At 68.6% G+C, this 54,221-nt stretch carries 59 protein-coding genes and 1 tRNA gene (2 of these 60 cut by a window edge); 23 read left to right on the top strand and 37 right to left on the bottom strand.

From position 1 onward, the window contains the following. Together AAID08_RS03675 and AAID08_RS03670 are read right to left on the bottom strand one after the other, a co-directional pair. Positions 1–1,174 carry the 5' portion of a glycosyltransferase family 39 protein gene (locus tag AAID08_RS03675; RefSeq protein WP_116791537.1) on the bottom strand. 416 nt of this gene lie to the left of the window's left edge, so only the first 1,174 of its 1,590 coding nucleotides appear in the window; its start codon is at positions 1,172–1,174; its stop codon lies off the left edge, out of view. Continuing rightward, positions 1,174–2,166: a glycosyltransferase family 2 protein gene (locus tag AAID08_RS03670; protein ID WP_064526266.1), complete on the bottom strand. Its 993-nt coding sequence runs from the start codon at positions 2,164–2,166 to the stop codon at positions 1,174–1,176. The genes AAID08_RS03675 and AAID08_RS03670 overlap by 1 nt, the downstream gene beginning before the upstream one ends. A gap of 315 nt (positions 2,167–2,481) precedes the next feature. On the opposite strand from AAID08_RS03670, the gene AAID08_RS03665 reads away from it, so the two are divergent. The 5 genes from AAID08_RS03665 (at position 2,482) to AAID08_RS03645 (ending at position 6,526) form a co-directional block, all read left to right on the top strand. Next, entirely contained in the window at positions 2,482–2,979 is a 498-nt protein-coding gene (locus AAID08_RS03665) for a GNAT family N-acetyltransferase (RefSeq protein ID WP_175168064.1), read from the top strand. Positions 2,980–3,045: 66 nt separating this feature from the next. Further along, entirely contained in the window at positions 3,046–4,254 is a 1,209-nt protein-coding gene (gltS, locus tag AAID08_RS03660; protein ID WP_054503502.1) for a sodium/glutamate symporter, read from the top strand. Further along, on the top strand, positions 4,251–5,753 hold the full coding sequence (locus AAID08_RS03655) for a TAXI family TRAP transporter solute-binding subunit (protein ID WP_395757365.1): 1,503 nt from the start codon (positions 4,251–4,253) through the stop codon (positions 5,751–5,753). The genes gltS and AAID08_RS03655 overlap by 4 nt, the downstream gene beginning before the upstream one ends. 42 nt (positions 5,754–5,795) lie before the next feature. Next, positions 5,796–6,059: a hypothetical protein gene (locus AAID08_RS03650; RefSeq protein WP_006388697.1), complete on the top strand. Its 264-nt coding sequence runs from the start codon at positions 5,796–5,798 to the stop codon at positions 6,057–6,059. Continuing rightward, positions 6,059–6,526 (top strand): YaiI/YqxD family protein, encoded by a 468-nt coding sequence (locus AAID08_RS03645; RefSeq protein WP_064526173.1) that lies wholly within the window; start codon positions 6,059–6,061, stop codon positions 6,524–6,526. Before AAID08_RS03650 ends, AAID08_RS03645 begins: the two co-directional genes overlap by 1 nt. 28 nt (positions 6,527–6,554) lie before the next feature. Here the strand turns inward: AAID08_RS03645 and AAID08_RS03640 are convergent, their stop codons facing one another. From AAID08_RS03640 to AAID08_RS03610, 7 genes are all read right to left on the bottom strand, one after another. After that, positions 6,555–6,722: a hypothetical protein gene (locus tag AAID08_RS03640; protein WP_006388695.1), complete on the bottom strand. Its 168-nt coding sequence runs from the start codon at positions 6,720–6,722 to the stop codon at positions 6,555–6,557. A gap of 388 nt (positions 6,723–7,110) precedes the next feature. Then, a tRNA-Val gene (locus tag AAID08_RS03635) sits at positions 7,111–7,185 on the bottom strand. A 61-nt stretch (positions 7,186–7,246) separates the two neighbouring features. After that, positions 7,247–7,969, bottom strand: coding sequence for a DNA polymerase III subunit epsilon (gene dnaQ / locus AAID08_RS03630; protein ID WP_064526175.1), 723 nt, complete (start codon positions 7,967–7,969; stop codon positions 7,247–7,249). Positions 7,970–7,973: 4 nt separating this feature from the next. Then, a complete protein-coding gene (locus AAID08_RS03625; protein ID WP_395757364.1) occupies positions 7,974–11,090 on the bottom strand; it encodes an efflux RND transporter permease subunit in 3,117 nt (1,038 codons plus the stop codon). Positions 11,091–11,120: 30 nt separating this feature from the next. Then, positions 11,121–12,209, bottom strand: coding sequence for an efflux RND transporter periplasmic adaptor subunit (locus tag AAID08_RS03620; RefSeq protein ID WP_144657025.1), 1,089 nt, complete (start codon positions 12,207–12,209; stop codon positions 11,121–11,123). A gap of 251 nt (positions 12,210–12,460) precedes the next feature. After that, entirely contained in the window at positions 12,461–12,922 is a 462-nt protein-coding gene (gene rnhA / locus AAID08_RS03615) for a ribonuclease HI (protein WP_049071280.1), read from the bottom strand. 49 nt (positions 12,923–12,971) lie between these two features. Then, positions 12,972–13,751: a class I SAM-dependent methyltransferase gene (locus tag AAID08_RS03610; protein ID WP_064526180.1), complete on the bottom strand. Its 780-nt coding sequence runs from the start codon at positions 13,749–13,751 to the stop codon at positions 12,972–12,974. A 21-nt stretch (positions 13,752–13,772) separates the two neighbouring features. Here AAID08_RS03610 and gloB point away from each other — a divergent pair, with 21 nt between their 5' ends. The 3 genes from gloB (at position 13,773) to fabI (ending at position 16,929) form a co-directional block, all read left to right on the top strand. Continuing rightward, on the top strand, positions 13,773–14,594 hold the full coding sequence (gene gloB, locus AAID08_RS03605; protein ID WP_395757363.1) for a hydroxyacylglutathione hydrolase: 822 nt from the start codon (positions 13,773–13,775) through the stop codon (positions 14,592–14,594). Positions 14,595–14,601: 7 nt separating this feature from the next. Next, complete coding sequence (locus AAID08_RS03600) at positions 14,602–16,020, top strand: transglycosylase SLT domain-containing protein (RefSeq protein WP_175143912.1); 1,419 nt, start codon at positions 14,602–14,604, stop codon at positions 16,018–16,020. Positions 16,021–16,143: 123 nt separating this feature from the next. Further along, a complete protein-coding gene (gene fabI, locus AAID08_RS03595) occupies positions 16,144–16,929 on the top strand; it encodes an enoyl-ACP reductase FabI (RefSeq protein ID WP_006388687.1) in 786 nt (261 codons plus the stop codon). Between the two features lie 77 nt (positions 16,930–17,006). Here fabI and AAID08_RS03590 read toward each other — a convergent pair whose 3' ends face one another. Next, positions 17,007–17,405: an OsmC family protein gene (locus AAID08_RS03590; RefSeq protein ID WP_049071273.1), complete on the bottom strand. Its 399-nt coding sequence runs from the start codon at positions 17,403–17,405 to the stop codon at positions 17,007–17,009. A 179-nt stretch (positions 17,406–17,584) separates the two neighbouring features. Between AAID08_RS03590 and AAID08_RS03585 the strand changes: the two genes are divergently transcribed. Further along, positions 17,585–18,262: a tellurite resistance TerB family protein gene (locus AAID08_RS03585; protein ID WP_054503492.1), complete on the top strand. Its 678-nt coding sequence runs from the start codon at positions 17,585–17,587 to the stop codon at positions 18,260–18,262. A gap of 84 nt (positions 18,263–18,346) precedes the next feature. On the opposite strand, the gene AAID08_RS03580 is transcribed toward AAID08_RS03585, so the two are convergent. From AAID08_RS03580 to AAID08_RS03570, 3 genes are all read right to left on the bottom strand, one after another. After that, positions 18,347–19,333, bottom strand: a complete 987-nt coding sequence (locus AAID08_RS03580) for a tripartite tricarboxylate transporter substrate binding protein (protein WP_395757362.1) — start codon at positions 19,331–19,333, stop codon at positions 18,347–18,349. Positions 19,334–19,361: 28 nt separating this feature from the next. After that, a complete protein-coding gene (gene nadC / locus AAID08_RS03575) occupies positions 19,362–20,240 on the bottom strand; it encodes a carboxylating nicotinate-nucleotide diphosphorylase (protein ID WP_395757361.1) in 879 nt (292 codons plus the stop codon). Between the two features lie 84 nt (positions 20,241–20,324). Next, positions 20,325–21,260 carry a hypothetical protein gene (locus tag AAID08_RS03570; RefSeq protein ID WP_116791527.1) on the bottom strand — a complete coding sequence of 312 codons (936 nt, stop codon included), beginning with the start codon at positions 21,258–21,260 and terminating at the stop codon, positions 20,325–20,327. Positions 21,261–21,459: 199 nt separating this feature from the next. Here AAID08_RS03570 and AAID08_RS03565 point away from each other — a divergent pair, with 199 nt between their 5' ends. Then, positions 21,460–21,696 carry a hypothetical protein gene (locus AAID08_RS03565; protein ID WP_054503488.1) on the top strand — a complete coding sequence of 79 codons (237 nt, stop codon included), beginning with the start codon at positions 21,460–21,462 and terminating at the stop codon, positions 21,694–21,696. A 46-nt stretch (positions 21,697–21,742) separates the two neighbouring features. Here the strand turns inward: AAID08_RS03565 and AAID08_RS03560 are convergent, their stop codons facing one another. Further along, a complete protein-coding gene (locus AAID08_RS03560) occupies positions 21,743–22,078 on the bottom strand; it encodes an STAS domain-containing protein (protein WP_054503487.1) in 336 nt (111 codons plus the stop codon). Positions 22,079–22,276: 198 nt separating this feature from the next. On the opposite strand from AAID08_RS03560, the gene AAID08_RS03555 reads away from it, so the two are divergent. Together AAID08_RS03555 and alr are read left to right on the top strand one after the other, a co-directional pair. Beyond that, the gene (locus tag AAID08_RS03555; RefSeq protein ID WP_054503486.1) at positions 22,277–22,708 is read left to right on the top strand and encodes an ATP-binding protein; all 432 of its coding nucleotides are present in this window, start codon (positions 22,277–22,279) and stop codon (positions 22,706–22,708) included. Positions 22,709–22,841: 133 nt separating this feature from the next. After that, on the top strand, positions 22,842–24,008 hold the full coding sequence (gene alr / locus AAID08_RS03550) for an alanine racemase (RefSeq protein ID WP_054503549.1): 1,167 nt from the start codon (positions 22,842–22,844) through the stop codon (positions 24,006–24,008). 60 nt (positions 24,009–24,068) lie between these two features. On the opposite strand, the gene AAID08_RS03545 is transcribed toward alr, so the two are convergent. Beyond that, the gene (locus AAID08_RS03545; RefSeq protein WP_395757360.1) at positions 24,069–26,537 is read right to left on the bottom strand and encodes an MFS transporter; all 2,469 of its coding nucleotides are present in this window, start codon (positions 26,535–26,537) and stop codon (positions 24,069–24,071) included. Between the two features lie 109 nt (positions 26,538–26,646). Here AAID08_RS03545 and AAID08_RS03540 point away from each other — a divergent pair, with 109 nt between their 5' ends. The 4 genes from AAID08_RS03540 to AAID08_RS03525 all read left to right on the top strand — a co-directional run bounded on the left by AAID08_RS03540 (position 26,647) and on the right by AAID08_RS03525 (position 31,385). After that, positions 26,647–28,650: a SpoIIE family protein phosphatase gene (locus tag AAID08_RS03540; protein ID WP_395757359.1), complete on the top strand. Its 2,004-nt coding sequence runs from the start codon at positions 26,647–26,649 to the stop codon at positions 28,648–28,650. Then, positions 28,647–29,834 carry an ABC transporter substrate-binding protein gene (locus tag AAID08_RS03535; protein ID WP_054503483.1) on the top strand — a complete coding sequence of 396 codons (1,188 nt, stop codon included), beginning with the start codon at positions 28,647–28,649 and terminating at the stop codon, positions 29,832–29,834. The genes AAID08_RS03540 and AAID08_RS03535 overlap by 4 nt, the downstream gene beginning before the upstream one ends. A 158-nt stretch (positions 29,835–29,992) precedes the next feature. Further along, a complete protein-coding gene (locus tag AAID08_RS03530; RefSeq protein ID WP_064526194.1) occupies positions 29,993–30,565 on the top strand; it encodes a hypothetical protein in 573 nt (190 codons plus the stop codon). 253 nt (positions 30,566–30,818) lie between these two features. Beyond that, positions 30,819–31,385, top strand: a complete 567-nt coding sequence (locus tag AAID08_RS03525) for an RNA polymerase sigma factor (protein WP_231132988.1) — start codon at positions 30,819–30,821, stop codon at positions 31,383–31,385. A gap of 11 nt (positions 31,386–31,396) precedes the next feature. Here AAID08_RS03525 and sctC read toward each other — a convergent pair whose 3' ends face one another. The 22 genes from sctC to AAID08_RS03415 form a co-directional block, all read right to left on the bottom strand. Next, the gene (sctC, locus tag AAID08_RS03520) at positions 31,397–33,286 is read right to left on the bottom strand and encodes a type III secretion system outer membrane ring subunit SctC (protein ID WP_054503480.1); all 1,890 of its coding nucleotides are present in this window, start codon (positions 33,284–33,286) and stop codon (positions 31,397–31,399) included. 47 nt (positions 33,287–33,333) lie between these two features. Beyond that, positions 33,334–33,732, bottom strand: coding sequence for a CesT family type III secretion system chaperone (locus AAID08_RS03515; RefSeq protein WP_395757358.1), 399 nt, complete (start codon positions 33,730–33,732; stop codon positions 33,334–33,336). Further along, positions 33,729–34,787: a type III secretion system export apparatus subunit SctU gene (gene sctU / locus AAID08_RS03510; RefSeq protein WP_054503548.1), complete on the bottom strand. Its 1,059-nt coding sequence runs from the start codon at positions 34,785–34,787 to the stop codon at positions 33,729–33,731. Before sctU ends, AAID08_RS03515 begins: the two co-directional genes overlap by 4 nt. Beyond that, positions 34,784–35,584, bottom strand: coding sequence for a type III secretion system export apparatus subunit SctT (sctT, locus tag AAID08_RS03505; protein WP_395757357.1), 801 nt, complete (start codon positions 35,582–35,584; stop codon positions 34,784–34,786). Before sctT ends, sctU begins: the two co-directional genes overlap by 4 nt. Before the next feature lie 15 nt (positions 35,585–35,599). Further along, entirely contained in the window at positions 35,600–35,866 is a 267-nt protein-coding gene (gene sctS / locus AAID08_RS03500) for a type III secretion system export apparatus subunit SctS (protein WP_395757356.1), read from the bottom strand. A gap of 7 nt (positions 35,867–35,873) precedes the next feature. Next, on the bottom strand, positions 35,874–36,542 hold the full coding sequence (gene sctR / locus AAID08_RS03495) for a type III secretion system export apparatus subunit SctR (protein ID WP_116520498.1): 669 nt from the start codon (positions 36,540–36,542) through the stop codon (positions 35,874–35,876). Continuing rightward, positions 36,539–37,618, bottom strand: a complete 1,080-nt coding sequence (gene sctQ / locus AAID08_RS03490) for a type III secretion system cytoplasmic ring protein SctQ (RefSeq protein WP_372415467.1) — start codon at positions 37,616–37,618, stop codon at positions 36,539–36,541. Before sctQ ends, sctR begins: the two co-directional genes overlap by 4 nt. 12 nt (positions 37,619–37,630) lie before the next feature. After that, on the bottom strand, positions 37,631–38,191 hold the full coding sequence (locus tag AAID08_RS03485; RefSeq protein ID WP_116791518.1) for a hypothetical protein: 561 nt from the start codon (positions 38,189–38,191) through the stop codon (positions 37,631–37,633). After that, positions 38,188–38,694, bottom strand: coding sequence for a type III secretion protein (locus AAID08_RS03480; protein WP_116791517.1), 507 nt, complete (start codon positions 38,692–38,694; stop codon positions 38,188–38,190). The genes AAID08_RS03485 and AAID08_RS03480 overlap by 4 nt, the downstream gene beginning before the upstream one ends. Next, positions 38,691–40,022: a type III secretion system ATPase SctN gene (gene sctN, locus AAID08_RS03475; protein ID WP_054503472.1), complete on the bottom strand. Its 1,332-nt coding sequence runs from the start codon at positions 40,020–40,022 to the stop codon at positions 38,691–38,693. Before sctN ends, AAID08_RS03480 begins: the two co-directional genes overlap by 4 nt. A 2-nt stretch (positions 40,023–40,024) precedes the next feature. Continuing rightward, a complete protein-coding gene (locus AAID08_RS03470; RefSeq protein ID WP_054503471.1) occupies positions 40,025–40,663 on the bottom strand; it encodes an HrpE/YscL family type III secretion apparatus protein in 639 nt (212 codons plus the stop codon). Further along, positions 40,633–41,289, bottom strand: a complete 657-nt coding sequence (locus AAID08_RS03465; RefSeq protein WP_372415471.1) for a SctK family type III secretion system sorting platform protein — start codon at positions 41,287–41,289, stop codon at positions 40,633–40,635. The genes AAID08_RS03470 and AAID08_RS03465 overlap by 31 nt, the downstream gene beginning before the upstream one ends. 2 nt (positions 41,290–41,291) lie before the next feature. Further along, on the bottom strand, positions 41,292–42,134 hold the full coding sequence (gene sctJ, locus AAID08_RS03460) for a type III secretion system inner membrane ring lipoprotein SctJ (RefSeq protein WP_054503469.1): 843 nt from the start codon (positions 42,132–42,134) through the stop codon (positions 41,292–41,294). Beyond that, positions 42,134–42,454, bottom strand: a complete 321-nt coding sequence (gene sctI / locus AAID08_RS03455; RefSeq protein WP_395757355.1) for a type III secretion system inner rod subunit SctI — start codon at positions 42,452–42,454, stop codon at positions 42,134–42,136. The genes sctJ and sctI overlap by 1 nt, the downstream gene beginning before the upstream one ends. 142 nt (positions 42,455–42,596) lie before the next feature. Beyond that, complete coding sequence (locus AAID08_RS03450; protein ID WP_269873789.1) at positions 42,597–42,971, bottom strand: tetratricopeptide repeat protein; 375 nt, start codon at positions 42,969–42,971, stop codon at positions 42,597–42,599. 72 nt (positions 42,972–43,043) lie between these two features. Next, positions 43,044–43,490, bottom strand: a complete 447-nt coding sequence (locus AAID08_RS03445; RefSeq protein ID WP_064526271.1) for a tetratricopeptide repeat protein — start codon at positions 43,488–43,490, stop codon at positions 43,044–43,046. Positions 43,491–43,543: 53 nt separating this feature from the next. Continuing rightward, positions 43,544–44,770, bottom strand: a complete 1,227-nt coding sequence (gene sctE, locus AAID08_RS03440; RefSeq protein WP_054503465.1) for a type III secretion system translocon subunit SctE — start codon at positions 44,768–44,770, stop codon at positions 43,544–43,546. A 25-nt stretch (positions 44,771–44,795) separates the two neighbouring features. After that, positions 44,796–45,668, bottom strand: coding sequence for a type III secretion system translocon subunit SctB (gene sctB, locus AAID08_RS03435; protein ID WP_054503464.1), 873 nt, complete (start codon positions 45,666–45,668; stop codon positions 44,796–44,798). A gap of 50 nt (positions 45,669–45,718) precedes the next feature. Beyond that, entirely contained in the window at positions 45,719–46,231 is a 513-nt protein-coding gene (locus tag AAID08_RS03430) for a SycD/LcrH family type III secretion system chaperone (RefSeq protein ID WP_054503463.1), read from the bottom strand. A gap of 31 nt (positions 46,232–46,262) precedes the next feature. Beyond that, the gene (locus AAID08_RS03425; protein ID WP_054503462.1) at positions 46,263–46,559 is read right to left on the bottom strand and encodes a hypothetical protein; all 297 of its coding nucleotides are present in this window, start codon (positions 46,557–46,559) and stop codon (positions 46,263–46,265) included. A gap of 38 nt (positions 46,560–46,597) precedes the next feature. Beyond that, entirely contained in the window at positions 46,598–47,200 is a 603-nt protein-coding gene (locus tag AAID08_RS03420) for a hypothetical protein (RefSeq protein WP_064526212.1), read from the bottom strand. Between the two features lie 137 nt (positions 47,201–47,337). Next, complete coding sequence (locus AAID08_RS03415; protein WP_395757354.1) at positions 47,338–48,006, bottom strand: hypothetical protein; 669 nt, start codon at positions 48,004–48,006, stop codon at positions 47,338–47,340. Between the two features lie 280 nt (positions 48,007–48,286). Between AAID08_RS03415 and sctW the strand changes: the two genes are divergently transcribed. The 7 genes in view from sctW to AAID08_RS03380 are tightly spaced (at most 25 nt apart) and all read left to right on the top strand, a layout consistent with a single transcriptional unit that may run on beyond the window. Beyond that, positions 48,287–49,387 (top strand): type III secretion system gatekeeper subunit SctW, encoded by a 1,101-nt coding sequence (sctW, locus tag AAID08_RS03410; protein WP_395757353.1) that lies wholly within the window; start codon positions 48,287–48,289, stop codon positions 49,385–49,387. Further along, positions 49,384–49,764: a hypothetical protein gene (locus AAID08_RS03405; protein ID WP_054503458.1), complete on the top strand. Its 381-nt coding sequence runs from the start codon at positions 49,384–49,386 to the stop codon at positions 49,762–49,764. Before sctW ends, AAID08_RS03405 begins: the two co-directional genes overlap by 4 nt. 24 nt (positions 49,765–49,788) lie before the next feature. Next, positions 49,789–50,196, top strand: a complete 408-nt coding sequence (locus AAID08_RS03400; protein WP_054503457.1) for a hypothetical protein — start codon at positions 49,789–49,791, stop codon at positions 50,194–50,196. A gap of 8 nt (positions 50,197–50,204) precedes the next feature. Then, entirely contained in the window at positions 50,205–50,564 is a 360-nt protein-coding gene (locus AAID08_RS03395; RefSeq protein ID WP_054503547.1) for a M48 family metallopeptidase, read from the top strand. Positions 50,565–50,572: 8 nt separating this feature from the next. Then, positions 50,573–52,666 carry a type III secretion system export apparatus subunit SctV gene (gene sctV, locus AAID08_RS03390; protein ID WP_395757797.1) on the top strand — a complete coding sequence of 698 codons (2,094 nt, stop codon included), beginning with the start codon at positions 50,573–50,575 and terminating at the stop codon, positions 52,664–52,666. Positions 52,667–52,691: 25 nt separating this feature from the next. Next, positions 52,692–54,038 (top strand): type III secretion system inner membrane ring subunit SctD, encoded by a 1,347-nt coding sequence (gene sctD / locus AAID08_RS03385; protein WP_269873801.1) that lies wholly within the window; start codon positions 52,692–52,694, stop codon positions 54,036–54,038. A gap of 22 nt (positions 54,039–54,060) precedes the next feature. Next, positions 54,061–54,221, top strand: partial view of an EscE/YscE/SsaE family type III secretion system needle protein co-chaperone gene (locus AAID08_RS03380; RefSeq protein WP_054503454.1) — the 5' portion only. Its footprint extends 112 nt past the window's final position; 161 of the gene's 273 nt are visible here — the first part of the coding sequence; its start codon is at positions 54,061–54,063; the stop codon falls past the right edge of the window.

The following is a 54,221-nucleotide window of genomic DNA, read 5'->3' as shown; positions in this document are numbered from 1 at the left end:
GCGCGGCCAGCGGGCCGGCGCTGCCACGGGCGGAGTGGGCCGCGATGCCGATGGCCAGCACACAGATGCCGGCGCCGACGGCCACGCAGATGCGCACCAGGCGCGGCGTCAGGACGTCGCTCTTCTGGCGCGCCGCGGCGACGATCACTTCCGCCAGCAGGAAGGCCAGCGGCGGCAACGCCGGCAGCACGTAGCCGACCAGCTTGGAGTTGGGCAGCGAGAAGAAGCCTACCACCACCACGAACCAGATCAGCGCCAGGCGCCGCAGGTCGCGCTGGGGGCCCTCCGCCCAGAACGCCTTGCGCAGGATGCCGCCGCCCCAGAGGGACCACGGCAGGCTCAGGCCGACCACCACGGGCAGGTAGAACCAGAACGGCTGGGCGTTGTTGAAACCGGAGGCGGCGAAGCGCTGGAAATGCTGGTAGACGAAGAAGTAGTCGTAGAACCCGGGATAGCGGATCTGCATCAGCGCGAACCACGGCACCGCGACCACCGCAAACACCAGCAACGCGGGCGGCCAGACCAGCGCCCCCAGGCCACGCCAGCGGCGACTCCAGACCAGCCACACGAACAGGATGGCGCCCGGCAGCACCAGGCCGATCAGGCCTTTGGCCAGGACTGCCAGGCCGGCCAGCGCGGCGGCGGCCAGCGACATCCAGCGATAGGCCTCGCCGCGCTCGACACGCAGCACGGTGTCGGCCGCGGCCAGCACGCACAGGGTGATCATGCCGGCGACCAGCATGTCCAGGTTGGCGAATTGCGAACCGCCGTAGAAGAACGGCACGGTGGCCAGCACCAGCGCGGTCAGCGTCGCGCTGGCGGCGTCGCGGTAACGGCGCACGAAGGCGTACAGCCCGGCAATGGCGGCCCAAGAGGCCAGCAGCGACGGCAGGCGCGCGGCCCAGGGGTGCACGCCGAACACCGTGAAGGACAACTCGGTCAGCCAGTAGTACAGCGGCGGCTTGTGGAAATAAGGCATGCCGTCGAGCAGCGGCACCATGTGCGAACCGCTGCGCAGCATGTCCCAGGCGACGCCGGCGTAGCGGCCCTCGTCGGGCAGCGTCAGGGGCCGCACCCAGGCCAGGAAGGCCAGCCAGAAACCGATGGCGAGCAGGAACCTGCCCGCCGGCGGGATCCAATCGGAACGCGCCGGCTGTTGCATCGCGGCGGCCATCAGTGCGCGACCTTGTCGGCGCGGGCGGCCTGCCCCTGGCGGCGGCGCACGACGAACAGCGGGCGCCCCTTGACCTCGTCGAAGATGCGGGCGACGTATTCGCCCACCACGCCCAGCGAGATCAGATTGACGCCGGCGAAGAACAGCACGGCCGTCACGATGGTGGTCCAGCCGGACACCGGGTTGCCGGACACGAGGAAATCGATCACCAGGTACGCCGCGTAGGCCATCGCCAGCACGGCGAACAGCACGCCGACGAGGCTGACCAGGCGCAGCGGCCAGGTGGTGAAGGCGGTCAGGCCGTCCAGCGCCAGCCGCGCCAGGCGCATGCTGCCGAAGCGGCTGTCGCCGTGCATGCGTTCGTCGGGGGTGTAAGGCAGCGCCTCGCCCTTGAAACCGACCCAGGCGTACAGCCCCTTCATGAAGCGGGTGCGCTCGGGCAGCGCGTTCAGCGCGTCCACCACGTTGCGGCTCATCAGGCGGAAGTCGCCGGCGTGGGCCGGCACGTCCACGCCGCGGGCGCCGCTCAGCAGCTTGTAGAACCAGCGGGCGCCGGTGCGCTTGACCCAGGACTCGTCGCTGCGGGTTTCGCGCACGGCGTAGACCATCTCGGCGCCGGCGGCCCAGCGGGCCAGCATCTGCTCGATCAGGGCGGGCGGATGCTGCATGTCCGCATCCAGGCAGATCACGACGTCGCCGGTGGCGCTTTCGAGCCCGGCGCTGAGCGCGGCTTCCTTGCCGAAATTGCGCGACAGTTGCACGTAGCGGAAGCCATCGTACTGGGACCATTCGGCCATCAGCGCCTCGGTGCCATCGGTGCTGCCGTCGTCGGCGACGATGATCTCCCAGCCGGAGCACAACGCCGACAGCCGGCTGCGCAGCAGCGGCAGCAGCACGCGCAGGTTCTCGCATTCATTCAGGCACGGAATGACGCAGGTGACGCAGGCGTCGTACGGCACATTGGCGGCCGCCGTCCCCCAGACCGCTTCCATGGGAAACGCTTTGGTCAGGACTTGCTGCCCCTGGGGCTCGGACCGGAATTGGATATGCATGATGCTCTGAAATTGGAATGCGGGACGTTATGCCGGGCAGTATGCGCAAGCCATCGTCGAATTTTCATCAAATGCCCTGGCTATAAGACTGGTCGCATTCCGGCAATTCTAGGCAGCGTGGCCGGCAGAGATATAAAGTCGCGTAAATCTCTGTCCCCGATTTGTTAAGAGACGTGAAGCGACGCCTTCCGGGCGTCGGTAAAATGCGGGAAGTTCTTGTTTTCACAGGGTGTTATGCAATATCGAGTCCGCCCCATGCTGGCCGGCGACGTGGACGCCATCCTCGAAGTCCAGGCCGGCGCCTATCCGGGGTTCCTCCTGGAAAGCGCTGATTTCTTCCTGAACCGGCTGGCGCTGGCCCCGGCGCACTGCTGGGTGGCGCAAGCCGCCACGCCGCGGGACGGGCTGCTGGGCTATCTGGTTTCGTATCCGTGGGACGCCGGTCTGCCGCCGACCCTGGACGCGCCGCTGACCACGCTGCCGGAGCCCGCCGACCACTGGTTCCTGCACGACTGCGCCGTGGCGCCCTCGGCGCAGGGCCTGGGCGTGGGCCAGGCCCTGCTGCGCACCGCGGCCGGGCACGCCACGCAGGCGGGCCTGCGACGCGCCAGCCTGGTGTCGCTGGGCTCGGCCGTGGGTTATTGGCTGCGTCATGGCTATGCGCCGGTCGCCGGCGGCGGCCGCGATCTGGCCGTCAAGCTCGAGGGCTATGGCCCGCAGGCCAGTTACATGGCGCGCGCCTTTCCGCTCTGACCTCCCCCGGGGGGCCACGCGCGCCCGCCTCTCTCGTCCGTTGCCCCGCGAGGCACGAAGGTTTCCATGATTTCACTCTCGCCCGTCCAATCCCTGCTGGCCTGCTGCCTGGTGCTGGCCATCGGCCGCGTCCTGACCACCCGCATCGGCGTGCTGGCGCGCTACAGCATCCCGGACCCAATCGTCGGCGGTCTGCTGTTCGCGATCGGCGCCTACGCGCTATCGACCTGGGGCGGCCACGCCGTGTCCCTGGAAACCAGCATCAAACCGACCCTGTTGCTGCTGTTCTTCGGCTGCATCGGCCTGACGGCGAACCTGAAGCTGCTGGCCAAGGGCGGCCCGCGGCTGATCGCCTTCCTGCTGGCGTTGATCCCCTTCCTGGTGCTGCAGAACGCGGTCGGGCTGGGCATGGCCTGGCTGCTCGACATGCATCCGCTGATGGGGCTGCTGGGCGGCACCATCACACTGGTCGGCGGCCACGGCACGGGCGCGGCCTACGCCACCCGTTTTGCCGACGTCAACAATATCCAGGACGTCATGGCGCTGGCCATGACGGCGGCGACCATCGGCCTGGTGCTGGGCGGCGTGGTCGGCGGCCCCGTGGCGGAATGGCTGATGCGCCGCCACAAGCTGGCCGGCAGCCTGGATCGCCGCGCGACGGCGGGCCACGAGGCGCCCGACCTGACCGGGACGCAACCGCCATCGACGGCGGCCTCGTTCATCACCTCGATGACCGCCGCCTTCGTCTGCCTGGTGGCGGGCGGCTACCTGGCCACGCTGGTGGAAGGCGCGCCGGTCAGCCTGCCCAATTTCCTCTGGTGCCTGGCGACCGGCGTGCTGATCCGCAACGGCGGCGAGCGGCTGGGCCTGAAGCTGGATGACCGCGCCACCGAGATCATCGGCACCATCACGCTGTCGCTGTTCCTGGCCATGACGATGATGACGCTGGACCTGGGCAGCGTGGCGCGGCTGGCCGGGCCGCTCGCGCTGATCCTGGCGGTGCAGACGCTGTTCTGCGCGCTGTATTCGGCCTGGGTGGTGTTCCGCCTGCTCAGGAGCGACTACGAGGCCGCCATCATGTCGGCCGCGTTCTGCGGCTTTTCGCTGGGCGCCACCGCCACCGCCATCGCCAACATGCAGGCGCTGACGCGGCGCCACGGCCCCGCGCCGCAGGCCTTCATCGTGGTGCCGGTGACGGGCGCGTTCCTGGTGGACATCCTCAACGTGATCGTCCTGACCTCGTTGATCTCCCTGCCGTTCGTGGGAGGGATGTGATCATGCTCAAGCGCTTCTTCCTGCTGGCCCTGTGCCTGCTCCTGGCCGCCTGCGGCCGCGCCCCCGACGTCGATACGCTGCGCGCCGATGTCGAACGCGGCCTGGCCGCCACCTATGGCGCGGACCTGTTCCGCATCGATGAAATCAAGCGCATGGGGTCCGCCGCCGACAGCAATGCGCCGGCCGGCGAGACCCGCCGCGTGGTCTATTACGACCTGCGGCTGGAAGTGACGCGCGACATCGCGCTGGGCGCCTGGGACCAGCCTGGGGCCGCCGCGCTGGTGACGCTGCTGGGCGCGGGCCCGCGCAGTATCAGCGGCGTGAAATCCAGCGGCAACCAGGCCGGCGACCGGATCGTTGCGCATGCCAGCGCCATCTACCGCAAAGCGGCCGAGGCCTGGGAGCTGGTGACGCCCGCCGGCTTCAAGGCCGCCGAAGCGCCCTCGCTCGATACCGGCGCGCCGCCGCCCGTGACGCAGCGGCTGCTCGAAACGCTGGACCAGATCACTCATTCGGTCGCCTACAACGCCTCCAGCACGGCGCAGCACGTGGTGCAGCAGGAACTGGAGCGCTCCGTCGCCCGCATCAACGGCCGGCTGGCGCGCATGCAGCAAGGCTATCCGCTGGCCGGCGGCCCCGACCGCGGCGAGTACGTCACCTTCGCGCGGGCGCTGGGCGCGGTGGGCCAGGCGCGCCAGATCCGCGTCACGCCGCTGATCACCGGCGGCGGCGCCGAAAACATCGCCCTGCTGCGCAGCGGCGACGCCGTGGTCGGGCTGGCCCAGGCCGACACCGCCAAACTGGCGTACGAGGGCCGCGGCCCGTTCGCCTCGCAAGGTCCGTTCGCCGGCCTGCGCGCGCTGGGCAGCCTCTATCCCGAAATGGTGCATATCGTCGTGCGCGACGACGCCAGCCTGCGCGGCGTGCGCGACCTGAAAGGCAGGAAGATCGCGCTCGGCGCGGAGGGTTCGGCGGTGCGGGCCACGCTGGAGGCGGTGCTGGCGGCGCATGGCCTGCAGGCCGGACGCGACTACGAGGCGATTCCCACGCCTTTCACCGCCTCGCTGCCGGCGCTCAATGCCGGCGCGATCGATGCCGCGGCGCAGGTGATCGGCATTCCCGCCACGCCCCTGCGCGACGCGTTGACCCAGGCGCACCTGAAACTGCTGCCGCTCGATCCGGCCGCGGTCCAGGCGCTGGCCGCGCAGGACAACGGGCTGATGCCGCTGGATATCCCGGCGGGCACCTATCCGAACCAGCCCGACCCGGTCGCCACCATCGGCACCGCGGCGCTGCTGCTGACCACCTCGGCGCTGACCCGCGACGAAGCCCTGCAGGTGGTGCGGGCGGTCTACCAGACCGGGCAGGACCTGCTGGCGGCCGGCTCGGCCCAGGGCGCCCAGGTAAACGTCGCCAACGCCCGGCGCGGCCTGACCGTGCCGCTGCACGACGGCGCGGAAGAAGGCCTGGCCGCGCTGGAGAATGCCAAACCCCGCTGACGGCGCTTGCGCTTATGATGGCGCTCCCAATCAGGAATATCCATGAACAAATTCGATCTGCAAAAGAACCAGGCGCTGAAACTGGCCGGCCAACTCAAGCAAGCCGGCACGCCCGACCGTTTCGGCGCCGCCTCGCAGGTGCCCGACCGCCGTGAACAGCGCAAGCTCGACCAGGCCGCCGGCCTGGTGCCGTTTCCGCTGAAGCTGTCGCAGGCCCAGGCGGACCAGTTGCGCGCGGCGGCCGCCGAACGCGGCCTGAGCACCAACGACATCATCGCCGAGGCCTTGCAGAAGGCCCTGGGCTGATGCATATCTGGGTCGACGCCGACGCCTGCCCCGGGGTCATCAAGGACATCCTGTTCCGCGCCGCGCAGCGCTGGCAGGTGCCCCTGACCCTGGTGGCGAACCAGGCGCTGCATACGCCGCCCTCCCCGCTGATACGCGCGGTGCAGGTGCCGCGCGGCTTCGACGTGGCCGATGCCCACATCGCCGAACGCGCGGCGGCCGGCGACCTGGTGATCACGGGCGACATCCCGCTGGCGGCGCAGGTACTTGAAAAAGGCGCCATGGCGCTGAACCCGCGCGGCGAACGCTATTCGCCGGAGACCATCCGCGAACGGCTGGCCCTGCGGGACATGATGGAGGAATTGCGCGCGAGCGGCGTGGACACGGGCGGACCGTCTTCGTTCAGCCAGGCGGACCGCAAGGCCTTCGCCAACCAGCTCGACACGCTGCTGGCGCGCGCGGCGCGGCTGGCCGCGCCCAAGGCCTGAACCGCGCAGGACCACGCGCCCGGCGGCGTCAATAGAACGTGATGTACGCCTTGTAGATGATGGTGCCGATGGCCGTGATGAGGCCGATGCCCATCAACCCCATGCCGATGTTGCGGTCGCGCAATCCAAACCCGAGCAGCATGAGCGCCACGCCCGTGACGATGATGATCAACATGGTGTTGGTGCTGGGGTGCATGAAGGTCTCCCGGTAAACGACACGTTTCGCGTCTCAGCCTGCGTTTGCCTTTGCTCTTGCTTTTGCATCCACATCCGGTTGCCGCGGCCCGACCACGCGCTTTGGGCTCGCGCTTTGGGCTCGCGCTTTAGGCTCGCGCTTTAGGCCGAGCTTTGGGCCGAAATTTGCGACTTCAGATTTCATCATAGACAACCCGGGGCACGATGGCGCGCAAATCGGGCGGTCGCGCTTGCGGCATATCAAGGCGGCGCGCAAAACAAAAAAGCCAACCCGCTAAGGTTGGCTTCATTGTCGTTCGGGTTTGCGTCTTTGCTTGAGCAAAGCGCTTGCACCGGTCTCGAGTCGCGTCTGCCGGCTTTCAAGCCTGGCGATGCGCTTCGAGGGTCTTTGGTGGGTAGTACTGGGTTCGAACCAGTGACCCCTGCCGTGTGAAGGCAGTGCTCTACCACTGAGCTAACCACCCCGAAAGAGGCGAAATATTAGCACGCTTTTTTGAAAGTGTGCAAGTCGCCGGGAAAAAACTTTCAGGCGGCCGCCACCGGCGCCTCGAGCTTGCGCCAGACGCACTCGCCGCCAACCGACTTGTCCAGCGCCGCCAGGTAGGTTTCGTGCTCGGCCAGTTCGGCCTCGCTGGCCTTGACCACCGGCAGGCCGGAGGCGTCGAACCTGGCCAGCACCACGCCACCGCCCGCGCCCGTGTCGTTGTCGTCGACGTCGATCAGCAGCGCGTCCTGGCCGCGGGTCATGGCCAGCCAGACTTCCGCCAGCAACTGCGAGTCGAGCAAGGCGCCGTGCAGCGTCCGGTGCGCATTGGAGATGCCGAAGCGGTCGCACAGCGCGTCCAGCGAGTTGCGCTTGCCCGGGAACAGCGAGCGCGCGTGCAGCAGCGAGTCGGTGACCGTTTCGCAGTACTCGGTGATCGGGCCGCGGCCGGTCTTGGCCAGCTCGGCGTTGAAGAACTTCACGTCGAACGCGGCGTTGTGCGCGATCAGCTCGGCGCCCTGGATGAACTTGACGAACTCGTCGGCGACGTCGCCGAAGCGCGGCTTGTCGGACAGGAATTCGGTGGTCAGGCCGTGCACCGCCAGCGCCTCGGGGTCGCTGTCGCGGTCCGGGTTCAGGTAGATGTGCAGGTTGTTGCCGGTGGCCATCCGGTTGACCAGTTCGACGCAGCCGATTTCGACGATGCGGTGTCCCTGGGCGGGATCCAGCCCGGTGGTTTCAGTGTCAAAGATGATCTGGCGCATAAAGCTATTCCGACGCTTGGGCCGCGGGCGCCGACGGCGCCTGGCCATCCGCCGGGCCGGCCGGGGGATGCGCTGCGCTGCCGGCCGGGCCGGGTTTCCTGCGTGCGGTGGCGATCAGGGTGTAGGCCACCGGCACGACGAACAAGGTCAATAGTGTACCCAGCATCAGCCCGCCCACCAGGACCCAGCCGATCTGCTGGCGCGATTCGGCGCCCGCGCCCGAGGACAGCGCCAGCGGCACGGTGCCCAGCACCATGGCGCCGGTGGTCATCAGGATCGGCCGCAGGCGCAGCACGCTGGCCTCGGTCACGGCCTCGAACAGCGCCTTGCCCTCGTCGCGCAGCTGGTTGGTGAATTCGACGATCAGGATGCCGTGCTTGGTGATCAGACCCACCAGCGTAATCAGGCCGATCTGGCTGTAGATCGACAGCGTGCCGCCGGTCAGCCACAACGCCAGCAGCGCGCCGGTCATGGACAGCGGCACCGACAGCATGATGATGAACGGGTTGCGCCAGCTCTCGAACTGCGCGGCCAGCACCAGGTAGATGAAGGCCAGCGCCATGGCGAACACCAGGTAGATGCTGCCCGACGAATCGCGGAACTCGCGCGACTGGCCGTCCAGGTCGGTCACGACCGTGTTGGGCAGCACTTCGCGCGCCACCTGGTGCATGTGGGCCAGCACCTCGCCCAGCGCGTAGCCGGGGGCCACGGCGGCGTCGATCTTGACCGCGCGCAGGCGGTTGAAGTGGTTCAGCGACTGCGGCGACACGCCTTCGTGCACGGCCACCAGGTTGTCCAGTTGCACCATGCTGCCGTCGCGCGCCCGCACGTGGATGCCGGAAATATCCGTGGGCGTGGCGCGGTCGCGCGGCGTGACCTGCACGATCACGTCGTACTGCTCGCCCTGGTCCTTGTAGCGGGTCACCTGGCGCCCGCCCAGCATCGATTCGAGGGTACGGCCCACGGTGTCGACGTTGGCGCCGACGTCGGCCATCTTGTCGCGATCCACCCGCACCCGCAGCTCGGGGGTATTCAGGCGCAGGTCGGTGTCCAGGTTGAGCAGGCCGGGATACTTGCGCAGCTCCGCCAGGAACACTTCGGTCAGGCGCGACAGCTCCGCGTACGAGGCCTGGCTCATGATGATGAACTCGACCGGCTTGGAACGCGCCGACTGGCCCAGCGACGGCGGATTGGTCGGGAACGCGCGCACGCCCGGCAGCGACGAGAACAGCGGCTGCAGCTCCTGGGTGATGGCCTGCTGGCGGCGGCCGCGCTCTTCCCAGGGTTTGAGGCGCAGGATGGCGGTGCCGTCGGTCACCGTGGGAAAGCCCACCGTGACCTGGCTGCCGCTGGCCTCGGGAATGGCCGCGTAGAACTGCTCGATGCCGAGCATGCTGTCGAGGGTGTAGTTCAGCGTCGCGCCTTCCGGCGCACTGACGATGCCGAACACCACGCCGCGGTCCTCGACCGGGGCCAGCTCGCTCTTGACCACCTTGAACAGCACGCCGCTGCCGGCCGCGACCGCCAGGCCGATCGCCACCACCACCCAGCGATGGCGCAGCGACAGCGCCAGCGCCCGCCGGTAGCCGTTGCTCATGGCGTTGAGCCAGCCTTCGATCAGGTTGTACCAGCGGCTGTGGCTGCTCTGGTGGCGCAGCAGCACCGAGCACATCATGGGCGTCAGCGTCAGCGCCACGAAGCCGGACACCAGCACCGCGCCGGCCAGCGCCAGCGCAAACTCGATGAACAGGCGTCCGGTGCGGCCGGTGGCGAACGCCAGAGGCGCGTACACCGTCACCAGGGTCATGGTCATGGCCACCACGGCGAAGCCGATCTCGCGCGAGCCGCGCAGCGCCGCTTCCTTGCGCGGCATGCCGTCCTCGATGTGGCGGTAGATGTTCTCCAGCACCACGATGGCGTCGTCCACCACCAGGCCGATGGCCAGCACCATGGCCAGCAGCGTCAGCGTGTTGATCGAGAAGCCGAACAGGTACATCAGCGCGCAGGCGCCCACCAGCGACACCGGGATGGTGACGATGGGAATGATGCTGGCGCGCAGGTTGCGCAGGAAGAAGAAGATCACCAGCACCACCAGGACGATGGCTTCGCCAATGGTGTGGAACACCGAGTCGATGGAGCGCTCGATGAACACCGACGAGTCGTAGGCGATGGTCAGCTTCATGCCCGCGGGCAGGTTCTCGTTCAGCCGCGCCACTTCCTCGCGCGCGGCCTTGGACAGCTCCAGCGGGTTGGCGGTGGACTGGCGCGTCACGCCGATGTTGATGGCCGGCTTGCCATTGAAGCGCGAGAGGATGCGGTCGTTGGCCGCGCCGATCTCGACCTTGGAGACGTCGCGCAGCCGCACCGGATAGCCCTTGACGTTGGCGACGATGACGTTCTCGAACTGCGCCGGCGTCTGCAGGTCGGTGGACGACACCACCGAGAACTCGCGCGCCCGCGACTCGATGCGGCCGGCCGGGATCTCCACGTTCTGGCTGCGCAGCGCCGACTCCACGTCCTGCACCGTCAGGCCGTAGGCGGCCAGCTTGTCGCGGTCCACGTAGATGCGCATGGACGGCAGGCGTTCGCCGAACACGCGCACCTCGGCCGCGCCGGGCAGCACCGACAAGCGGGTCTTGATGTAGCGGTTGATGTAGTCGGAAGTCTGGATCGCCGAATACGCGCCGGACTCGACCGCGATGTAGATGATGGGCTGCGAATCGGCCTCGACCTTGCCGATGATGGGCTCGTCGATTTCGTCGGGCAGGAAGCGGCGCGCGCGCGAGACCTTGTCGCGCACCTCGGCCGCCGCCGCGTCCGGATTGCGCGACAGGTTGAACTTGATGTTGATCAGGCTGCGCTCGGAGCGGCTGCGCGAGGTCATCACGTCCACGCCCTCGATGCCCGCCAACTGGTCCTCCAGCGGCTTGGTCACCTGCGACTCGATCACCTCGGGCGAGGCGCCCTTGTAGGTCGTGTCCACCGACACGATGGGCTCGTCGATCTTCGGATATTCGCGCACCGTCAGGCGCGAATACGAGATCAGCCCGATCAGCACGATGACCAGCGACAGCACCGACGCGAACACTGGCCGCTGGATACAGGTTTCCGAGATACGCATGAGGGGCCGCCGTTCGCTGGGAAGATGGCGTCAGGCGCCGTTTTTTACGATCTGCACCGGGCCGCCATCGGTGACGCGCTGCAGTCCCGACACCACCAGCTCGTCGCCAGCCGCCACGCCCGTCAGGATCTCGACCTTGCCCTCGCGGCGCTCGCCGATGGTGACTTCGCGGCGCTCGGCCACGCCGTCCTTGACGCGGTATACGTACTGGGTCTCGCCCGACGGCGACAACGCCGCCTCGGGCGCGACCAGCGCCTTGTCCTGGTTGAACAGCAACTGCACGCGCGCGAACATGCCCGGACGCAGCAGCGAATCGGCGTTGGCCACGGTGGCGCGCAGCAGAATGGAGCGCCCGCCCGCGTCGACCAGCGGACTGACGGCATACACCAGGCCGGGACGTTCCTGGCCAGGCAAGGCGTCCAGCCGCAGCGTGAGCTGCTGGCCCACGCCGACCTTGCTCAGATACATCTCGGGCACGCGGAAATCCACCTTGAGCGGGTCGATCGCTTCCAGCGGCGCCAGGTCCTGGCCCTGGTTCACGTAGTCGCCGACCGACACGCTGCGCAGGCCGGCGAAACCGGCGAACGGCGCGCTGATGGTCATCTTGTCCAGCCGCGCCTGCGCCAGCGCCACCGCGGCCTCCTGCACCTTGAGCGTGCTGGCCGACTCGTCGCGCGCCTGCTGGCTGACGAAGCCCTTGGCCTGCAGCGCCACGGCGCGGCGATAGTGGCTCTGCGCCAGCGCCAGGTTGGCGCGCGCCTGCGCCAGTTCGGCGCGCGGCACGGAATCGTCCAGGCGGATCAGCGCCTGGCCGCGCTTGACCGGCTGGCCTTCCTTGAACTCGATCGACTGGATGCGGCCGGCCACTTCGGGCCGCAGCATCACGGCCTCATCCGAGCGCAGGCTGCCCACCGCCGACAGGCCGCGGGCGAACGGAATTTCCGTAACGGCGGAGACTTCGACCCGCACTGGAGCCGCCTTGGAGACGGGTTTGGCGGGCGCGGCGGCGCTGGCCGCCGGCGTGGCGGCCGGCGCGAGCCAGCGCGGCACGAATACGCCCAGAGCGGCCCCCGCGGCCACTCCTGCCGCGATGGCGGCCAGCAATGCAGCTTTTTTCATGCGAATGTGGCGGTATCGCGGCGCGTGCCAGGCATCCCCCGCTGGGACGGCGCCGCAGGAACAGGATCAAGGGTTGGCACTTTAGCACCGGATTTACAACCTGGAACAATCCTGAAGCGCGCTGAAAGCACTAAACCGGCCGACCCAGGGTATTTCCCGATGCGGGCGGCCACGCCCGCGCATCCGCATCGGTGAAAACACGCAGTCATTGACGGACACCAGGCGGCACGCCGCGCCGCCCGGCGGGTCGTTCAAGCGCGCCGGACCGACTCGACGCCCTGGTTGGCCAATTGGTCGGCGCGCTCGTTGCCGGGGTCGCCGGCGTGGCCGCGGACCCAGCGCCACGACACGGTGTGACGCCGCACCTGCTCGTCCAGGGACTGCCACAGCTCGGCATTCTTGACCGGCTTCTTGTCGGCCGTCATCCAGCCGCGCCGCTTCCAGTTGGCCAGCCATTCGGTCATGCCTTTCATGACGTACTGGGAGTCGGTGTGGATGGTGACCGTGCACGGACGCTTGAGCGCGCGCAGGCCCTCGATCACGGCCAGCAGTTCCATGCGGTTGTTGGTGGTCTGGGCCTCGCCGCCGTGCATGGTCTTTTCGTGCGCGCCGGCGCGCATCAACACGCCCCAGCCGCCCGGACCGGGATTGCCCTTGCAGGCGCCGTCGGTCCACATTTCCACTTTCTGGTCGTTCGCGTTGTTGTCCTGCATGGCGCTGCTTGTATGTCCTTGTTCTTTCGATATGAATCCGGCCCGCCGCTCAGGAGCGGTCGAAGCCGTCGCCGGCCTGGCGGTTGACCACCACCGACGCGGCGCGGGCGCGTTTGGGCTTGGTTTTCCAGGCGGGGCCGATAATACGCATGCCGGCCACGCGCTTGACGGCCGACACCAGGTAGACCGCGCCCCCCAGGCTCCACCAGCGCGCGCCGGCCGATTCCAGGAAGCCCCAGCGCTGCAGCCATTTCTCGCTGCGGCAGGCCGGCGCGTAGCAGCCGAAATGGCTTTGCTCGACCTCCAGCGACAGCAGCTTGAACCAATCCTTCAGGCGCGGCAGGGAGACCTGCGACGACGGCGGCTGCGGCAGCCAGGGCTCCATGCCGGGCATGCGGGTGCGCGCGCCCCACATGCTCCAGGGATTGAAACCGGAGATCACCACCCGCCCTTCCGGCACCAGCACCCGCTCGACCTCGCGCAGCACGTTGTGCGGCTCGCTGGTGCATTCGAAGGCGTGCGGCAGGATCAGCAGGTCGACGCTCTGCGATTCGAACGGCAGCGCTTCGGGCTGGGCCAGCACCACGCGCGACTGCCAAGCGGCGATATTCTCGGGCGCGGGGGTTTCCGTGCCGACATAGCCCTTGAAGGGCATGCGGTTCGCGCGCAGCAGATTCAGGTCGGCCAGGCCGACCTGCCAGGCGTAATATCCGAAGACGTCCGCCACGGCCGCGTCGAACTGCGCGCGCTCCCAGGCCAGGGCGTATTGCCCTGGCGGAGTCTGGAACCATTCGGCCAGTTCTACAATCGGCGGAGTTTCTTCTGCCACGTCTTCATTCCTTCGAATCCCATGCAAGCCTTGACCGCCCCCGCAGGCGGCCGTGAGCGCAACGCCGCGGTCTTGCCTCTGCCCGCCTTCACCGACAACTATATCTGGGCCATCGTCCGCGACGGCCTGGCCGCCGTGGTCGACCCCGGCGAAGCCGGGCCGGTACTGCAATGGCTGGCCCGTGAAGACCTGAAGCTGCGCGCCATTCTACTCACGCACCACCATGGCGACCATGTGGGCGGCGTGCTTGAATTGTCCCGCATTGGCGATATCACCGTATATGGCCCGGCGCGCGAAAAGCTGCCGCGCTGCGATGTTCCCCTGGCCGAGGGCGACCGCGTGGTGCTGCCGGAGCTGGACCTGGACCTGACGGTGCTGGACGTGCCGGGGCATACCGCGGGCCACATCGCGTACACCGGCCGGGCCGCGGGAAAACAGCCTGTGCTGTTCTGTGGAGACACCCTGTTTGCCGGGGGCTGTGGCCGGCTTTTCGAGGGTACCCCCGCGCAAATGTCTGATTCCTTGGAAAAATTTTCTGTTTTACCGCCAGATACACAGGTTTTTTGCGCACACGAGTACACTCTAGCGAACTTGCGCTGGGCCATGGCGGTCGAACCCGCCAACCGCACCCTGCAACAGTGGTATCAGCGGGCCCGGCAATTACGCGCAGAAGGTCTCCCCACGCTTCCGTCGACCATCGGCCAGGAACGCGCGACCAATCCGTTTTTGCGCACGCAGCAAGCTGACGTCGTCCGCGCCGCAGGCAACTGGGCCGGCCACGACCACCCGACGCCGGTAGAGGTTTTTGCCTCCCTTCGTGAATGGAAGAACGATTTCAAGTGACCGCCCGATGAATTTCTCCCGACTCCTTCTGCCGCTTCTGCTGGCAGTCCTCGCCGGTTGCGCAGGAACCAAATCCCACGACAGCAAGAACCTCACCACCAACTCCCAAGGGCGCTACATCGCCCGCGACACGTCCCGCACGGTCGACCTGACCAATCCGCCGGTCGACGCCTGGGACCGCATCCGCCGCGGCTTCGCCATCCCCAACCTGAACACCGACCTCTCGCAGCAGTGGACCGACTATTACGCGTCCCACCCCGAGGCGGTGCAGCGCATGGCCGAGCGCGCCGGCAAATACCTGTATTTCATCGTCGACGAGATCAACCGCCGCGGCCTGCCGACCGAGCTGGCACTGCTGCCTTTCGTCGAAAGCGCCTACAACCCGACCGCGCTGTCGCGCGCCCAGGCCTCGGGCCTGTGGCAGTTCGTGCCGGCCACCGGCCAGCACTTCAACCTGAAGCAGGACTGGTGGCGCGATGAGCGCCGCGACCCCATCGCCTCGACCAACGCGGCGCTGGACTACCTGGAAAAGCTGTTCGAGATGCAGGGCGACTGGTACCTGGCGCTGGCCTCGTACAACTGGGGCGAAGGCTCGGTGCAGCGCGCCATGGCCAAGAACGAGGCCGCCGGCCAGCCCACGGACTACCTGTCCCTGAACATGCCGGACGAGACCCGCAACTACGTGCCCAAGCTGCAGGCCATCAAGAACATCATCGCCGACCCGCAGCGCTACGCGGTGGCGCTGCCGCCGGTCGGCAACACGCCGTACTTCGTGACGGTGCAGAAGAATAGCGACATCGACCTGGAGATCGCCGCCAAGCTGGCCGAGATGCCGCTGGACGAATTCAAGGCGCTGAACCCGTCGTTCAACCGGCCCGTGATCCGCGGCGACCACGCCCCCACCCTGCTGCTGCCGGCTGACCGCGTCGAGATCTTCAACGCCAACCTGACCAACTACAAGGGCGACCTGAGCGCCTGGAAGGTCTACCACTCGCGCCGCGGCGAATCGTACGCCTCGATCGCCAAGCGTTTCGGCGTGACCGAAGCCAAGCTGCGCGAGACCAACGACATCGGCTCGCGCCAGAAGGTGGCCTCGGGCCAGTCATTGCTGGTGCCGGGCGACCCCGGCGCCGGCGGCGTGCAACTGGCCTCGCTGGCCGCGCCGGTCGGCGCGCTCGATTCTGCCCCGGTCAACACCAGCAAGGCGCCGGCGCCGCGCGGCAAGGCCGCGCCCCCCGCCGCGCGCGGCGCGGCCGCCCGTCCCAACGTGCGCACGCACAAGGTGCGCCAGGGCGATACGCTGTTCTCGCTGGCCAAGCAGTACGGCACCTCGGTGGACGCGCTGCGCGCCCTGAACAACCTCAAGGGCAATGCCCTCAAGATCGGCGCCCAGTTGCGCGTGCCGGGCACCAACGCCCGCGGCTGACTCCCCCGCCGATCCGTCTTTCGCAGCGGCGCCCACCCGGGCGCCGCGCCGTTTTGTCCGCGAGGCCGCCAAACTCCTTAAAATAGGCGGTCTCCAGCAGGAAAAAAATCAAAGGAACCTCACATGGGCTTTCTCGCCGGCAAACGCATCCTGGTCACCGGGGTGCTTTCCAACCGCTCCATCGCCTACGGCATCGCGCGCGCCTGTCACCAGCAGGGCGCCGAACTGGCCTTCACCTACGTCGGTGACCGCTTCAAGGACCGCGTGGCCGAATTCGCCGCCGAATTCGGCAGCGACATCGTGCTGCCCTGCGACGTCGCCGAAGACAGCCAGATCGAAGCCACCTTCACCGAGCTGGCCAAGCGCTGGGACGGCCTGGACGGCCTGGTGCACTCGATCGGTTTCGCCCCGCGCGAAGCCATCGCCGGCAATTTCCTGGACGGCCTGTCGCGCGAAGGCTTCCGCATCGCCCACGACATCTCGGCCTACAGTTTCGCCGCCATGGCCAAGGCCGCGCTGCCGCTGATGGAAGGCCGCAACGGCTCGGTGCTGACGCTGACCTACCTGGGCGCCGAACGCGTGGTGCCCAACTACAACACCATGGGCCTGGCCAAGGCTTCGCTCGAAGCCAGCGTGCGCTACCTGGCCACGGCGCTGGGTCCGCGCGGCATCCGCGCCAACGGCATCTCGGCCGGCCCCATCAAGACGCTGGCCGCCAGCGGCATCAAGGACTTCTCGGCCATCCTGAAGTTCGTCGAGGCCCAGGCGCCGCTGCGCCGCAACGTCACCATCGATGACGTCGGCAACGTCGCCGCATTCATGCTGTCGGACCTGGCCGCCGGCGTCACGGGTGAAATCACCCACGTGGACGCCGGTTTCTCGACGATCGTTCCGGGCATGGAAGAGTAAGACCTGCCTGGCCGGGCGCCGCGCCCGGCCAGGCGGGCCGGCGGCGGCAGCGCCGCTGGCCCGGGACCGCCGGCCCCTCAGGCCGGCCGCACGATCAGCGTCGAGACCTGCACGTCCACCGCCGTCATCAGCTTGTGGATCGGGCATTTCTCGGCCACGGCCAGAAGCTCATCGATCTGCGCGTCCGACAGTTCGCCATGCAGCGTCAGCTTGGCGGTCAGGCGATAGACGCCCTTGCGCTCCTCGCTGGCGTCGCGCACTACGTCCACCCCCACCGATTCCAGCGGCAGCCCCTTGCGCTGCGCGTAGACCATCAGTGTCATGGCCTTGCAGCCGCCCAGCGCCGTATCGAAGTAGTCGTGTGGATCCGGGCCCGCGCCCTGTGGCTGCGGCATGTCCAGCGGCAGGTCGTGGCCTTCGGCCGTGGCGGTGAATTGCAGGGTCTTGGGCGCGTTCTGGCGCACGTGGATAGTCATGGGCGGAATTCCTCGCGTTGCGGGCGGCGCGCATGGCCGCCCCAACCCCGGTTGTAGCATCCGTCGCCCGGGCCACGCCCCGACGCAACATCCATTTCTGACTGTAAGCTGAACTTCTGGACGAGACGGCGGTCGGATAGCCTGTCCGCAAGATCGATTGCATTCACCAGGAAACCCGCATGAGCGCCAGACAACTTCTCGACCAACTGCTGCAATCCGGCCAGGGCCTGCTGGCCGACGCCGGCGCCAAGGTGCAGAACGCCACCGGCGGCAAGGGCGGTTCGTTCCTGACCGGCCTGGGCGGCGGCGCCCTCGGCGCGGGCGCGCTCGGCCTGCTGCTGGGCAGCAAAAAGGCCCGCAAGATCGGCGGCAAGGTCGCCATGTATGGCGGGATGGCGGCGCTTGGCGCCCTGGCATACCGCGCCTATGGCGACTGGCAACGCAACCAGGCCGGCGCGCCGGCCGCCCCGCCGCAGACGCTGGACCGGTTGCCGGCCCCCGAGGCCGAACAGCACAGCACCGCGGTGCTCACGGCCATGATCGGCGCGGCCAAGGCCGACGGCCACATCGGCCCGGAGGAACGCGCCCTGCTCGAAACCGAGCTGGCCAAGTTGTCCAGTGACGCGCAGGACCGCCGCTGGCTGGAAACCGAGTTGTCGCGCCCGCTCGATCCCGCCCAGATCGCGCAATCGGCCAGGACGCCGGAGATGGCGGCCGAGATGTACCTGGCCAGCCTGCTGGTGGTGGACGAGGAAAGCTACATGGAGCGCGCCTACCTGGACGAGCTGGCGCGCCAGCTCAAGCTGCAACCGGGGCTGAAGGAACAACTGGAGCAACACGCCCGCGCGGCGGCCTGAGCGCCGCGCGCCGTCTTGCCGGTCAGGTCGGGACGCTGACCATCAAGGCGCGGAAACGGGCGGCCCGGCCGTCCGCCCTGCCCGTCAATCGGCGCGCAGCCCGATCGCCTCGGTAAGCGCCGTATAGCGGTCAATGTCCGCATTGATCATGTCCTGGAACGCGCGCGGCGAACTGGTGGTCGGCGTGAAGCCCTGCTCGCGCAGCGCGGCCTGCACGTCCGGACGCAGCATGATGCGGGCCAGCGTCGTATTCAACTTCGCCACCACCGCCGGCGGCGTGGCCGCCGGCGCCAGCAGGCCATGCCATTGATCAAGCGCGTAGCCCGCCACGCCCTGCTCCGCCACCGTGGGGACCTCGGGCAAGAGCGGCGAGCGCTGCGGCGAGGTGACGGCCAAGGCCCGCAGACGGCCCGCCGCGATCAGCGGCGCGGCGCTGGACGCGGTGACGACCCCCATGCCGACCTGTCCCGAGGCCACGTCGGTCAACGCCGGTCCGCAACCCTTGTAGGGCACATGCTGCAGCGGCGCGCCGGTGGCCCGCGCCAGCATCTCACCGGCCAGGTGCTGCGGCGTGCCATTGCCGCACGAGGCGAACGGCAGCGGCCGCTCCGGCCGCGCGGCGCCGCGGGCATCGTCCAAGGTGTGCAGCGGCGAGTTCGCCGGCACCACGAACACGGATGGCACAAAGGCCACGTTGATCACCGCCGCGAAGTCGCGCTTGGGCGCGAAGCCCAGGTTGCGGTAGACGCCAGGGTTGATCGCGAACGAGCTGTTGACCATCAGCAGCGTGTAGCCGTCGGGCGCCGACTCGGCCACGGCGCGGGCGCCGATGTTGCCGCTGGCGCCGGGCAGGTTCTCGACCACCACTGGCTGGCCGAATTGTTCCTGCAGGCTGGCGCCCAGGCGCCGCGCCAGCAGGTCGGTGCCGCCGCCGGGCGGGAAGGTCACCACGATGGTGATGGGGTGCGTGGGATAGGTCGCGTCCCCGGGCGTGTCGCCCGACGGCGGATTGCCGCAGGCGCCGAGCGCCAGGGCCGACAACAGCAACGAGGATCGAAGCGCGCGTTTCATGAGGCTTGCCTGTCGTATCGCGCCGGCCTCAGGCGTCCAGCCCGATGTCCAGCACTTTGGCGCTGTGGGTCAGCCAACCCACGGCGATCTGGTCGACGCCGGTGGCCGCCACCGCGGCCGCGGTCTCGGGCGTGATGCGGCCTGAGGCCTCGGTGATGGCGCGGCCGCGCGCCATGGCGACGGCCTGGCGTAATTGGTCCAGGCTCATGTTGTCCAGCAGCACCACGTCCACCCCCAGCGCCAGGGCCGTTTCCAACTGCGCCAGCGTGTCCACTTCCAGCTCGATCTTGACCATGTGGCCGATGCCGGCGCGGGCGCGCGCCACCGCGGCCTCGATGCCGCCGGCCAGGGCGATGTGGTTGTCCTTGATGAGCACGGCGTCGTCGAGCCCGTAGCGATGGTTGCTGCCGCCGCCCACGCGCACCGCGTATTTCTGCACCGCGCGCAGGCCCGGCATGGTCTTGCGGGTGCAAGTGACGCGGGCGCCGTGGCCGGCGATGGCCCGCGCGATCGACGCCGTCGCCGTCGCCACGCCGCTCAGGTGACACAGGAAGTTCAGCGCCACCCGCTCGGCGGTCAACATGGCACGGGCGTTGCCGCGAATCCGCGCGATTTCGGTGCCCGGCGCCAGGTCGGCGCCGTCGCGGTGGGCAACCTCGAACTCGATGGCGGGATCGAGCGTGCGAAAAGCGAGCCGCGCCAGGTCCAGCCCGGCCAGCACGCCTTCCTGGCGCGCCACCAGGCGCGTCTCGGCCACGGCGTCGGCCGGCACGATGGCGTCGGTGGTCAGGTCTCCGGCCCGCCCCAGGTCTTCAAGCAACGCCGCGCGCACCAGCGGCTCGAGCATGACATCCGGCAGGGAGGGAATGGCCAAACGGGCAACGGGCGCTTCAGCAATAATGCTCATTTTGAGTATTTTGTGGTTAAAAAAAGGCGCGCAAATAATGCGCATGCACTTATGCTAAAGATGAGTATATGGCCTTGTCAAGCGTCACAGCGAGCGTGACAGCGGCAGCTTGCTGCCCGCGATGGCGCGTTCGAGCAGCACGTCGCGGCGGAAGCGGAACAGTTTGGCGGGGCGTCCCGCCGTGCCGGTGGCCATTTCGCCGGTCTCTTCCACCAGCGCCTGCTGCTCGATCAGGCGGCGGAAATTCTGCTTGTGCAGGCCGCGTCCGGCCAGGGCCTCGACCGCCAACTGCAACTGCAGCAGCGTGAACTGCGCCGGCATCAGTTCGAACACCACCGGCCGGTACTTGATCTTGGCGCGCAGCCGCGCGATGCCGGTGGCCAGGATGCGGCGATGGTCATGCCGCATGGGCTCGCCCGGCAGCGGCGCGGCGGCCGCCTCCGAACGGCGGCGCGCCGCTTCCGGCACCAGGCCGGCCTCGAACAGCAATTCGTAGCGCTGCAGCACCATGTCCTCGTTCCAGGCGGCGCCGTCCAGGCCGAAGGTGATGGCGGCGCGCTGGCGGCGGCGCTGGCGCAAGGCGCCATCGCCGGTGTCGTCGCACCAGGCCTGCAGGCGCGGCACGATCAGCTCGTCCACCAGCGCCGGCGTACCGGCGCGGCGGTCTTCCCAGGGGAAATAGCGGTACCAGTCCTGCCAGCCGACCTGCGCCACGCCGGTCTCGCCGGCCTCGCGCGTCAGGCCCAGGTAGCTGACCGACATGACGCGCGCGCCCGATTCGTCGGAACGGTCGCCATCGGCGAAGGTGTAGAGCTGTTCGACGTAACCGAGCGGATGGTGCGTCTGGGTCTCGACCCAGGCCCGCAAGCCCGCCTGCAGCGAGCGGTGCGACAACTCGAAGGGCCCCGCCGGCAGGGCCCGCGCATCGTCGGTGGTCAGCACGCGCGGCTCGCCGTTGGTGACGGCGACCAGGACGGCAACGAGTTCGGCGTGGACGGAGCGTTCGACGGATTCGGTCAAGGTGGCGGATGAAAATGAGGAAAACCGGGCGTGGTGACGCGACGCCGCGAGGCGCTCGGCATTATAAGGTCGGGGCCCTGCAACAGCCCCTTGCAAACGTGACAGCGCAACCCGCCGCAAGGGCCGCGCGCGGCCCTAACATGAAGAGGAATCCCCGGCGCGTCGCCATCCTGGGACGCCCACAACCGGAGCCGTCATCATGCTGAAAACCGTCATCGATTCCTCCGCCGCCAGCAGCAAACCGGACACCGCCCCGGAGCCAAAGCCGTCAGTCGATCCCCGCAAGGGCACCGGCATCCTGCCCATGCCTGACCAGAGCGAGGTCGTCGCGGGCATGCCGCGCCGCGGCCGCGCCATCGAGGCGCCCGGCGACCCCGGCATCATCACGCCCGAAGATGACGTGCTGGACACGTCATACGAAAACCACAAGCAATGACCGGCACGCGCCGCGCCGGCGCGCGCCGCGCCGGCGCGCGCCGCGATCAGGCGACCTTGGCCACCGCGTCCTGGCGCGTGTCGACCACCGTCAGGATGGCCAGGAAGCCGCTGATGTCGAACACCTCGCGCACATGCGGCTGCATCGCGCACAGCGCCAGCGCGCCCGAAGCCTGCTTCAGGCGCTTGGCCAGCACCAGCACCACGCGCAGGCCGGCGCTGGAGATGTAGTTCAGGTTGGACATGTCGAGCACGAAACGGCGTTCGCCTTTTTCGACGTGCGACAACAGGTCGGCTTCGATGCCCGCGGCGTTGCCGCTGTTGATCTGGCCTTCGGGCGAGACAACCAACACTTCCCCGACCTTCTCGATTGCGAGATTCATAGTGGTTCCCGGTAAATGACCGACGCCCCGGATCCCGGCGCTTGCGGGCGGCGGCGCGATGCCGAGATGATACGCGAGGCGCCGGCGCAGCCAAACGCAAACGTGGAACGACACGCGCCAGTGGCTGACCCGTTCCGCCAGCGGGCCGCAATCGGGCATACTTCCACCTGCACGTGTACCACTGAACGCAAGGCGACCATGCCCCCTCAGCCCGATACGCTTGACCTCGTTCCCGACGCCCGCGCCGTCGCCTGCGCCATTGAATGGCTCGAGGCCATTGCCGAGCGCGACGCGTGGTCGCCCAAGCTGAGTTTCGGTCTGTCCTTGAGTCTGGACGAAGCGCTGACGAACATCGTTTCCTACGCCTTCGACGATCCCTTGCTCGCCCCCGATCCCGCCCACGTCAGCCTAGCCTGTCGCCAGGACGACGAATGGATCTCGCTGGAGATAATCGACAATGGCCGTCCGTACGATCCCACCAAGACCCCGCCGCCCCCACTGGCCGCGACGCTCGATGACGCCGACATCGGCGGCCACGGCGTGCGGCTGATGCAGCACTATCTGCACGACCTGCGCTACGCCCGCAATGGCAATGAGAACCGCCTGACGCTCGTGATGCGCGCCGCGTGACCCTGCCTGGCGCGTTCGATCAAGACGCGCTATCGACAACCAGCAGTGCATAGACAGAAAGTACCGAACGAAACCCGGTCGTCTGTCACTCATGCATAGCCCCGTGCGCCGGTCGCGCGCGGACCTCGCCCAGATGCCGCCCGTGAACGCTCCCTATCGTCCAGAAGGATTGCTTGCCCGGCCCTTGTACGCCCGCGTCGACGCGGGCGCGGTGGCCCACAATCTCGCGCGCCTGCGCGCCACCCTGCCCCGCGCCCCCGCGTCGGGCGCCGCCGCGCCGCGCCTGTGGGCCACCGTCAAGGCCGACGCCTACGGCCACGGCCTGGCGCGCGTGCTGCCCGCGCTGCGCGCCGCCGACGGGCTCGCTGTGCTGCACCTGGACGAAGCGCGCGCCTGCCGCCAACTGGGCTGGGACGGCCCGGTGCTGGTCTACGGCGGCCTCTATTCGCAGGCCGACACGCTGCTGCTCGACACGCCGGGCCTGCATCTGGTCATCACGCATGCCGCGCAACTGGACTGGTTGGCGCAATCGCCCGCGGCCGAGCGGCCGTCGGTCTGGCTGCGCTTTGCCGGCGACATCCATCACACCGGCTTCAGCGCCGACGACTACCGCGCCGCGTTCGAGCAGGCGCGCAACCTGGCCGCGCGTGGCCTGGTCGAGGAGGTCGGCCACCTGAACCACTATGCCCGCGCCGATGAGGCCGATGGCGTGGACAGCGCCGACGCGCGCTTTCGCGAGGTCATCCGCGACTTGCCGGGACCGGTGTCCACCAGCAATTCCGCCGCGATGCTTGGCCATGCGGCGCGCGCCGCGGCCACGCAATGGGTACGGCCAGGCCTGGCGTTGTACGGCGCCAGCCCGTTCGCCCACCGCAGCGCGGCCCAACTGGACTTGAGGCCAGCGATGTCATTGCATTCGCAGGTGGTAGGCATCCAGCGCGTGCCGGCCGGCGCCGGCGTCGGCTACAGCGGCGCATTCCTCGCGCCCACGGCGATGGCCGTGGGCATCGTCACCTGCGGCTACGCCGATGGCTACCCGCGCCACGCGCCCACCGGCACGCCGGTGGTGGTGGCCGGCATCCGCACGCGGCTGCTGGGCCGCGTTTCCATGGACATGATGGCGGTGGATCTGGGCCCCGTGCCGCACGCCGCGATCGGCTCGCCCGTGACGCTGTGGGGCGCGGACGGCCTGCCGGTGGAAGAAGTCGCGATGGCGGCGGGCACCATCGCCGCCCAGTTATTGACGGGCTTGAGCGCGCGCGTGCCGGTGGCGCTGGCCAGCGCCGGCGCGGCGCGCTGAATGGCGCGGCACGAGCGCCACGGTGACGACCTGACGCGAACCGCGGGCCAGCCGCCGCGCTCAGGCGGTCTCTTCACGCGGCCGGGCCGGCGCGAACAACAGGAACAGCAAAGTCGCGATCAGGTAGATCACGCCGGTCGCGGCCAGCCCCGCCCCCATGCCGGCGGCGCCGAACATGGCGCCGACCACCAGCGGCCCGGCCATCTGGCCGAGCTTGTCGGCAGCGCGCATGACGCTGGTGGCGCCCGCCGCGCCGTAGCGCTGCACGTCCGGCAGCGCCAGCATGTAGGGCGATTGCGACGCGCCGGCGAAGCAACTGGCCAACGCCAGCAGCAGCACCGCCGCGGCCGCGGCCAGCAGGCCGCTGTTGAAGTACAGCCCGAGCATGCCGAGGCTGCCGACCAGGCCGCCCAGCACGATCCAGCTCTTCTTGATGCGGCTGCGGTCCACCACCCGGCCCATCAGCGGCCCGACGTAGATGACGCACAGGCCGTAGATCATCAGCACCCGGCCGATGCTGGACGCGGCCACTCCCTCGGCCTCCAGGTACAGCGGCAGCGCGAACGACAGCAGGCCGACCTGCGCGATCGAGAACGGAATCACGCTTCCGACCAGCAGCAGGCCGAAGTCGCGGGTGAACAGCAGCTTCAAGGTATCCGAAAGATGCGCGCGGGCGCGCCCCGCGGCCTGCGCGGCCAGTTGGCGGCCGCGGTCCATGTAGGGGCGCATCAGGATCAGCACGCCGGCCAGCGGCATCACCAGCATCACGGCGCCGACCGCGAACACCGCGCGGAAACCGACCTGTTCCATCAGCATCGCGCCCACCGCCGCGCCGGACAGGTGGCCGGCGAACAGGCCGGCGATCACGCCCGTCATGTTGCGGCCGCGATATTGCGCCGGACTGCGCGTGACGATGAAGCCCTGCAGCCCCATCCAGGTCAGGCCATAGCCCAGGCCCACCAGGCCGCGCGCGGCGCTGAACATCAACAGATTGGTGGAGGTCGCGCACGCCAGCATGCCGGCGGCCGACACGCCCAGGCCGGCCAGCACCGGCACCTGCCAGCCCTTGCGGTCGGTGAGGCGGCCGGCCAGCAGCGAGGTCAGCAGGCCGCAGCCCATTTCCACGGAGATCGGCAGCGCCAGCAGCAGATTGGCCGGCAGGTCGAGCCCGCCCGCGGACAGGCTGCGCGCATACAGGGGCAGGAAGCCAAGCGGCAGGGCCCACGCGAACAGGAAGCCGAACATCACCGGTCGGGCGATGCGGCCCACCTCGGAGGCGTCGTCCGGGCCGACGCGGCTGCCATCGGGCAGCGTGGCGCGCGCGGCGAAAGCGCGGTTCATCAGCAGCGCCAGCAGCAACAGCATTTCGATCGCGGCCACCAGCGCCACCGCCACCACGGTGACGGCATCGAGCGCGCGGCTGCGCACGCCCGCCGCGATGACGTCGCTCGACAAGCGCAGCACCAGGTCGCCCTGCGCCTTCGGATCCGCCAGCGCCGCGCCCAGCGGCAACACCAGCGTCAGGTCATCGGCCTGCGGCCGGGCCGCCGGCAGCGCCGACACGTCGAGCGCGCCGTGCGCGTCGGCGCCATACAGCACGCGGCCGTCGCGATCGGCCAGTTCGATCTGCGCCACCGCCGGGAAGGTGCCGGCCAGGCGCGTGAACGGCGCTTCCACGCCGCGCAGCCGGTTCACCTCGAGGCCGTAGCCGAGCACGCGGTTCAGGTCGCGCTGCAGGCCCTCGGCCAGCAGCCCGACGTTGTTGCGCGTGACTTCCAGCCAACCGCTGCGGAACGTGGAAATGGTGTAGGCGGCATACACGCCCTGCGCCAGCACCAGCGCCAGCAGCGGCACCACGAAGCGCGCGCGGCCGCCCGCGGCCAGCGAGGTCAGCGGCACGATGTACTTGAAGACCGCGGCCAGGCCCAGCCCGACCAGCACCGTGACGACCAGCAGCACCTGCAGATTGTCGATGATGAGCTGGCGGCTGGCCTCGCCGTCCTTGGCTGCCGACAGCACCACGGCGCCGACGCTCTTGCCGCCGGCGCCGGCCAGCGGCACGGCCACCGTCACGCGGTCGTCGTCCACTGCGACCAGCGCGCCCGAGCCGCGACGCGCCAAGCCCGCGGCCAGCGGCCCGCCGGCGTCGAGCGTGCGCGCCAGTTGCGTGGCGTCTTCGGGCAGCTCGCCCTCGGCGGCCACGGCCTGGCCGTCGGCCAGCAGCACCGCCGCGCCCTGCACGCCGCGCGAGCGCGCGACGCCATCATGCAAGGTGTCGCGCAGGCCGAAATACTGTTCCAGCGGCTTGCCCAGGCGCAGGCCGTTCTCGATATTGCCGGCGACGCGGCGCGCCACCACTTCGACGCGGTCGGCGGTGGTGTCCACCACCAGCCGGTTCAACGCCGACAGGCTCAGCGCGCCGATCAGTGCCTGCGCCAGCAGCAGCACGGCCAGACAGGCCAGAGTGACTTCCAGTACCGGGCGACGACGCAACCCATCGAGCACTACTTGTATTGGTTCGCTACGCATGGGGCCACGCCGTCGCAAAGTATTTACACACGGGCACTAATGGTATTTACAATTAATGCAAATTGCATCCTATTTCACGCCCTTACCTCATCCGCCGCCCATTGCCCCCATGTCGTTGCGCTCGCTCCGTAGCAAGATTTTTCTACTGGTCGTAGCGCTGCTCCTGGCGGTGGCGGCATTCGTGATGCTGACCTCGCAGCGCAACGTCACCCGCACGGTGATGAACAGCGAGCGCCACGCCGTCAGCAACGTCATGGAACTGGTACTGCGCGACGCCGAGGCCCGCTGGGGCGCGCTGCTGGCCGACAAGATCTCCACCGTGCGCAGCGGCCGGCGCCAACTGATGCAGAGCGGCACCGTGGTGGCCGCGGCGCTCGGCACCTACGCCGACCTGGCCGAGCGCGGCATCATGACGCCCGGCGCCGCCAAGGGCATGGCGCGCGCCTGGATCAACCACCTCAAGCTCGACGACCGCCGCCACGCCTTCGTCTACGACGCCGACTTCCAGGTGCTGGCCAGCGGCAATCCCGACATGATCGACCGCGACCTGTCGTCGCTGTCCGACTTCAAGAACCGGCCGCTGGCGCAGGCGCTGCTGGAAGAGAGCCGCACGTCCGGCTACGGCTTCGCGATCTACCGCTGGCCGCCGTCGGCGCAGCGCGGCGATGGCGAGACGCGCTATGCGTATTTCGGTTATTTCCGCCCCTGGAACTGGGTATTCGCCATTTCCGACAGCGCCCAGGACGTGATCGAGCAGATCCAGACGCGCCGCGAGCAGTTGGAGAATTCGGTGCGCGACACCTTGTCGAAACTGACCCTGGCGCAGTCCGGCTTCATCTTCATCGCCGCCGACGACGGCCGCATGATCGTGCCGCCGCCCGAGGCGCGCGCCGGCTTGCTGGACGCCAAGGACGGCAGCGGCGAGACCCTGCGCGCGCTGCTGGCGCGCCAGGATGGCGGCGGCAAGCTGCAGAGCCTGCGCTTCGAGGGCGGCGACGGCCCCTGGCAGATCGACAGCGCGCGCTTCGCCCCGCTGGGCTGGACCGTCGTGGCGGTGGTGCCCGAGAGCGACCTGACCGCCCCGGCGCGCGAACTGCTCAACCGCCAGGCGCTGATCTTCGTCGGCATGATGCTGGTGGCGCTGGTGTGCGCGTGGCTCGTGGCCGCGCGGATCGTGCGGCCGCTGGAAACGCTGACCCACTACGCGCGGCTGCTGCCCGAACAGGACCTGACCGCGGCATCGGCCGTGCCCGCCCACATCGCCGCCCTGCCCGACAAACACAAGGACGAAGTGGGCCGGCTGGCGGCGTCGTTCCTGTTCATGGACCGCAAGTTGCGCGAGAACGTCGCCCGCCTGATGCGCGAGACCACCGCGCGCGAGCGCTTCGAGAGCGAGCTGAACATCGCCCGCGCGATCCAGCTCGGCCTGCTGCCGGTGCCGCTGTCGCCCATTACGCGCGAGCAGATCGACCTGAACGCCGTGATGCTGCCGGCCAAGGAAGTGGGCGGCGACCTCTACGACTACTTCACGCTGCCCGACGGCCGGTTGTGCCTGGCCATTGGCGACGTGTCGGACAAGGGCGTGCCGGCGGCGCTGTTCATGGCCGTGACCCGCACCCTGATCCGCGCCACCGCCGAGGACGAGACCGACCCGGCGTTGATCATGCAGAAGATCAACAACCGCCTGTCCGAGAACAACCCGAACATGATGTTCGTCACGCTGCTGATCGGCGTGCTCGACATGACCACGGGCGAACTGAAGTGGGCCAACGCCGGCCACCTGCCGCCCGCGGTGGTGGGCGCGGACGGCGTGGTGCGGCTGCTGGAAGGCCGCAGCGGCCCGGCCTGCGGCGTGCAGGAAGACCTGACCTACCGCTGCCTGTCGACGGTGCTGGCGCCGGGCGAAATGCTGGTGGGCTACACGGATGGCATCACCGAGGCCGTCAACCCGCAGAATGCGCAGTATGGCGATCCGCGCCTGCTGGCCGTGCTGTCCAATCCCCCCGTGCCGGCGGCCAATCTCGCCAAGCGTCTGCTGGAAGACGTGCAGGCCTTTGCCGACGGCGCGGAACAATCCGATGACATCACTTTGATCGTGATCCGCCGCCCATGAAGACCTCGTTGCCCACCTTATTGCTGAGCCTGGCCCTGCTGGCGCCCGCCGCGAGCCTGGCCCAGGCGGCGTCGCCCCCGGCCAGCCAACCCACGGCAGGCGCGGCCGCCGCGCCCCAGGTCTTTCCCACCAAGCCGGTGCCGCGTCCCGACGGCAAGAAATGGCGCATCGGCTATTTCGAGAGCGGCGACTACAGCGAATACCCCCGCACGCTGCGGGTCACCGTGGACGGCCTGCAGAAGCTGGGCTGGATCACCGTGCCGACCATTCCCGACGGCCTGAATGGCAAGCAGATGTGGGAATACCTGGCCGACAACGCCCGCAGCGACACGCTCGAATTCGTGCGCGACGCCTGGTGGCAGCCTGGCAACTTCGACGCCGCGCAGCGGCCGGCGGTGCGCGCCGCGATCAAGCAGCGGCTGGAGGAAAAGAAGGACATCGACCTGATCATCGCCATGGGCACGTGGGCCGGCCAGGACATGGCGGGCATGGGCGCGCCGGTCCCGACGATCGTCGCCTCGACCAGCGACGCGGTCGGCGCCCGCATCACCCGCTCGGCGCAGGACAGCGGGCTGGACAATCTGCACGCCCGCGTGCAGCCCGAGCGCTATCAGCGGCAGGTCCGGCTGTTCCACGAAATCGTGCCGTTCAAACGGCTCGGCCTGGTCTACGAAGACAGCCCTGAAGGCCGCACCTACAGCGCCGTCGACGCGGTCGAGCAGGTGGCGCGCGAGCAGGGCTTCGAGGTGCTGACCTGCAACGCGCCGTCCAACGGCATCGCGCCCGAGGCCGCGACCCGCAACGCACTCGAATGCTATGCCAAGCTGGCGCCGAAGATCGACGCGGCCTATGTCACGGTGCACCGCGGCGTGACGCCGGTGTCGATCGATACGGTGGCCGAAATACTGCGGCAGGCGCGCGTGCCCAGCTTCTCGATGCTGGGCTCGGAAGAGGTCAAGCACGGACTGCTGCTGAGCCTGGCCCAGGCGGACTACTCGTACGTCGGGCTGTTCTATGCCGAGACCATGGCGCGCATCTTCAACGGCGCCAAGGCGCGCGAGCTGAGCCAGGTCTGGATCGACCCAGCCAAGATCGCGCTGAACCTGCAAACCGCGCGCGTGATCGGCTTCGATCCGCCCGTGGATATCCTGCTGGCGGCCGACGAAGTCTACGAGGCCCGGTAACGCCCTGTTGCCACTCCAAGGCCGGAATCCGCGCAATGGCATAAAATCCGGCTACGTGCCGTGGCGAGGGAACTAAAGCGCCAACCGGGTTACTCAACCACAGGGGCTATTGAATCTCCCATGGGCCCGATCTCGGACACGCCGGATTTATTGGCTGCATGACAATTTCATCGGTTACCCCTTCATCGCCGTTCCTCTCTCTCGAAGCCTTCGCCAAGGCGGCGGAGAGCGGGCAGGACGTGTATGTCGACGTCGCGGGCGAAAGACTCCAGGTCCTGGGCGTGGGCGCCACGCCCGGCGGGCGCAGCGTGGCATGGGTGGCGCCCAATGTCGACACCACCGAAATGTTCGCGCAGGCGCTGGCCCGCACCTTTGGCCAGGGCATCGCCAGCGCGGTGTCGCGCGAACTCGGCCTGGAACCCAACCCCGGCAAGCCACTGTCCGCGCGCACCGTCGCGCAGGCGCTCGACATGGCGCAGACCTCGCGCGACGCGCTGTCGGGCGTCGATTTCCTCACGCGTCTGGCCCTGTCCGCCACCAGCGGCGCGCCCGCCTTCCAGCAAGCCTGTGCCGACGCGGGCGTGGCGCCCGCCAGCCTCGACGCCGCCCGCCGCAGCTCGCTGGACCAGGCCATGCAGGCCCGCTTCGACCAAGCCGCCCAGTCCGGCCAGAGCCCGGTCTCCCTGGGCACCGCCGCCGCCTGGCTGCGCGACATGCTCAAGGCCGGCTAAGGCCGGCGCCAGACCGCCGCCCCCCCCGGATTCCGGCATGCGGAATCATGCCGCGCGCTGCTTACTTGTTTTTACATTTCTGACATCAAAAACGCGATTTTTGCCGCAAGATTTCGATTTTCGAAATATTGTGACACGCGTAAGCTGCGATAATTCGCGGCACGCCGGTAGTAACTTGTAGCTTCATACACGTTTCTTTTCGCCTCCCATGACCAACCCCAGCGATTGCACAGCCGCTTCCCCGGAAGCGGATTTGCCGCCCATTCGCGCTGACGGCGAAGGGCAGGGGTGGGACACGGGCGAGGAATACCTGTTGCGCGACCTGGTGCGGGAACACTCCACCCGGCTGCAGCGCTTCATCATCAAGCACATCGGCAACACCACCGAGGCCGAAGACCTGGCCCAACAGGCCTTTGTCGAAGCGGCCCGATCCTACCGCAGCTTTCGCGGCGAATCGCAACTGTCCTCCTGGCTCTATGGCATCGCGCTCAACCTGGTGCGCAACTACCTGTCGCGCGCGCCGGAGCGGCGCCACGATTTCGTCAGCGACAGCGTGCTGGCCGAGCACGCCAGCGGCGATCTGCCCCCCGACCGCGCGCTCGAGCAGAGCCAGACCCTGGCGTTGCTGCAGGAATCGCTGGACGAGCTACCCGAGAACATGCGCGACATCCTGCTCATGGTCGGCATCGACGAAATCTCGTACGAAGACGCCGCGGCCCTGCTGACGGTGCCCGTCGGCACCGTGCGCAGTCGCCTGTCTCGCGCACGCGCGGCGCTGCGCGACAAGCTGGCCCATAAGGGGCTGCGGCTCGACGACTGAGCCGCCCGCCACTACGGCGCCCTGCCCGTTCCCGGCGCCGCCACCGGCTCGACCTGTATCACCGGCCCCTGCTGCGCGTTCGATTTGCCTTCGAGCACCGGCGTGGCCGTCGGCGTGCCATCCAGCCATTCCGAGGCGCGCACCGGGCCGCTGCTGCGGCGCAGCTCCACGTTCGGCCCGAACACGATGCGGGTGCGCTGGCCCTGCACCAGGTCGAGGTATTGGCCCGCCGTCATGCGGTCGCCACCCCAGGTGGCGTTGAGCATCGGGCCGGTGCCGGCCGCGCCGGGCGTGGCCACCACTTCGCCGTTGATCGCGACCACCTTGGGGCGGATCAGGAACAGGCGCTCGCGCCGCTGCACGGTCTTGGACTTGTTGGAGAACAGCAGCCCCAGGCCCGGGATGTCGCCCAGGATCGGCACCTTGTCGACCTGCTCGGAATTCTGGCTGCTGTTGTAGCCGCCGATCAGCAGCGTCTGGTCGTTGCCGACGATGGCCAGCGTGCTGATGTTGCTCTTGCGGACCGTGGGCAGGTTGTCGATCTGGCGCTCTTCCTGGATGCGGCCGTCCTCGATATCCACGGTCAGTTCGACGCGCGCGCCGTTCTTCGATTCGATATGGCGCGGCGTCACGCGCAGCGACGTGCCCACGGTCACCGGCGTCACGGTGGCCACGCGCTCGCCACGGGTCTGGATATAGAAGGTATCCGACAGGTCGATCATGGCGCCCAGGTTGTCGGCCGTCAGGATCGACGGCTGCGACAGGATGTTGGCCTGGCCCTTGGTCTGCAGCGCCCGCAATCGCGCGGCCAGGGTGTTGCCCACGCTCACGCCGATGGTGCCGGGCGACAGCGCCGCGCCGCTTTCCAACGGCAGGCCGCCGCTGGGGCTCAGGCCCAGGTTGCCATAGCCGAAGGTGGTGGAGCCGGCGCGCGCGCCCCAGGTCACGCCCAGCTCGCTGACAAGGTCGGAGTTGACGTCCACGATCATGGCCTCGATCTCGACCAGCGTGCTGGGCAGGTCGAGTTGCTCGATCAGGCTGCGGTAGATGGGAATGCGGTCCGGGATGTCCTGCACGATGATGGCGTTCAGGCGCGCATCGGCCTGCACGGTGGGCTCGCGCAGGCGCAGGCCCGTCTTGCCCGCGCTGGCGGGCGCGGCCGGCTGGCCGCCGGCCTGCCCGGCCGGCGCCGCGCCGCCATCGCCGCCGACCTGCGGGAACGCCGGCGGATTGTCGCGCAGCGGCGCCGCGATCGCGGCCAGGGTTTCGTTATTCGCGCCGCCCCCGCCGCCCGTGATCAGGTTGCGCAGCACGGTGGACAGGCCCGGCGTCACCACCTTCTGGTCGCGGTAGCTGATGGTGCGGTCGTTGACCGAGGCGTGCTTGAGCCGGAACACCGCCACCTGCTGGCCGCCGGCGCCCATCGGCAAGGCCGCCACGGTGCGCTCGACCAGATCGACGTAGCCCGGCGGGCCCGACACCAGCGCGATGCCCTGGTCTGGCAGCTCGCCCCAGCCAAAGCGCGGGTCCAGCACGCCGAGCTGCTGCAGGGCCTGGCGCAGGGCGCTGATGGAACTGCCCATGGCGCTGACCGAACGCGTCTTCATGTCGTTGGTGCGGCTGACGAACAAGGTGCCGGCATAGACGAACCAGTTGAAGCCGTAGACACCGCCCAGCCGGTCCATGAACTCGGTCGGCGTATTGGCGTTGAATTTGCCGTTGACCGTGCCCGTGACGTTGGGTCCGAGCTGCAACGACAGGCTGAAGCCGCCCGCGAATTCGCGCAGCAGCGTCTGCAGGTTCTCGTCGCGGGCATAGTAGCTGTAGGGCACGTTCGGCCAGTTCGGGGCGGCTTGCGCGCCGCTCGCCAGGCCCAGCGACAACGCAGTCGCCAGAATCATCCGCTTCAACACTCTCTCTCCTCGGGCGGCATGCCCGTCACGCGTATTCATGTGAGCCGCCGCACGGCGCCGGCCAAAAAGGACAGCGCATTGGCGAATGCGCCCATGGCTTCTTCCAGCGCCAGTTCGCCGCTGCCGGGCTGCAGCGACTGCTGCAACCACAGCGCGCGATCCTGCGGATCGACCACGCAGGCGGCCGCGTGCCGCGCCAGCATGCCCGCCGCCAGCTTGCCGATTTCCGTCACCAGCCGGTCGCGGTCGACGTCACTGGCCGGCAGCGCGCACAGGCGCGCGCTCATCGCCAGCCAACCATCGCGCGCCGGCTGCAGATGCACGCGGTAGGTCTGGTCGACCACCACGGTGAGGCGGCCATCGGCGCGCGTCGAAGGCGGCAGGCCGTGCCGCGCCGCGTAGGCGGCTATCAGGGGATGCTGGGGTGCATTCATGTCGGGTCGTCCGGATTGCCGGCCAGCTTCCTGACGAGCCGCAGGACTTCGGCGACCGGCTCGATCAGTTCGCTGGGGATGTATTGGTCGGGCTGCGCGGACGCCATCAGCGCGCGCGCCAGGGGAATGTTCTGCATCACCGGCACGCCGGCCTCGCGCGCCGCCGCCATCATCTGCTCGGCCAGCGCGCCCTCGCCCTTGGCCAGCACCACCGGCAGCGGCGTCTCGTCGGGCTCGTAGTAGATGGCCACCGCCAGGTGGGTCGGGTTGGTCACCAGCACCGACGCCTTGCGCGTGCTGGCGACCGCGCCGTGCATCACCATCTCCTGGTGCAGGTGCTTGCGCTTGTGCTTGATGTGGGGGTCGCCCTCCATCTCCTTGAATTCCTGCTTGATGTCTTCCTTGCTCATCATCAGCCCCTTGCGGTACTGCATGCGCTGCCAGACGAAATCGGCCAGGGAAATCACCACATAGGCCACCGCGATGTTCACGATCAGCGCGCGCATCATGCCGCCCACGCCCGCCTCCAGGCCCGCCAGGCCGCTGTGCGGCACCGCCATCAATTCCGGCAGCGCGTCGCGCACCACCAGCGTCACCAGCGCCGACAGGAAGGCGATCTTGATGATGGACTTGAGCAGCTCGACCAGATTCTTCTTCGAGAAGATGTTCTTCAGATTGCTCATCACGTTGAGTTTCTTGGCCGACGGCTTGAGCTTCTCGAAGGCCAGCACCACCCCCACCTGCAGGAATTCGGAGAACATGCCAATCACCAGCACGATCAGCACGAACGGCAGCACCAGGTAGACGGCTTCGCGCAGGGCGGCCTCCAGCGCCACGGGCAGCGCCTGCTCGAACGGCTGCCCCACCAGCGTTGACGGAATCAGGATCAGCCGGCCCAGGGCCTCGACGATGCCGTGGGCATTGCCCAGCATGTAGCCGAACAGCGCCAGCACCAGCAGCGTCTGCGTGAAGTCCTTGCTGTGCGCGACATCGCCTTTCTGGCGCGCGTCGCGCAGCTTCTTGTGGGTAGGCTGTTCGGTCTTTTCGCCGCTCATGGGGCCCGCCATTGGTTGTCCAGGAATGGCAAGGCCGAGCTGATATGGCCCGTGGCCTCGGCGGCATACTCGAACAGCGTGCTCATGTAGAGCACCATCACCAGCAACGCCAGCGCGCTCTTGATCGGCATCGCCAGGAAGAACACCTGCAACTGCGGCGCGAAGCGGCTGACCAACGCCAGCCCGACTTCGGCCAGGAACATCGAAATGATGGCGGGCGCGGCGAACAACAGCGTCAGCCGCAGGAAGCGGCCCAGTTGGTCCAGCATCAGCGGCACGCTCTCGCGCCGCAGGGTCGGCGCCCAGTCCCACAGGTCCCACAGGCGGAAGCTGTCGTAGAGCATGGTCAGCATCAGCATGAAGCCGCCCCCAACCAGGAAGAACACCATGAAGGCCTGGTTGAACAGGATGCCGAGCGGCGAGGAATCGTTGCCGGTGGCCGGGTTGATGGTGGCGCCCAGGCTGGCGCCGCGCTGGTTGTCGACCACGAAGCCCACCGCCTCGAAAATCCAGAACGGGATCGCCACCAGGAACCCCATCACCAGGCCGATGAAGACTTCCTTGGCCACCAGCAGCGCCAATTCCACCGCGCCCAGGTCGATCATGGCGTAGCGCGGCGCCAGCGCCGGCACCAGCACCAGGCCGATGGCGGCGCAGATGGCGTAGCGCAGCATGCCGGGCAGCAACTGGCGGTTGAACAGGGGCAGCATCGCGCACAGCGCCAGGATGCGCGGCTGCGTCAGCGCCAGCGTGCCCAGGAAGACTTTCGCTTCGACGTAGGTGATGCCCGAGATCATGGTGGCCGGCCGCTCCTAGTGGATCTTATAGAAGAGGTCGAACACGGAAATCGTGAAGTTGTACAGCTCCGCGCTGAGCCAGCGCGCCGTCAGCAGGATCGTGGCGAACACCGCGATCAGCTTGATGGCGAACGACAGCGTCTGCTCCTGGATCTGCGTCAGCGCCTGGAACAGGGAAAACAGCGTGCCCACGATCGCGGCGACGGCGATCGGCGGCAGCGACAGCCACAACACCAGGTAGAGCGCCCGGGTCATGTACGAAACGAGGTCGACGGTTCCCATGGCGGCCTCAGGTGTAGGACAGCACCAGGCCCTGGATCAGCCGCGTCCAGCCGTCGACCATGACGAACAGGAACAGCTTCAGGGGCATGGAAATCGTGACCGGCGACACCATCATCATGCCCATCGCCAGCAGGATGTTGGAGACGATCAGGTCGATGATGACGAACGGCAGGTACAGCAGGAAGCCGATCTGGAACGCGGCGGTCAGCTCCGACAGCAGGAACGACGGGATCAGCACCAGCAGGTCGTCTTCCTTCAGGTTACGGGCCTGCTGCTCGCCCCACAGCCCGCGCGCGGTGCGCAGGAAGAAATCGCGCTGCTCGGGGCGGCTGTTCTTGAGCATGAAGCCGCGCATCGGCTCGGCGCCGCGCGCCACCGCGTCGAGAATGCCTTCGAGCCGGTCCGGCTGCGGCGCCCCGGGCGCCACCACCGCGGGCGGCGCGCGCAGCTCGTCGCCGATCTGCATCACCACCGGCCCCATGACGTAGGCGGACAGGATCAGCGCCAGCCCGTACAGCGCCATGTTGGGCGGCACCTGCTGCACGCCCAGGGCATTGCGCACCAGCGTCAGCACCACCGCGATCTTCAGGAACGAGGTGGTCATGACCGCGGCCAGCGGCACCAGCGCCAACAGCGCCAGCACGACCGCCAGGCTGATCGGATCCGCGCCGTTCATGCGCCCGCCTTGCCCAGCCGGTGCAGTGTCACGCCGATGCGGCCGTCTATCTCGACCAGCTCGCCGCTGCCCACCAGCGCGCCGTTGGCGCGCACCAGCACCGGGCCATCGGCCAGCGGCCGCTCCAGGTCGAAGGTCTCGCCGGGTTGCAGCTTGCGCAGCTCGCCCAACGTGATCTGGCGCTCGCCCAGTTCGAAAGTCAGTCGGACGGGAATGGCATCGATATCGAGCGGCGTCTGGGCGCCCGCTTCGGCATCCTGGGGCGGTTGCGGCGTCTCGGTCATGAGGGAAGTCCAGCCTTGGGTAACGAGGTATGAGGAATCCTGGCGGCGCACCCGCAGCCCCTGGCCGTCGGCGCCCAGCCACAGTTCGCCGTCGGGCGAGACCAGACAGTGGTCGAGGAAAAGGGTGTCGCGCGGCGCCAGGCCGCGCAGTTCGGCCGCGGTCAGATGGGTCCAGCCCAGGCAGGCGCGGATGCGCACCGGCACGGCATCGAGGTCGATCTCGTTGGCCGTCGGCGCGGCGCGCCCGACCAGACCGGCCAGCAGCATCAGGCCCAGGCCGTCGGTGTCCAGCGTGGCGTAGATCGAGGCGCCGTTGACGGGATGGCGCGCCGCGACAGTCCAGCCGTGCGCCAGCGCCGACGCCGGGCCATCGCGGCCCACCACGCGCAGCGGGCCGCCCGGCGACACCTCGGCCAGGCCTGCGACCACTTCGGCCACCAGGGTCTCGATGGCGGTCGACACCAGCGCCGGCGGCAGCGCGCCGACGTCGACGTCGGGCAGGCGCGCCGCCAGCCAGGCGTCGGCGGCGCTGGCGGGCAGCCCCAGCCGCAAGCGCGCGCCGGCCCATTCCAGGTCGGCCGACAGCGTGGCCGACTGGCGCAGGGCCTCGGCCACGCCGGGCGTGAAGCCCAGGCGCCATTGCGCGGGCTCGGCGTCGGCGCCGGCCAACGGCGCGAGCGTGACCTGCAGGTCGGCGCCATGGCGCGCGATCAGCGTGCGGGCCCGGGCTTCATTGGCGGACAGGCGCGGCAGCGACGGCGGGGACGGGGAAAAAGGCGTACTGGCGGTCATGGGTTCCAGGGATCAACGGACCGGCGCATCGGCGTCGGCTTCCAGCAGGCAGGGGTCTTCCGGGTCATCGGTGCCGACACGCACGCGCGTCGGCCGCGCCAGGCTGTCGGCCAACTGCTCGGCCAGTGGCCGCGCCATGGCGGCCAGGCGTTCACGCGAGGCTTCGTTGGCGCAGACGAATTCGGCGATGACGCGCCCGCCGTCTTCATAGACCGACACGCTGACGCCGGGCAGCACGTCGTCCTTCAATTCCACTCGCACCTGGCGCCGGCCCTGGCTGCCATCGGCCACCAGCAGTTGTTCGGCGCTGCCTTGCAGCGCCTGCGCCAGGGCCTGCGATGTCGCGTTGGCGGGCGCGGGCGCATCGGCCCGGGCCGCGCCGAACAGCGAGAACGGCGAGGGCGCGGAAGGCGGCGCGGCGGACGGCTCGTCCTTGCCGCGCGCCATGGCCTGCTCGAAGGCGCGCCTGTCGGCGTCGCTGGCCTGGCGGCCGGAGCTCTGCGCATCCGGTTGCGCCAGGCCCGAGCCCTGGGCGATCGCGGTATCCAGGCCGATGCGGCGGTCGATGCTCATGACGGCTCGAACTCCTCGTGCTGTTCCCAGTCCTCGCGGTCGCGCGACAGCGAGGCGGCTTCTTCCATTTCCATGTCTTCCTTGTGCTCCAGCGCCTTCAGGTGCTCGGCCAGGTGGATGCTGGCCAGTTCCACGAACTTGCCTGTCAGGCGCACGGCCTGCTGGTGCTGGTCGCGGCGCTCGGCCAGCGCCTGGGCCTCGTCGCGCAGGCGTTGCGCGGCCTGGTCCAGCGCCTGCTCGCGCTGGCGCTCGCCTTCGCGCAGGCCGGCCACGCCCTGCAGCACGCTCTCGATCTCGCGCACCCGCACCACCCGGCTGCACAGGTCGCGGTACATGGCGCGCTCACGCCGCTCCGACTCATCGCGGAAATCCGCCAGCGCTTGCTCGGACGCCTGGCGCGCGGCCTCGGCCTCGGCGTGTCGCAGGCGCTGGCGCGACACCGCGATCTCGGCCTGGCCTTCGCGAAAGCGCTTGATGGCGAGCAATTCGTCGAACACGCTCATGCCGTCCCCACGATGCCGGTCATCTGCGCCAACGCCTCGGGCAGCGTGGCCCGCTCATCGGTGCGCTGCCGCAGGAACTGGTTGATCGCGCCGATCTTGTCGATGGCCTCGTCCGTCACGGCGTCGCCGCCGCGCTTGTATTCCCCGATCTTCACCAGCAGTTCGACTTCCTGGTACTTGGCCATCAATTCGCGCAGTCGGCCGGCGGCGCGCTTGTGCTCGGGCGTGATGACCGCGTTCATGACGCGGCTGGCCGAGGCCAGCACGTCGATCGCCGGATAGTGGTTGGCCGCGCCCAGCTTGCGCGACAGCACGATGTGGCCGTCGAGAATGGAGCGGGTCTCGTCGGCGATCGGCTCGGTCATGTCGTCGCCCTCCACCAGCACGGTGTACAGCGCGGTGATCGAGCCATGCTCGTTCATGCCGGCGCGCTCCATCAGCTTGGGCAACGTGGCGAATACCGATGGCGGATAACCGCGGCGGGTCGGCGGCTCGCCTGCGGCCAGGCCGATCTCGCGCTGGGCTCGGGCAAAGCGCGTCACCGAGTCCATCAGGAACAGCACGCGCTTGCCCTGGTCGCGGAAATACTCGGCGATGGCGGTAGCCACATAGGCGGCCTTGGCGCGCTCCATCGACGACTTGTCGCTGGTGGCGCAGACGATCACGCTCTTGCGCCGGCCCTCGCGGCCCAGTTCGTGTTCCAGGAATTCGCGCACCTCGCGGCCGCGCTCGCCGATCAGCGCCACCACCGTCACGTCCACCGCCGCGCCCTTGACCAGCATGCCCATCAGCGTCGATTTGCCGCCGCCGGCGGCGGCAAAGATGCCCATGCGCTGGCCTTCACCGCAGGTCAGCACGCTGTCCAGCGCGCGCACGCCCAGCTCCAGCGGCTGCGAGATGATGCGGCGCTTGAGCGGATCCGGCGCCTCGGCGAACACCGGATAGAACTTGCTGGCCTCCAGCGGGCCCAGCTCGGCCTCGTCCAGCGGCCGGCCCAGGCCGTCCAACACCCGCCCCAGCAGCCCCGGGCCCACGGGCACCATGTGGGCCCGGCCGGTGGGGATGACCTCGGTGGCGGTGGAGATGCCGTACATGTCGCCGATCGGCGTGAGCAGCGCGGCGTCGCGCGCGAAGCCCACCACTTCGCCCTTCATCTCGAAGTTCTCGCCGGGATTGCGCAGGATGCAGACCTCGCCCACCTTCACCGACGGCACCACCGCCTTGATGATGGTGCCGATCACCTGGGTCACGCGGCCCTTGATGCGCAACGTCGGCGTGTCCTGCAGCGCCAGCTCCATCATTTCGGAGATGTAGTCGAACTGGCGCATCGCTATACCCGGCTTCCCAAGGTGCGCTGGAAGGCCTGGCGCAGCGCCTGGAGTTGTCCTTCCAGGCTGGCCTCGACCATGCCGATCTCGCTTTCGAGGATGCAGGCGCCGCGCGCCAGCCGGCCGTCGGCCAGGATGTCGAGATAGCCCACGCCAGGATAGGCGGCCAGCAGGTCGTTGATCTGTTCGCGCACCGTGTCGACCTCGGCCGGGTTCAGCCGCAGGGTCATCTGCTTCTGGTTGCGCACCACCGCCAGGGCGTTGCGCACCACCACCATGACCTTCTCGCGGTCGTCGAAGCCATCCACCACCTTGCGCACGGCCGACATCACCAGTTCCACCATCTCGTTCTCGACGCCGGCGAAATACTCGACCGTGCGACCGACGGTTTCGATCATCTTTTCGGCCTGGTCCAGCAGCGCCGCCTCGCGACCCTCTTCGTAACCGCGCTGACGCTCGGCCTCGAATGCCGCCTGGGCGCCGCCGACGATCTCGTCGGCCCGCGCCCGCGCCTGCGCGAGCAACTGTTCGGCATCGGCCCATGCCGCCAGCTCGGCGCCGCGCAACACGCGCGCGGCGGGGTCGACACGGCCGGCCGCGGCGCGCGGCGTCAGCGGATCGCGGGGAATGAGGAAAGCCATGCGGGCTCCGTTTTCTTCAGTAGCGACAGGCCCAGCGCCAGCGCCTGCGGCGCGGGCAGGGGCGCGGGCGGCGCGGGCAGGTCGGGCAGTTTCAGTTCGGCGCGTCGCGCCAGTTCGGGACCGGCGCCGCTCAGGGCCGCGCGCAGCGCGCCCTGGCCCAGCGCGTCCACCGCCGCGGTGGTCTCGGCCAGCGTCCAGGCGGCGCTGTCGGCCAGGCCGTCATGCAGGCTCGTGGCGGTGCGGCGGGTGAATTCCAGCAGGTCCGCGCCCAGATGCGCGATCAGCGCCCTCACCTCGTCGCCGGCGATGGCGCGACGCAACCGCGGGCCGCACAGCACCGCGCCCAGCCGGCGCGCGCACTGCGCCAGCGCGTCCGGCGCCAGCAGCGCCAGCGCCAGTTCGGGACGATCGGGATCGGTCACCGGGCGTTGCCAGAGGCCCAGCGCGTCCAGGATCTCGCGCGACCAATGCCGATGCCATGCCGGCGCCAACGCGGGCGCGGCGGCAATCGCCGCCAGCGCGGCCGGCGGCGCGTAGACCGCGTGGCGGCTCGGGTGCAGCGTGCGGCTGGGCAACTGGTTGAATTCAACCAGCCTGCGGTCCAGCGCCGCCGATGCGGGCGCCATCGTCAGCGGGCCTCGGACACGGGTTCGCGGCGCTCGGGCCGGGTCCGGCCCGGCACGCCGTAGCGCCACAGCACGTAGGCCAGCGCGCCGGCCAGGGCCAGCACCAGCAGGATCAGCAGCGCCAGCCATGCCAGCAGCGTGACCGACGAGCCCTCGCCCACTTCGATGCCCAGCACCTGCCGCGTGGCGTGTCCGCCGCCCGAGACCGCGGCGGGCTGCGCCGACACCAGCGCGATCGACACGCGGTCCTCGGTCAGCCCGGGAATCGCGTGCGTGACCAGCTTGCGGATCTGCGGCTGCAGGGCGTCCAGGTTGTAGCCCGCCTGGTGCTTGATGAACACCGCCGCGGTCGACGGCGTGGTGTTCTCGCCGACGCCGCCGCGTTCGGGCAGCACCACGTGCACCCGCGCGGCCAGCACCCCGTCCATCTGCGACAGGGTGTTGGTCAGTTCCTGCGAGAGCGCGTAGATATAGCGCGCGCGTTCTTCCAGCGGCGACGACACCAGGCCCTCCTTGCGGAAGATCTGCCCCATGCCGTCGAAGCGTTCACGCGGCAGGCCGCGGGCGCGCAGGATGTCCAGCGCGCGCGCCACCTGCTGGCCATCCACCGACACCGCCACGCCGGTCTTGGTGGTGGCCTTTTGCGCGGCGATGCCGGCATCCAGCAGCACCGACAGGACTTCGTTGGCCTCGCTCTCGCTGGCGGCCGAGAACAATTCCACGCGCGAGCCGCAGGCGGCCAGCAGCAAGGCCAGGCCCAGCACCAGCCAGCGCAGCCGCAACAGCGCCGAGGCCGCGCCGCGATCGGACGCGACGGGAAGAGACAGGGTTGAAACGGCGTGCATTAGGACATCCTGACGAGCGAATCGATGTTCTGCGTGGTGCGCGAGACGGCCTTGCCAACCAGTTCGTACTGCACCGACACCTGCACCAGGTCGGCCTGCAGCCGCAGCATGTCGGCGATCGCCGGCGCCGACGACATGGCGTCCAGGCGGCCCGAGATGTTCTGCCACTTTTCCGAATACTCGGTGGTGGTGTTGCGCAGGCTGGCCAGGATCTGGTTGCCGAGCGTGGCCGGGGCGGCGTCGACCGCGGGCGTGAAGGCAGTCTGCAGCGCGGCCTGCAGGCCGGTAAGCGCGGGCGCCTGCGGTTCGGGCGCGTTCATGATCGCGGCGAACCGCTGGGCGGCAAGCTCTGACGGCTGTACGCCTGGCGTGTTCGCCAACGGCGGCAAAGTGGCGGCGAGCGCTGTGATTTCCATGGTCCCTAGTTCCAGAATATCGATCGAAAAATCACCGGTTCCCGCCTCAGCCGTCGGCCGGGGCAAGCCCCAACAGGGCGCGCGCCAGGCGCGCGCCCTCGGTCCCGCCCTCGGCCAACGTTTCCAGCAGACGCGTGCTTTCCGCGCGGCGGCCGGCCAGTTGCAGTGCGAACCCGCGCCACGCGTCCAGCAGGATCCGCTCGGCGGGATCGGCCATCACCACGCTTTCCAGCAGACGCACCGCATCCGGCGCGCGACTGGCATTCATCCATGCCACCGCCAGCCCCACCACCGGATAGGCGCGGTCGGGCCGCAGGCGGCGCAAGGCGTTGAATATGGTCTCCGCGCGGGCACTGTCGCCCGCGCCCGCGGCCAGGAAGCCGACCTCGGCCAGCAGACGGGCGTCATCCGCAGAAAGCACAACAGCCGTCTCCTGGGAGACGGCTTGATCCGCTGAGGTCGACACGGAATGAGCGGCGCTATCGTTCATCTTTCATGACGCGGCCTCGCGCGAAGAGAGTTGCAACAATGCCTCGGCTCGCGCTCGCACCTGCGGCGGCGCGTCTGCCGCGCTCAGCAGTTGCAGGGTGCGTCGAGCCTGATCGAACTGGCGCGATGCCAATTGGCACTCTGCGATCCGCAACGCCGTGGGCAACGAATCGGGATAGAGCGTCAGTACCAGCGAATAGATGGTGACGGCCTCTTCCGCGCGCCCCAGCATCTGCAGGCACAGCCCCAACCCAATCAGGTAGTGCTTGCGCGTCGGGCCGTACTGCGCCAGGAACGCGAAGACCGGGAGTGCCTGCGCGTAGTGTTCCTGCGCCACGTGGGCGTAGGCCAGCGCATACACCACCTCGAGCTGCTCCGGCGTCAGGCGGGCGTTGGACGGCAGTGCCTCCATTCCGCGGTACAGCGCCTCGCCAAACTCGTCACGTTCCATTGCGCTATCGGCCATTTCCATTCCTCGATGCGGGTTCGGTTGCGGCTGCGGCATCAGACCGCCATCCGCTTGCCGATGTTGGCGGTGATCTGGGACATGCTGTCGGCGGCGCCGTTGATCATCTGCGACACCAGGCGCAGGCCGTCTTCCATCTGCTTGATCACCTTGGTTATCTCCTCCTGGGCCTCTTCCATCCTGGCCTGGAGCTTGCGGGCATAGGCGTCCATTTCCTTCTTGTCCGCCTGGATGTTGTCGGCTTCGTTCTTGGTCTTGGCCACGGAAATATTGATCGAGCCTTGCGCCACCTGTGTCGCGCCCTGGGTGATCTGGCCGGCGGCGCTTACCACCCGCGCCATCGTGCTGACGGCGGACGCCCCGCCGGATGCCGCGATAGTTACGGCGCCGACGGCGATGGTAGCCGCCAGGGAAAAGGCCATCGTCAAAGCCATGGTGGTGGTCTTGTCGGCGCCCGCGAGTTCGGCGACGCCGCCCGCCAGGTTGCCGAGCAGTCCGGGTTCGATCATCAGCAGCGCGGGCGAGGCCAAGCCCATGACGCCGGCCACCACCTTGCCGATGCGCTGCGCGGTTTCCTCGTCGACGCCGCAGGCCTGCAGGAACTTGCTGGCGATGGTCGTCATCAGATTGCTCAGGCTGATTTCCGGCCCGCCGCATTCCTTGGAAATCTGGTCCGCCAATGAAATCGTCGAGCTGATCAGCGCCATCACGGCCAGGGCCAGCAAGGGCGTGGCGGCGCCACCCGAGGCCACCGCGCCGGCAGCCAGCACGGCCACGGCGATGGCCGAGAAGATCAGCGCGGCGATCTTGCCGATCCAGCCGAAGATCTTGCCCAGGATGCCCTTGCTCGCGGCCTCCTCGCACTTCTTGACGTAGTCCTGGATCTTCTGCAGTTGCGCCTCATTGTTCTTTTCCATCTTGGTGCGCGCTGTCGCCAGGTTCTCCTTGGCGCTCGAGATCTGTGCCTCGTCCGACTTGGAACGGATGCTGCGCAGCAGGTCAATCATGTCGTTGGCGGAGAACGACTGCGCCGGCGGCTCCAGCGTCGGCGCGCCGTTGCCATTGAACAGGCCATCGCTGCCGGCTGGCTGGCCCGCCGCCTTGCCGGTCGGCAGCGAACCAGCCATGCCGACGAAGGCGTCCAGCAGCTCGCGCACCCGGGCCGTGGCCTGGGCCGCCTGCGCGCCGGCGTCCGGCGGCATTCCTTCGTTGCCCGGCAACGCCCCGGCGCCGATGCCGGCGGGATTGGAAGAGATCGAAGTCATGTCGGCTTCCCCGTGGTTAGCGGACTCAGATATTGCGGGCGATGCCGCGGTTCGTTTCCATGCGGGACTGTTCGATCGACGCCAGCTTGTCACGCACGTCGCGGATCACGTCCATCATCTGCTGCGCCATCTCGCCAGCCTGCTGCATGCCCGACTCGTGCACCTTGGACTGAGCCTCCAGTTCGGAACGGCGCGCATCGTGTTCGGCCGCCTTCTGCTCCTGGGCGGCATTGATCATGGTACCGATGCCACCAGCCACGCCAGACAGGCCGCCACCAGTGTCCGAGTAACTGCGGGCGCGCGACTCGGCGCCATCGCCGCCCTTGTTCAACACACGCAACTGCATCGCCCCCGAGCCGATCTGCGACAATCCGCCCGCGATCTGGAACGCGCCCTGCGTCATCGCGCCGATCATGCGTTCCTTGGCGGCATCGCGCATTTCCTGCGCGGCCCCTTTGAGGGTGTCGACCTGAGCCTGCAGTTCGTTGGCGCGCATTTCGCGGGCCGAACTGCGCATGGTCTGCGCCAGTTGCTGGAACAACGCCATGAAGGCATAGATATCCGTCTGCACGTCCTGTTCGCTCAACCGCGACAGGGCGTTGAACGCGTCGCCGGCGTCGGCGCCCCGCGGCACCTCCGGCGCCTGCAGGCCGCGCAGGCCGCCAAGCGTGTCCTGCAGCTTCTGGCCGATCTCGGCGCTGATCAGCGCCAGATCCTTGGGATCGACCGGGCCGGCCGCCCCCATGGCGCCCAGCAGCTTCTGCTTGATCGCCTCGTTTTCCGAAGCGATCTTCTGCGCGTTCTCCAGAACGCTCTTGATAACGTCGGGCGACGAGGCCAAGTCGTCGAGATTCTGCGGCAGATTGGCGCCGGCGCCGCCCGCGGAATTGATGTTCATGGAGTGACTCCCTCAACTGGTTATCCAGCGCCACCGGCGCGGGACATGCTTCAGGCCCGCGGCCCCGTCAACGCCCCGCGCAACATCCTGGCCCTGGCGGCCACGGCCGCGTGCCGCTCCTGCCCTTCGCACAGGGCATCGACGGTATCCAACGCCTCGATGGCCTCGTCGGTGCGGCCCATCTCCACCAGCGACTCGGCGCTGTAGTAGAGCGGCGCGGGGTCCAGCGGATCCGCCATGATGGCCGGCAGGTACTGGCGCAGCGCATCCTCGTGGCGTCCCAGCATACGGTTGGCGGCAGCCAGTGCCAGGCCGTAGCGCGGCTCGGTATGGTCATACGTGACAAGCGCGGAAAACACCTTGAAGGCCTCGCTGTAGCGCTGCTGCTCGTACAGGGCGTGACCCAGCGAGTACATCGCTTGCAGTTCGGCGCCCGTCAGCCCCAGTACATCGCCGAGCTTGCCGCCCGCACGCAGGTAGCTGGCCAGGCCGCCGGTGGCCTCTTCCATGGCCGCGGTCAGGTTCTGCGTCAGCGCAGCGTTCTCTTCCGGAGTCAGACTCATCGGGATCTCCTTGGGGGGACGGCCTTGGGACTTAAACCATCGGGCGGATTTTCTTCACGCCGCCCGAGGCCGGCGCGCTGGCGAAGCGCTGGCGCGCCATTTCCTGCGCCACTTCGGCCTCGATGGCCTCCAGATCCTGCCGCACCAGGGTCTCGGCTTGCTCCCGTTCCTTGGGCCCCAGGCGGGCGGCCGTCACCGCACGCACTTTCTCCGGATCCAGTCCCTGGTCACGGTAGAAATCATCGGCCCGCTCCAGGGTTCGGCGGGCGTCATCCAGCACGCGCTCGGCTTCGGCGTGGATCTGTTCGGCGGTTTTCTTGAGACTCATGGCGCGGTTCCGGGATGGAGAAAAATGAGTGGGGCTGGTCAACGCATGTTGCCGATGATGGACGAACGGCTGTCCTGCATCTTCTTGAGGAAGTTCGTCATCACATCGAACGCCTCATTGCGCTTGTTGGTCATGCCTTGCAGGCGCGTCATGTCCATCTGCTGCGTGTTCGACAACGCATCCACCTTGTTCTTGATGGCCTGGATGGCGGTATCGAGGCTGCCCTTGGTGACCTTGCTGATGCCACCGTCCACCTGCAACTGGTACTTGTCGGTATTCAGGTCCATGCCGGCATCGCCCATCGCCTTCCACATGGCGTCGCGCATCTGGTTGTAGCGGTTGTCATTGGCGGTGCCCGCCTTGTTCCAGTCCGGAATGTCGCCATCCTGCATCTTGGTCGCGCCGTCCTTGCCGGATTTGAACAACCCCGCGAGCGCGTTCAGGCTGTTCATGGCCTCGTTCAGCTTGGCGATCTGCTCGTTGCGGCCCTGCACTTCCTTGATCTGGTTCTGCAACTGGGCATCCAGCAACTTGACGCGCTCGTTCTGGACCGCCATCAGGGCGGTCTCCAGGTCCATGCCCGAAATGTCGATGCCGCCGATGCTGCCGGCGCCGTTCGCGCCGCCCACGGGTGAATTCATGCCTATCTCCAATTGGTAAGGGGTTCCGGCGGCAGTGGCCTCGGGTTTTCCCCTGGCGCCGGCAGTTACCGGCCCCGCATGCAGCTTGAGTAACCGGGCCGTCGCGCGAGTTCCACATCCATGCCGCCTTTTTGCCCTCAACGCATGTTGCCGATGATGGACGAACGGCTGTCCTGCATCTTCTTGACGAAGTTCGTCATCACGTCGAATGCTTCATTGCGCTTGTTGGTCAATCCCTGCAGCCGCAGCATTTCCATCTGCTGGGTATTACCCAGGGCGTCCACTCGGTTCTTGGCGGTGGCGATTTCGTTCTTGTTGGTCTCGATGCTGGCGGTGTTTTCCTTGATGCTGGCCTCCAGGCCTGCCACCTTGGCCGAGATCTGGTCGACCCAGTCCTGCACCACGCGGCCCTTGGCATCCATCGTGCCGTTGCGATCCACGTCGCGCGGCGCATCGGCGCCTGCCGGCACGGTCAGCCCGGCCTGCTTGATCTGGTCCAGGGTGGCGTGGGACAGCGCCTTGTCATCGCCCTGCCCCCAGGACAGGCCGTACCAGCCTTCGGGATTGGGACATTTGCTGGCCGCCAGCCGCCCCTGCAGATCCTTGAGCTCGGCGATCTGCTGTTGCATCGACACATTGGACGCCTCCAGCTTGTTGTTCTCGGCGCCCTTGGCGGTGATCGACTCGTTCAAGCCCGCCATCTGCGCATTGCGGGCGTTGACCGAATCCAGTTGCTGCCGCAGCGAATTCTCCAGCAATTGCGCCCGTTGGTTCTGCACCGCCAGCAGGGCGGTTTCCAGATCCATGCCCTGAAAATCCATACCCGCAATACCGCTGGCACCCGCACCGCTTACCGTGGACATATTCGCTCTCCTTGCGCCGACGGGCCCGCCGCCTTGGGCGCGAAACCCGGGTTAACCCTGAAAGACCTTCGCATTCCGCTGCCGATCGCCCCGGAATGCCCGCATGCCGTGTTGGTAACCAAACCCCTGCCTCGGTTCCATCAGCCGATGATGGAACTTTCCCCGCCCATCCGTTACTACCCCTGACTGTGCGCGGCCTTCGTCCGCCGTTCCTCGCGCCTTCATGAACCGTATCGACGCCGGCCTGCCCCCTTCCGCTTTCTCGTCCACGACCTCGCAAGCCGCCCCCCAGAACGGCCAGCAGCAGGTCGGCACGATGCTGGGCCAGGCCGCCACGGCCGTCGACGGCGAGGTCTCGCTGGCCGATTCCGCCGAGGAACTCAGCCTGCACATGGCCGAGAAGACCGAGGACAAGCACCACGCGGAACGCAAGATCGGCCGCGACGCCCCGCTGCAGATGCTCAGCGCCGAGGCCATCGTGGCCTACCTGGCCGAGTCGCACGACGCCGACGCGCAGGAAAAGCTGATCGAGCTGGCGCGTCATCTGCTGGCCGGCCAGGCCGACCCGCGCCAGGCCGCCGCCCGGGCCTTCGGCGATGCCGCCGGCCAGTACCTTGGGCTGCAATACGCGCTGCGCCAGGGCGAACGCGACGGCGCGCCCGAGGACGTACTGGACGGCCTGCGCGAGGCGCTGGCCGACCTGGAACTGGAAAGCGGCCCGCAGATCCGCGCCAGCCTGAACACCATCGGCGCGGCCGCCGGCTATGCCGACGACGCCCGCGGCGTGGCCGACTTCCAGCGCACCTACCAGGACGTAGTGCTCGGCGAAGCGTCGCTGGCCAAGACCCTGACGCTGGCGCTGGAGCGCTTCGGCGGCAAGGACGTGGGCCGCGGCCTGCAGCAACTGATCCAGGCCCTCGGCCAGGACCTGGCCGCGGCGCGGCCGTCCACCAGCCCGGACCGGCTGCAGGCGCTGATGCAGGATCTGTATCAGTTGGGCGTGGCAGTCACCGTGCTGGACGGCTGCGGCGAACTGGGTGAAAAGATGGCGCGGGAGCACGGCAAGCCGTTGACGGCCGATCAATTGATGCGCGACCTGGTCAACGTCAGCAACGAGAAGTGGATCTCCGAATCGCGCTTCAAGGCCCTGGCCGCCAGCCACGGCGCCGACAGCGTCGCCGCGCGCATCACCTTCCTGGGCGGCGTGCGCGCGGTGCTCAAGGACCTGCCGCTGCCGATGTACCCCGACCCGGATGCCCGCCAGTCCGTCCTGGGCGCGGCGCAACTGGCCCTGGACGCGGCCATCGACGAGGAATACGAATGAACAGCCTGGATCGCGCCCTGGGCGCCTTCGGCGAGACCATCGGCCTGGGGCGGCTCGCCCTGGGGCCGCACGGCAACCTGGCGCTGCAACTGGATTCGGGCCGTCGGGTCGTCATCGAGGCGGCCGACGGCGAAGTGTTGGTCTACGTCTCGGATCCGGTGCCCTATGACGCCCCGACGCGCCTGCTGCAGGCCTGGCGGCGGGCGCACCATTCGCGCCTGGCTGGCTACCCGGTGCAGGCCGCCCTGCGCGAGCAGGACGGCATTCCCCGTTTGCTGGCGCTGACCCGATTGCCCGCCGACCAGGCCGACGCCGCCGAGCTGCGACGCGCGGCGGACACGCTGGCGCGCTGGCTCGACGACGCGCGCGCCAACTGACCCTGAAACGGAGACCCTCGCACCATGTCCGATATGCGCATCAGCGGCTTCGCCTTCGACCGGGGACTGGACGGCATCACCTACGCCGGCCGCGAGGCCGCCGGCCAGCACCTGCCCGAACGCCAGGAACTGGCCCCGCCGGCGGAGGGCGTCAAGGCGCAACTGGCCCAACTGCTCGACACGCCGAACATCGACCGCTACCTCGACAGCCAGTTGCGCCCCACGGTCGCCAACCGCGACCTGCTGCTGCCCGGCAAGTTCGCGCAGGCCCTGCAGGCGACGCTGGAAGGCCTGTCCGCCGCGGCCGAACAAAGCCAGGACCACAATCCCGAGGATGCCCGGGCGCTGAATCGCGCCGTGCGGCTGCTCAAGGACGAGGCCGGCCTGCGCGACCTGGTCGCCATGTACCGCAGCGCGCTGTACCAGGGATGACCGCCGCCATGCCCCTGCCCCCCGACGCCCGTGAGCTGCTCAGCCTGCTGGCCTATGTCTACCTGGAAAACAACCGGCCCGAAAAGACCGCGGTGGTGCTGAACGCGCTACGCACCCTGGGACAGGCCGACGCCCGCCAGCTCGCCACCCTGGCGCTGGCGCAATTGCGCGCCGGCAAGCCCGACGCGGCCCTGTCGACGCTGGACCAGTTGGCCATGCAGGGCGGCGTCGACGCGCCGTTCCACCTGATCCGCTCGCAGGCCCTGCTGGCCCTGGAGCGGCGCGACGAGGCCGCCGCGGCCATGCGCGCCTACGTTGCCCTGCGCCCCGCCCCGGCGGCCGCGCCCACCGAAGCGGAAACGACGTGAGCCGACCCATGCAAGCCCTGAACCGCGTCGTCGCCGCCGCCACCAGCCGCAACGATATCGTCCTGGCGGTCCTGATCGTCTCGATCATCTTCATGATGATCCTGCCGCTGCCGACGACGCTGGTCGACGTGCTGATCGGCGCCAACATGACGCTGTCGGCGATCCTGCTGATGGTGGCCATGTACCTGCCGTCGCCGCTGGCGTTCTCGTCATTCCCGTCGGTGCTGCTGGTCACCACGCTGTTCCGCCTGGGCATCTCGATCGCCACCACCCGCCTGATCCTGCTGCAGGGCGACGCCGGCCACATCATCGAGACCTTCGGCAACTTCGTGGTCGGCGGCAACCTGATCGTCGGCCTGGTGGTGTTCCTGATCCTCACCATCGTGCAGTTCGTCGTGATCACAAAGGGCGCCGAGCGCGTGGCCGAGGTGGCGGCGCGCTTCTCGCTGGACGCCATGCCCGGCAAGCAGATGTCGATCGACGCCGACCTGCGCGCCGGCACCATCGACATGGACGAGGCGCGCAAGCGCCGCTCGGTGGTGGAAAAGGAAAGCCAGTTGTACGGCGCCATGGACGGCGCCATGAAGTTCGTCAAGGGCGACGCCATCGCCGGCCTCATCATCGTCGCGGTCAACCTGCTTGGCGGCATTCTCATCGGCACCATGCAGCGCGGCCTGTCCGCCGGCGAAGCGGTGCAGGTGTATTCCATCCTGACCATCGGCGACGGCCTGATCGCGCAGATTCCGGCCCTGTTCATCGCCATCTGCGCCGGCATCATCGTGACCCGGGTGCAGACCGGCGACGGCCCCTCCAACGTCGGCAAGGACATCGGCGCCCAGGTGCTGGCGCAGCCGCGCGCGCTCTTGATCGCCGCCGCCATCGCCGTCGGCATGGGCCTGATCCCCGGCATGCCCACCCTGACCTTCCTGGCGCTGGCGGCGGTGGTGGGCACCATCGGCTTCGTGCTGCTGCGCGGCACGCGCAAGGTGGTGGACGAGAAGACCGGCGAAATCACCGAGATCCCGGCGCTGGCGGCCGACGGCCAGAAGCCGCAGGCCAGGCCGCGCGCCGACGGCAGCGCAGAATTCGCGCCCACGCTGCCGCTGATGATCGACGTGGCCGCCGCGCTGCAGCGCAGCTTCGACGCCGATGAACTGAACGAGGAACTGCTGAAGATCCGCCGCGCGCTCTACTTCGACCTGGGCGTGCCGTTCCCCGGCATCCAACTGCGCTTCAACGACGCGCTGCCCGCAGACACCTACAACATCCTGCTGTCCGAAGTGCCGGTATCGCAAGGCAAGCTGCGGCCGGGCGCGGTGCTGGTGCGCGACACGGAACAGAACCTGCAGGCGCTGCAGGTGCCCTACGAAACCGACAAGCGCTTCCTGCCAAACATCCCCACGCTGTGGGTCGACGCCGGCCTGGCGCTGACGCTGTCGGCCGCCGGCATTCCGTTCCTGGACCCGCACCAGGTGCTGACCTGGCATCTGGCCTTCGTGCTGAAGAAATACTCGTCGGACTTCATCGGCATCCAGGAGACGCGCTTCCTGCTGACGGCGATGGAAGACCGCTTCCCCGATCTGGTCAAGGAAGCGCTGCGCGTGATGCCGGTGCAGAAGATCGCCGAGATCCTGCAGCGGCTGGTGTCCGAGGATATCTCGGTGCGCAACCTGCGCGCGGTGCTGGAAGCGCTGATCGAATGGGGCCAGAAAGAGAAGGACTCGGTGCTGCTGACCGAATACGTGCGCGTCTCGCTCAAGCGGCATATCAGCTACAAGTATTCCAGCGGCCAGAACATCCTGCCCGCCTACCTGCTGGCGCCCAATGTCGAAGAGACCGTGCGCGGCGCCATCCGCCAGACCTCGGCCGGCAGCTACCTGGCGCTCGATCCCAATGCCTCGCGCAAGCTGGTGGACAACATCAAGCGCGCCACCGGCGACCTGGCCGCCGCCGCGCAAAAGCCCGTGCTGCTGACCTCGATGGACATCCGCCGCTACCTGCGCAAGATGATCGAGCAGGACCTGTACGAATTGCCGGTGCTGTCCTACCAGGAGCTGACGCAGGAGATCAACGTACAGCCGCTGGCCAGGGTGGACCTGTGAACGCCCCCGCAACCGGAGCCCCCTCATGAGCGAAGCGCTGGAATTGCGCGTACTGTCCGGGCTGCATCGCGATGCCCGCTGCCAGGTCGCGGACGGCGCGGTGCTGGGCGCCGACCCGGCCTGCGACATCGTGCTGGCCGACGACGGCATGGGTCCGCGCGCCGCGCGCGTGCGCATCGGCGAAGGCGGCTGGGACCTGTCGCTGGACGACGGCGCGCCCAACGGGATGCCCGGCACGCCGTTCAACCGGCCGGTGCCGCTGGGTCCGGTCTGGATCACGGTGGCCCGGCGCGGCGACCCCTGGGCCAACGCCCCCGATGCCGCCAACGATGCGCTGGCGCGCGGCGCGGCCGAGCCGGATGCTCCCGCCACGGCGACATCGCCTCCCCCGCCTGCGGGCGCGGCGCCGACCAGCGAAGAAGAGCGTCAACTGGAGCGGCGCCTGCCGCTGCCGCCTGCGCAGGGTCGGCGTCGCAAGCGCGACTCCTGGCCCATGGTGCTGGGCCTGGCCGCGGTCGTGCTGACCATCTTCGTGGCCATCGCCCTGACCCTGATGCCGCAATCCAGCGCCACCCGCGCGCCGCAGGTGGATCCGCGCCTGGCGGCCGCGGAGAAATCCGTGGGGCAGATCTCGGCGGTGTTCGAGCGCATGGGCCTGGCCTCGCGCCTGCACGTCTCGATGGCGCGCGACGGCGTGGTGACGGTGTCGGGATGGGTGCGCAACGCCGCCGAACAGGACGCCGTGGCCTCGGCGCTGTCGCAGATCTGGCCCATGCCCGCCCTGCGCATCAGCAACGAGGACGAGGTGGTGCGCACCGCCCGCGCGGCCCTGCGCGCGTTCAATGTGCGCTATGACCCGCGGTATGAAGGCGACGGCCGCCTGAATGTCGTCGGCATCGCCAGCAGCGCGCGCGAACGCGCGTCTGCGCTGGATACCCTGCGGGCGCAGTTGCCCGGCATGACGGTGCTGGGCAATGGCATCGCGTTGACGCAGCAACTCAGCGACGCCCTCTCCAGCCAGTTGGTGGACGCCGGCCTATCCGGCGTCACCCTCGCGTGGAAGCCCGACCACCTGGAAATCGCCGCGGGCGCGCTCGACGACGATCAGCAGGTCCGACTGCAGGACGTGCTGAACGAATTCAACCAGGCCCATCTCGGCGTGGCCCGCTTGGCCGCGGCCAGCGCCTCGCCGGCGGCCGACAGCGTGCCGTTCGTGATCCGCAGCGTGGTCGGCGGGCCTCAGCCCTTCATCGTGCTGGAAGACGGCAGCAAGCTGCTGGTGGGCGGCGTCTACCGCAAGTACCGCCTGGTCGCCGTGGAGAACACCCGAATCATTTTCGAAGGCCCGCGCAGCGCCATCGTGACGCGCTGACATCCCAACCGACTCTGCCGCCATGACCGATACGACCGCCCTGACCGAACTGGAACAACGCCTGGCCGCCCCTGGCGGCGCCGCGTTGCGCGCCGCGCTGGCGCAGCGCCTCGCCGAACTGGAGCAAAGCGCCAACCAGCGCCTGGCTTCTGGCCTGGTGCCGGTCGCGTTCCAGCAATACCA

The sequence above is a fragment of the Achromobacter sp. EB05 genome, from assembly GCF_044232075.1.
Taxonomy (GTDB): Bacteria; Pseudomonadota; Gammaproteobacteria; order Burkholderiales; family Burkholderiaceae_B; genus Achromobacter; species Achromobacter dolens.
The sequence above is the reverse complement of the archived record's forward strand: the minus strand, read 5'-3'. Positions and strand labels throughout refer to the sequence as shown.

Bases quoted from the DNA above. Each gene is read 5' to 3' on its own strand.
- AAID08_RS03670 (WP_064526266.1), bottom strand. From the start codon at position 2,166: ATGGAAGCGGTCTGGGGGACGGCGGCCGCCAATGTGCCGTACGACGCC.
- AAID08_RS03665 (WP_175168064.1), top strand. From the start codon at position 2,482: ATGCTGGCCGGCGACGTGGACGCCATCCTCGAAGTCCAGGCCGGCGCC.
- gltS (WP_054503502.1), top strand. From the start codon at position 3,046: ATGATTTCACTCTCGCCCGTCCAATCCCTGCTGGCCTGCTGCCTGGTG.
- AAID08_RS03650 (WP_006388697.1), top strand. From the start codon at position 5,796: ATGAACAAATTCGATCTGCAAAAGAACCAGGCGCTGAAACTGGCCGGC.
- AAID08_RS03645 (WP_064526173.1), top strand. From the start codon at position 6,059: ATGCATATCTGGGTCGACGCCGACGCCTGCCCCGGGGTCATCAAGGAC.
- AAID08_RS03640 (WP_006388695.1), bottom strand. From the start codon at position 6,722: ATGCACCCCAGCACCAACACCATGTTGATCATCATCGTCACGGGCGTG.
- dnaQ (WP_064526175.1), bottom strand. From the start codon at position 7,969: ATGCGCCAGATCATCTTTGACACTGAAACCACCGGGCTGGATCCCGCC.
- AAID08_RS03625 (WP_395757364.1), bottom strand. From the start codon at position 11,090: ATGCGTATCTCGGAAACCTGTATCCAGCGGCCAGTGTTCGCGTCGGTG.
- AAID08_RS03620 (WP_144657025.1), bottom strand. From the start codon at position 12,209: ATGAAAAAAGCTGCATTGCTGGCCGCCATCGCGGCAGGAGTGGCCGCG.
- rnhA (WP_049071280.1), bottom strand. From the start codon at position 12,922: ATGCAGGACAACAACGCGAACGACCAGAAAGTGGAAATGTGGACCGAC.
- gloB (WP_395757363.1), top strand. From the start codon at position 13,773: ATGCAAGCCTTGACCGCCCCCGCAGGCGGCCGTGAGCGCAACGCCGCG.
- AAID08_RS03600 (WP_175143912.1), top strand. From the start codon at position 14,602: ATGAATTTCTCCCGACTCCTTCTGCCGCTTCTGCTGGCAGTCCTCGCC.
- fabI (WP_006388687.1), top strand. From the start codon at position 16,144: ATGGGCTTTCTCGCCGGCAAACGCATCCTGGTCACCGGGGTGCTTTCC.
- AAID08_RS03590 (WP_049071273.1), bottom strand. From the start codon at position 17,405: ATGACTATCCACGTGCGCCAGAACGCGCCCAAGACCCTGCAATTCACC.
- AAID08_RS03585 (WP_054503492.1), top strand. From the start codon at position 17,585: ATGAGCGCCAGACAACTTCTCGACCAACTGCTGCAATCCGGCCAGGGC.
- AAID08_RS03580 (WP_395757362.1), bottom strand. From the start codon at position 19,333: ATGAAACGCGCGCTTCGATCCTCGTTGCTGTTGTCGGCCCTGGCGCTC.
- nadC (WP_395757361.1), bottom strand. From the start codon at position 20,240: ATGAGCATTATTGCTGAAGCGCCCGTTGCCCGTTTGGCCATTCCCTCC.
- AAID08_RS03565 (WP_054503488.1), top strand. From the start codon at position 21,460: ATGCTGAAAACCGTCATCGATTCCTCCGCCGCCAGCAGCAAACCGGAC.
- AAID08_RS03560 (WP_054503487.1), bottom strand. From the start codon at position 22,078: ATGAATCTCGCAATCGAGAAGGTCGGGGAAGTGTTGGTTGTCTCGCCC.
- AAID08_RS03555 (WP_054503486.1), top strand. From the start codon at position 22,277: ATGCCCCCTCAGCCCGATACGCTTGACCTCGTTCCCGACGCCCGCGCC.
- alr (WP_054503549.1), top strand. From the start codon at position 22,842: ATGCCGCCCGTGAACGCTCCCTATCGTCCAGAAGGATTGCTTGCCCGG.
- AAID08_RS03545 (WP_395757360.1), bottom strand. From the start codon at position 26,537: ATGCGTAGCGAACCAATACAAGTAGTGCTCGATGGGTTGCGTCGTCGC.
- AAID08_RS03540 (WP_395757359.1), top strand. From the start codon at position 26,647: ATGTCGTTGCGCTCGCTCCGTAGCAAGATTTTTCTACTGGTCGTAGCG.
- AAID08_RS03535 (WP_054503483.1), top strand. From the start codon at position 28,647: ATGAAGACCTCGTTGCCCACCTTATTGCTGAGCCTGGCCCTGCTGGCG.
- AAID08_RS03530 (WP_064526194.1), top strand. From the start codon at position 29,993: ATGACAATTTCATCGGTTACCCCTTCATCGCCGTTCCTCTCTCTCGAA.
- sctC (WP_054503480.1), bottom strand. From the start codon at position 33,286: ATGATTCTGGCGACTGCGTTGTCGCTGGGCCTGGCGAGCGGCGCGCAA.
- AAID08_RS03515 (WP_395757358.1), bottom strand. From the start codon at position 33,732: ATGAATGCACCCCAGCATCCCCTGATAGCCGCCTACGCGGCGCGGCAC.
- sctU (WP_054503548.1), bottom strand. From the start codon at position 34,787: ATGAGCGGCGAAAAGACCGAACAGCCTACCCACAAGAAGCTGCGCGAC.
- sctT (WP_395757357.1), bottom strand. From the start codon at position 35,584: ATGATCTCGGGCATCACCTACGTCGAAGCGAAAGTCTTCCTGGGCACG.
- sctS (WP_395757356.1), bottom strand. From the start codon at position 35,866: ATGGGAACCGTCGACCTCGTTTCGTACATGACCCGGGCGCTCTACCTG.
- sctR (WP_116520498.1), bottom strand. From the start codon at position 36,542: ATGAACGGCGCGGATCCGATCAGCCTGGCGGTCGTGCTGGCGCTGTTG.
- sctQ (WP_372415467.1), bottom strand. From the start codon at position 37,618: ATGACCGCCAGTACGCCTTTTTCCCCGTCCCCGCCGTCGCTGCCGCGC.
- AAID08_RS03485 (WP_116791518.1), bottom strand. From the start codon at position 38,191: ATGAGCATCGACCGCCGCATCGGCCTGGATACCGCGATCGCCCAGGGC.
- AAID08_RS03480 (WP_116791517.1), bottom strand. From the start codon at position 38,694: ATGAGCGTGTTCGACGAATTGCTCGCCATCAAGCGCTTTCGCGAAGGC.
- sctN (WP_054503472.1), bottom strand. From the start codon at position 40,022: ATGCGCCAGTTCGACTACATCTCCGAAATGATGGAGCTGGCGCTGCAG.
- AAID08_RS03470 (WP_054503471.1), bottom strand. From the start codon at position 40,663: ATGGCTTTCCTCATTCCCCGCGATCCGCTGACGCCGCGCGCCGCGGCC.
- AAID08_RS03465 (WP_372415471.1), bottom strand. From the start codon at position 41,289: ATGGCGCCCGCATCGGCGGCGCTGGACCGCAGGCTGGTTGAATTCAAC.
- sctJ (WP_054503469.1), bottom strand. From the start codon at position 42,134: ATGCACGCCGTTTCAACCCTGTCTCTTCCCGTCGCGTCCGATCGCGGC.
- sctI (WP_395757355.1), bottom strand. From the start codon at position 42,454: ATGAACGCGCCCGAACCGCAGGCGCCCGCGCTTACCGGCCTGCAGGCC.
- AAID08_RS03445 (WP_064526271.1), bottom strand. From the start codon at position 43,490: ATGGAACGTGACGAGTTTGGCGAGGCGCTGTACCGCGGAATGGAGGCA.
- sctE (WP_054503465.1), bottom strand. From the start codon at position 44,770: ATGACTTCGATCTCTTCCAATCCCGCCGGCATCGGCGCCGGGGCGTTG.
- sctB (WP_054503464.1), bottom strand. From the start codon at position 45,668: ATGAACATCAATTCCGCGGGCGGCGCCGGCGCCAATCTGCCGCAGAAT.
- AAID08_RS03430 (WP_054503463.1), bottom strand. From the start codon at position 46,231: ATGAGTCTGACTCCGGAAGAGAACGCTGCGCTGACGCAGAACCTGACC.
- AAID08_RS03425 (WP_054503462.1), bottom strand. From the start codon at position 46,559: ATGAGTCTCAAGAAAACCGCCGAACAGATCCACGCCGAAGCCGAGCGC.
- AAID08_RS03420 (WP_064526212.1), bottom strand. From the start codon at position 47,200: ATGAATTCACCCGTGGGCGGCGCGAACGGCGCCGGCAGCATCGGCGGC.
- AAID08_RS03415 (WP_395757354.1), bottom strand. From the start codon at position 48,006: ATGGATCTGGAAACCGCCCTGCTGGCGGTGCAGAACCAACGGGCGCAA.
- sctW (WP_395757353.1), top strand. From the start codon at position 48,287: ATGAACCGTATCGACGCCGGCCTGCCCCCTTCCGCTTTCTCGTCCACG.
- AAID08_RS03405 (WP_054503458.1), top strand. From the start codon at position 49,384: ATGAACAGCCTGGATCGCGCCCTGGGCGCCTTCGGCGAGACCATCGGC.
- AAID08_RS03400 (WP_054503457.1), top strand. From the start codon at position 49,789: ATGTCCGATATGCGCATCAGCGGCTTCGCCTTCGACCGGGGACTGGAC.
- AAID08_RS03395 (WP_054503547.1), top strand. From the start codon at position 50,205: ATGCCCCTGCCCCCCGACGCCCGTGAGCTGCTCAGCCTGCTGGCCTAT.
- sctV (WP_395757797.1), top strand. From the start codon at position 50,573: ATGCAAGCCCTGAACCGCGTCGTCGCCGCCGCCACCAGCCGCAACGAT.
- sctD (WP_269873801.1), top strand. From the start codon at position 52,692: ATGAGCGAAGCGCTGGAATTGCGCGTACTGTCCGGGCTGCATCGCGAT.